The following is a 44,139-nucleotide window of genomic DNA, read 5'->3' on the forward strand; positions in this document are numbered from 1 at the left end:
AGAGACTGGACTGAGACGATTTGGTGGATGCTTGCAGAGTAGAGCCGCCCCGCCGGGGCGGCTTTGCTCTGAGGACTCGAAGGGCTCTTCTACCTAGTCAATGGCAAAGACGGGGAACCAGTAGCGGTAGAGGATATTGAAGTTGCGGGTGATCGGGGCGCTGTGTTGACCGTCGTCGTCACGGGCGCTGACCACCACCTGCTGCGGGCCCAGATCCATGTCGTAGTCGGGCTGACAACTCCACGATCCGTCGGCGGCGGTGCGGGCGAGGCAGACCGGGTTGCCCAACGGGTCTTCCACCAGCACCGTCGTCCCCGGCTCGGCGGTGCCACTGAAGAGCGGGCGCCGATCGGTGGTGCTGCCCGCCGTCGGTGTGATCAAGGTGGGGGCGGTGGGCCCTGCCGTCGGATCAACCTTGAAGCTCCGCGGGGTCTCTTCGCTGGTGGTGCCGTCTGGGGCGGTGACGATGGCGCGGATGCGCTGCTCGCCCTCCGCCAAGGGCGTGCGCGGCACGCAGGCCCAGGTGCCGTTGGTTGTGGCCGTCGTGCTGCAGATCGGGTTGCCCTCGTCATCTACCACCGTGACACGACTGCCCGGCGCGGCGGTGCCGCTGATGGTCGGGCGTGGGCTGACGGTGCTCGCCTCGGCGGGCTCGTTGATTAGCGCGGCCTCCGGTTGCTTGCTCGGATCTACTTTGAAGCTGCGTGTAATCGCGGGGCTCGTGTTGCCCACCGGGTCGGTCGCGGTGACCTGCACGGTCGCTTCGCCCTCGGGCAGGTCGTGGTTGGAGGCGCAACTCCAGGTGCCGTCGGCACTCGCCGTCGTCGTGCAGAGCAGCTTGCCGTCATCGTCACGCACCGTGACGGTACTCTCCGGTTCGGCGGTGCCACTGAAGGTGGGCCGCTTGCTCACGGTGGCTCCCTCGGCGGGCTGGTTGAGGGTCGGGGCTGCTGGGGGATTGCCGTCCACGTTCACCGTGCGCGGCGTCGGGTCGCTGGTCTTGCCTGCAGCATCCTCGGCGGTTGCAGAGATCTCCTGCGGGCCGTTGGGCAGGTCGCGGGTGGATGGGCAACTCCAGTGGCCGTTGCGTTCGGCGATGGCCGTGCAGAGCACGTCACCCTCGGGGTCGCGCACGCTCACGGTGTTGCCCGGCGCAGCCACGCCGCTGAAACGCGGACGCGGGCCGACCGTGGCACCAGGTGCGGGCTGACGAAGCACGGGGCGATCGGGATTGGCATCCGCGTCAACGTTGAAGTCGCGGGTGGTTTCCGGGCTGGTGCGGCCCTTGGGGTCTACGAGCGTGGCTTTGATCTGCTGTGGCCCGGCGGGCAAGGGGATGTTCGCGCCACAGGCCCATGCGCCATTGGCACGCACACTGGCGCGGCAGAGTTCGGTGCCGTCCGGATCGGCGACGATGACGGTTCCACCGGGGGCAGCCGTGCCGCTAAAGACCGGCTGGGGGCTGGTGGTGCTGCCAGCGGCGGGGCGATCCACGATGGGGGCACTGGGCCGGGCACTCGGATCCACCTTCACCTCCTGGGTGGTGGGGGGGCTCCTGCGGCCATCGGGATCAATCGCGGTCGCCGTGACGCTCTGCATGGTCTCGGGCAGGTCGCGGCTGGGCGCACAACTCCAATTGCCTGCGGCATCTGCGGTGGCGCGACAGATGGGATTACCCTCGTCATCGGTGAGGACGACGGTGTTGCCGGGTTCGGCAGTGCCGCTGAAGGTCGGGCGCGGGCCAGTGGTGCTGCCTGCCGCCGGGCCGGTGATCGTGGGTGCATCCAGGGTTGGCTCCGCAACCGTGAATTCACGGGTAGCCGCAGGGCTGGTGTTGCCCTCATCGTCCGTGGCGGTCACATTGACCGTCTGCGGGCCTTCAGGCAGGTCGCGGGTGGATGGGCAACTCCAGGTGCCGTTGGCGGCTGTGGTGGCGGTGCAGAGTGGGTTGCCCTCATCGTCGCTGACGGTCACGGTGCTGCCGGGCGCAGCCGTGCCGCTGAAGGTCGGGCGCGGGCCGGTGGTGCTGCCCGCCGCCGGGCCGGTGATCGTGGGTGCATCCAGGGTTGGCTCCGCAACCGTGAATTCACGGGTAGCCGCAGGGCTGGTATTGCCCTCATCGTCCGTGGCGGTCACACTGACCGTCTGCGGGCCTGCGGGCAGGTCGCGGGTGGATTGGCAACTCCACGCGCCGGTCGCGCTCGCGGTGGCGGTGCAGAGTTCATTGCCATCATCGTCACTGACGGTCACGGTGCTGCCGGGCTCGGCGGTGCCGCTGAAGGTCGGGCGCGGGCCGGTGGTGCTGCCTGCCGCCGGGCCGGTGATAACGGGCGCATCAGGGCCAGCCTCAACCGTGAAATCGCGGGTGGCCTCCGGGCTGGTATTGCCCGCCGCATCGGTCGCGGTGGCGCGAACCGTCTGCGGGCCTGCGGGCAGGGCAGTCGTCGCAGTGCAACTCCACGCGCCGGTCGTGCTCGCAGTGGCGGTGCAGAGTTCATTGCCATCATCGTCACTGACGGTCACGGTGCTGCCGGGTTCAGCGGTGCCGCTGAAGGTCGGGCGCGGGCCGGTGGTGCTGCCCGCCGCCGGGCCGGTGATCGTGGGCGCATCGGGGCCAGCCTCAACGGTGAAATCGCGGGTAGCCGCGGGGCTCGTGTTGCCCGCCGCATCGGTCGCGGTGGCGCGAACCGTCTGCGGGCCTTCGTCCAGATCGCTGGTGGACGTACAACTCCACGCGCCGTCATCGCCTGCGGTGGCGGTACAAAGCTCGTTGCCATCATCATCACTGACCGTCACGGTGCTACCAGGTTCAGCGGTGCCGCTGAAGGTCGGGCGCAGGCCGGTGGTGTCGCCCGCCGCCGGGCCGGTGATCGTGGGCGCATCCGGCGGGGTGGTGTCTACGGTGAAGCTGTGGGGTGTCGCTGGGCTGGGGTTGCCCAAAGCATTGGTCGCCGTCACCGCGAGCGTCTGCGGCCCCTCGTCCAGATTGCTGGTGGGCGTACAACTCCACGCGCCGGTCGCACTCGCGGTGGCGGTACAAAGCTCATTGCCATCGTCGTCGGCAACGACAATACTACTATTGGGATCGGCGGTGCCGCTGATGGGGGGCCGTGGGGTATTGACCGCACCCCCGGCTGCGGGTTCATTCACCGTGGGGGCACCAGGCGCGGTGGTATCCACCGTAACCTCGCGGGTGGTCGCCTCGCTCTCGCCCGCATCATTGCTCGCCGTCACGCTGACCGTCTGCGGCCCTGCTGCGAGGTCGCGGGTAGATGGACAACTCCATGCGCCGTCATCGCCTGCGGTGGCGGTGCAGAGTTCATTGTTATCACCATCAGTCACCGTTACCGTACTCCCCGCCTCCGCCGTGCCACTAAAGGTGGGGCGCGAGCCAACGGTGCTACCGGATGTGGGTTGGTTCACCGTAGGCGCTGAGGGTCGGGTGGGCTCTTGGGCGACAGTGAATTGGCGAAACTCCCCCACCGCTATCCACTGGTCATTCGCATACGTCAGACCACGCCAGTTGATCGCGGCCACCCTATCTATTAACCAGTTCTCGCCGTCGGATGAACTGATGACGGCACCATCGTTGCCCACCGCGACCCAGCGTCCGTTCGCATACGCGACACTATACAGCAGTCTACTTTCCTCCGAATCCTGTACTGCCCAGTTGAAACCGTCGGGCGAGGTGAGGATGGTACCATTGTCGCCTACCGCTACCCATTGATCGTCACCATATGCGACAGCATAAAGATGCTCATCTGTCACCTTCGCCCGTTGAACCAACCCCGAAGGGTGTGTTCCGGAGAGGATGACACCATCCTCACCCACCGCCACCCAACGGTTGTTGCCAAATCCAACGCCGAGAAGACCATCTGTAGTATTCGCATTCGATGAGAACCAGTTCTCGCCGTTGCCCGAGGTGAGGATGTAACTCTCGTCGTTTGGGTCGCCAATGATGCCCTGTGTAACCACCACAAACTGATTAGCCCCATAGGCAACACCTCGAAGAGGTCTCAGCATACCCGAATCTCGTTGCGTCCATTCGATGCCGTCGGGCGAGGTGTAGATCCTGCCCGTATAACCCACCGCTACCCACTGATTGCCGCTATATGCGACGTCAGTAAACCAAACTGGTTCATTGGATTGTTTTGTCCAATTCATTCCGTCAGGCGAGGTGAAAATGCCAGTAAAACCCACTATTACCCACTGGCCGTCGCCATACGCAATACTATACAGCGTACCCGATGGGTTTTCGGGGTCGCTTATTCTATCTATTGTCCAATCAAGTTCTTGGGCGGACATGGGCATCGGGATGGCTAAGAGGAAGAGCCATACGACGATCAAAAATGTTGCGAGCCGTTTGGTTGTCAACACGTTGTTTCTCCTTAAAGCATCCGTCAGACGACAGCGTGGGCGGACAGCACATGGTTTCTGAGCTGAACGCTAGAGTTTGGGGGGGGCCATGAGGGAGCTTTTAGTCATAGAGTTTTTGCAGAGATACCGAGGATTGCACCACAGAGACACAGAGCACACAGAGAAATGGAATGTGTGGCAAAGCAAATATATGTTCGTATTACCTTTCATACAATACCTCTGTGCCCTCGGTGCCTCTGTGGTTCAATCCTCGGTATCTCTCCTCGTTTCTCCTTTCTCCTTCTTCACATTGCTCCTATGCTACTTAGCCTATAGCACCGCGCCAGGGATGTCACTATACTTGAGGTATAGAAAAGGTATAGTCTAGCTTGGACTATACCTTGTGCAGCGACTATACTAAAAGTATAGTCAGGATTGATTAGGTATAGTCCAGTTTGGACTATACTAGGCTCGGAGGCCACGCATAGGGCTTTGGGAAGCCATGCATTGGAGTGCCGGCTTCAGCCGGCTAAAGCCGGCACTCCAATGCATGCCCACTAGCTTTGCAGACGGCTTCTTAGCCTGTGAGATCTCACAGGCTCATGTTTGCGCTTGAACCTCTTTTCTCTTTCCTCGGCTCCTCACCCTAGCCTAGACAGGCACCGGCACTCCCTCAGCGCGACGCCCGTTCCGCTGGCCGTTGGGTTGATCTACGCCGAAGAGATCAACGATGAGCTGCTTGAGCGAACGGCGTAGCACGCCATAGGAGTAGTAGCGCAAGCCCAGTGCGTAGTTGTGTTCAACCATGGGGTGAATCTCGGCGGGGTGCTGCAATACCTCACAAGCCTGTGTAACCGTCTCATCGGTGATGAAGCTGTCAAATTCGATTGCCTGGAAGCCTTTGGGGGCAATGTCGTAGGTGTAGATGGAGTAGCGATTGACTACCAAGGGGCGTTGGAAGTAGACCGCTTCGAGGAAGGCATTGCCAAAGCCTTCAATCGTAGAAGGGTAGGTGACCAGATCGGTCTGGCGGTAGACATCATCAAGGGTATAGATCTTCTCGCCAGCGGCAGTCAGCCCCCGGGTGGGTTTCACCCGCTCGCCAACCAGGCTCAACGGCACATCAAGCAACTCGGCATAGTCACAGACGCGCTGCACATAGGCGTTGCCCTCATCGCCACCGGCATGGGAAATGACCAGGTGGCAAGGCAGGCCGCGCCGCCGCATGCGGTGCAACAGTTCAATCGCATGCTCAATGCCCTTACGCTGCACAATGCGTGTCGGCTGGAGTACCAAGTAGGCATCGGGCGCCAAGCCAAGGTCGCTCCGCAGATTGGCGGTATAGGCATCGGAGCGCGTTGGTGGGCGCTCAAAGTGCATCACATTGGGCACCAGCAGCGAGGAGATGCCGGCCCGCAGGCCCAACTGGTGGGAGCCCGACGAATTGATTACCACATGGCGGATCGAAGGCAACTGGGGGGGAAAACACATATTCAGATAATCCCAGACGCAACCCGTCAAAAAACGCTTGCGCTCCCAGAAGAAATCGTGATGATGGGCAATCGTCGGCAAACCGGTCTCGGCAATAAACTCCGTCAGCGCGGCACCGAGCGGCAGGTGCATCGGAATAGCCAGCGCATTCTCAACAATCAACAGATCAATCGAAAAATCACGCACAAACGCAGAGAGTTGCGCCTTCAGCAACTCCTGAAGTTCGCGGATCAGCCGCGAAATCTCAGGCGGGCGCTGCATCGTACTAAAGGCAACCTCTTGCACCCGCGCCACCTGCGGATGCTCCCAAAAAGCCTCTGGCACGACCCGGCTCTGGGCAGGGGGTAGATCGGACTGACCTGAGAAGTAGAAACAGTGGTGGCCCAGATGGGTCAACACCTCCGCCCACTTCATCGTCTCCAACGAAACCCCGTCCGTCCCTGCAAAGCGGGTCGAGACAAAACCGATGCGTAGGCCCGTCGGTGTGCGTGCATTGCTACTCATGAGAATTCCTAACTCCTTTGCGACCCGCAACTTTGCGTGCCGCGCCATTGATGTGGCATCCAGATATACCACATAGAGTTAGGAACTAGTATAACGACCTTGTCTAGGTAGGGCTACATCGTGCGAAAATCTGCAATCAACAATCTACAATCTGAAATGGGATGTAACGATTCCAGTCTGTATACGTACCATAGATGAGTACACATAAACAAGAAAGGAGCCCCCAAAGATGACGACGGAACAAAGAATTCTCATTATTCTCTTTGGATTTTTCTTTGTGGTTTTAGGTAGTGGCATTGGCCTTTTCATAACGCGTGGATCACTGCAACAGGCCGATCGCGCTGAGCGTCTCGATCCTTTATCCGCTCCAGCTATCGCCCAGGCCGCTCATGGTCAAGAGGTACTCGTTCAGGGTGTGATTAGCTCTGCCACGCCAAAGCTGCGTCATGAATTTGTGGCTTATCGAGAAGAACGACTTGAGCGTGATAGTGACGGCGATCTCGTCTGGAGGCGTGTGGGTACGACCACCCAACCGCTAACGCTAGAGGTTGAGGGCGTGATCCAGATTAGTAATCGGGACTACCAACTTCAGGGATCACATGTCAACTATCAGTCAATTTCATGGGACAGATATGGAGATAGGCGCTACTCTGGGATTGTTCATGGCCACACTGTGACAGTAATTGGAAGTATTGTTCAAGATGGTGCTGGAAACACTATCAATGCCCAAATCGTCTTTGCTGGCACACATGAACAATACATTGGCGAACAAAAATTAGGTTTATCTGTATCTTTTTTTATAGGTTTAATCTTCGTGACTTTCGGTATGCTCGTGATGATATATGGAATCGCCGTGAGAAGCTCCGCAGGTGTGCCCCATGTACGCCAATAGCGTAAACGTAACGTGGTAAGGGAGGGTTCGTGGCGGCTTTATAGTTTGCAAGGACACGAAGAAGCGAGGACGCAAGGACGCGAGGATGCGAACCCCTCGCCTCTTCGCCTCACGCATCCTCGTTCCTACTTTTGCTCTATTGCATTTGAGGAGAACACGCTATACTTTGAGTTGTAGCGGATGGTTTCAAGGCCATTTTTCCTCTTTCCGTAAGGAGAATCCTCATGACCACTCCCGAAGCGACTGCGAAGGCGGCGGGCTTTGGCGGAGCAAAGGTGCTGATTATTGGGATGTTGGTTGTCGGTGTGTTAGTACTAAGTACCGGCTTAGTGGGTGCGGGCTATCTGACGTGGCAGTATATGACCCAACGCCCCGATACGATCCCGCGCATCTTGGCGGCAGAGACCCACGTCTTTGCGGCGGTGACGCCGAGTTTGGCCGATCTGCCGCAGATTATTCGCTTGCAACAGGCTTTCCCTGATGATGACCAAGTGGTGCCCAGTAGCGCCGATGAGCCGGTTACGAACCAGTTGGCTGAGGCGTTGGGGGTGAATTTTGAGCAAGATATTGCGCCTTGGCTCGGTACGGAGATTGCATGGGCGCTCAATCGGGCGCTGCTTGATGCGGTGCCGAATGTTGGCGCCATTGATCGCCCGAACCTTGATGATGCCGACGAGATGATCTTGATCTTTACCTCGCGCAACAATGGGCAGGCCCAGGCGTTCCTTGATAAGCAGCGTCAGCACCGTGAGAGCCAAGGCATGCAGTTTGCCGTTGAGGAATTGCAGGGTGTGCAGATCTATGCGCGGCAAGGCGGCGGGCCTAGTGAGGTGCTGGATGCCTTTGCGCTTGTGCGCGACTATGTGATCTTTGCTGGTTCGCCAGAGCTGATTCGCGGGATTGTGACCCGCGATCCCTCAAGTAACGCGACGCTCGAGGCGAACCCCAATTTTCAGAAGGTGCGTGCCGCGCTGCCCAATGATCGCTTGGGCTATCTGTATGTCGCGGGTGCGCCACTGTTGGAGATTTTCGGTGAGCAGGGTTTCGATCTGCCGCTCACGTTGGAGCGCCAACAGGCCGATCAGCGCGCAATTGTTGCCGCACTCCACGGCCTGGGCTTTGCGATCAGCGCCTACGCCGACGGGATCGCCTTTGATGCCGTCGCGAGCCTCGACCGCAGTCAACTTGGTTCGGGTAGCCAAGCGCTCCTGGCCCAGTTTGAACATCCCATCCAAACGCAGCGCATTGGGCGCATCAGTGATGCGAGTGCCACCCTCGTTGCCTTTGCCATCCCGCCCAGCTTCAAAGCGAGTGTGCTGGATGGTATTCGGGAGCAGCCCGGCGGTGAACGGCAACTGCAAGAATTTGAGCGTGAGTTTGGCTTTAGCCTTGAAGATGACCTGCTCGCTTGGTTCTACGGCGAAGCTCAGCTTGTCCTGTTGCCACGTGTTGAGAGTGACCTGCCCATGACTGGCTATTTTGCCTTGAAAACCGAGCAGATCAGCCTTGCCGAACAGGGTATTGCGAAGATCTTGCGCTCACTCGAAATGATGCTTGGCTTCATGGGTGACTTCCAATTTGAGCAACGCGAGATTGGGGGCAGTTCGTGGCAGATCATTGAGCCCATGCCCGGCGTTCAGCTTGGCCAAGCTTTTGTCAATGATGAGTTCGTACTCGGCGTTGGTGCCGAGGCGATCAGCGCGGCAACAAGCCCGGCTAGTTCGTTCAGCCAGCAGCACACATACCAAGCCGCCACCCGCCAACAGCCCAACCCGCTAGGCAGCATGCTCTACATCAACATGCCCGTGGCGGTCAATCTTTCCCGCCATCTGGGCTTCTACGATCCCGATCTGCGCGAGCGCATGCAGCCCATTCGCGCCATGGCCTTCAGCGCCAGCCCCGGCTTCAACGCCGAAGGCGTGGCGACAGCACGGCTCTTTATCGTGATTGCAGCCGAGTAGTACCAAAGCCGATAGCCGATAGCCGATAGCCGATAGCCGGACATGGCGTCTCAATGGGCTTGAATGGCATTAGGCATGCGGCATGTTCAATGGTAATTGGTATAAGCCTATGACTTCCCTGCCTCCTCCTAAAACGCAAGCCCCCGTGATGGTACCGCTCGTGGCTGCATTTAGTGCGTTTGCCCTGAGCTGGTTGGGGCCGTTGGTCTTTCCGTTCCGCCTCTTGACCACGATGATCCACGAGTTGGGCCATGGCCTGGCCGCACTGCTGACAGGTGGCCAGTTCATCAGTTTTGTTGTCTTTGCCGACGGATCGGGCTTGGCCTATACGGCTGGTGGCATCCGCTGGATCATCATTCCGGCGGGCTATGTGGGTACCTCGCTCTTTGGTGCGGCACTGATTATGTTGGGCCGCAACCCCCAGGCGAGCCGCAATGCACTCGGCTTGCTCGGAGGTGCCTTGGTGCTCATGACCATACGCTACGCCCTGCCAACAGTCTTTAGCCCAGCAATGGCGGGCGGGCTGCTCACTCTGGGCATGGGCATCCTGATTGGCGTAAGCTTCATCGCAATCGCATGGCGCCTCAGCACCATCTGGTCGCTTGCAATGCTCAACCTGGTAGCCTTTTGGGTTGGCCTGAGCGCCCTTGGCGACCTGCGCGGCCTGATGTTTCTCTCTACCATGCCGGGCCAGAGCGATGCCCACGCCATGGCTGAGATCACCTTCCTGCCGCCCATCTTCTGGGCCTTCGTCTGGGCCGTGATGTCGCTGGTTGCCCTGGGGGCGGCGCTTTGGTATACATGGGTTAGGAAATAGGAAGTGGAAGATCGCTGTACCATCTTGCGAGTCGCGTCCTCGCGTCCTCGCGTCCTCGCGTCCTCGCGTCCTCGCGTCCTCGCGTCCTCGCGTCCTCGCGTCCTCGCGTCCTCGCGTCCTCGCGTCCTCGCGTTCTCGCGTCCTCGCGTCCACATCACCCGAAGGCAAAACCAATGCGCTTTTTTAATACCGCCGGGCCGTGCAATCCTGCTGATCACTATATGTTGCCTGCCACGGCCCGCCTGCCCGATGTGCAACTGTTGCTTGACCAAAAGGCCTACTTTGTTGTTCACGGCCCGCGCCAGAGTGGTAAGACGACGGCAATGATCGCGTTGGCCCGTCAGGTGACGGCTGCCGGGCGCTATGCAGCGGCGCTCGTCTCAATGGAGGTGGGCGCGGCCTTCAATACCGATCCCGGTGCCGCCGAATTGGCGATTCTGAGTTCTTGGCGCATGTGGGCTGACGATCTGCCGGTTGAACTGCGCCCACCACCGTGGCCTGAAGCGCCCCAAGGTCAACGGCTTGCCGAAGCATTACAAGCCTGGTGTCAGGCGCTTCCAAGACCTTTGGTGCTGTTTCTGGATGAGATTGATGCGCTGCAAGATACGACCCTGATCTCCGTGCTGCGCCAACTCCGTGCCGGCTATCCCAATCGCCCGCGTGCCTTTCCTTGGGCATTGGCCCTGATCGGGCTGCGCGACGTGCGTGACTACAAAGTAGCTTCTGGGGGAAGTGACCGGCTCTATACTGCGAGTCCCTTCAATATCAAAGTTGAGGCGCTGACGCTACGCAACTTCAGTGCCGCAGAGGTGGCGGAACTCTACACCCAGCACACGCATGACACCGGCCAGATCTTTACACCGGAGGCGCTCCAACTTGCCTTTGAGTTGACCCAAGGGCAGCCGTGGCTGGTCAATGCCCTCGCCCGCCAGGCGGTGCAAGTTGTTGTCCGCGACCCAGCCCAGCCGGTGGATGCGGCGGCGATCAGGGCGGCGAAAGAGTTACTGATCCAGCGGCAGGATACCCACCTCGATAGTTTGGCCGAGCGGCTACGCGAACCGCACGTGCGCCACGTCATCGAGCCGATGTTGGCAGGCCGTGCATTGGATAATGTGCCAGGCGATGACCGGCAGTTTGTCCTGGACTTGGGTTTGGTGCGCCGCGATCCGGCTGGTGGGCTGGTGATCGCCAACCCGGTCTACCGCGAAGTCATTCCGCGTGTCTTAGCCAGGGGGCCTCAAGACTCGCTGCCACGCATCCACCCCACGTGGCTGCGCTCCGACGGCAGCCTCGATGTAGAATGTCTGCGCGATGCCTTCCTCGCTTTCTGGCGGCAGCATGGCCAGCCCTTGTTGGCTAGCGCACCCTACCACGAGATCGCCCCGCACCTTGTGCTAATGGCCTTTTTGCACCGCGTTGTCAATGGCGGTGGCACCCTCGAACGCGAGTACGCGATTGCCAGTGGGCGCATGGATCTCTGCCTGCGCTACGGCGACGTAACGCTGGGCATCGAACTCAAGGTGTGGCGCGACGGCAAAGATGATCCCTTGGAGCGCGGGTTGAGCCAACTCGACGCCTATCTGCATGGTCTTGGGCTAGAGAGCGGCTGGCTCGTGATCTTTGATCGGCGCAGCGACCAACCGCCGATCAGTCAGCGTACCAGTACACGACCGCACTCAGCCCCGCTGGGCGGACGGTGACGGTTATTCGGGCGTAGCCCCTAACGTAATCCTAACGAAACGCTTGCGTTCGCCTCACGTTCAGGGCCACAGTTTTCGTGTGTAATAACAGTTAGTCCCCCTAGTAGCCAAACACGGCGAACATGGGCTTTTATCGAGTTGAGGGAAAGAACCCTCTCACAAGGCCGTGTGTGAGGAACATTATGACACAACCTGCCGCCGCCACACTCGCGACCCGCGGGGCTGGGCCCTCGCTGTTCAAGCTGGTGAGCCACCTGCCCGAAGAACGCCGCTGGCGCCGTCCTGCCGATGCTCTCATTGTGCTGAGTCGGCAATTGACCGGCATTACCCCTGAACAAAGCCAGAATACCGATCTTGCAATTGGCACGTTGCGCTTCTCGCTCTTCCGTATGCATCAGGCGCGGATCAGTCAGATTGCATCGCTCTGCCGTAGCGTCACGGTGTATGGCGAAGCTGATACCGAACCTCCTTCCATTCCCAATGTTCAGTTTGTTCCGGTTGCCCGTGGCGCGGCGCTCTCCCAAGAGTGGTTTGTTATGCTGGATAGCCCAGTCTTCTGGGGAGCGTTGATTGCCAATGTTGTGGCTGAACCGAATGCTGGCGCTGGACGACGTTTGATCTTTGATGGGGTGCTAACCAGTGATGAACGAGTGGTGAGCCGCGCTGGGCTTTTGTTGAGCCTCACCCGTGGCGCTCCTGCTCCGATTGTGGCTGTGCGTGATCGTGCGGCTCAGGCGGCCCATTGGGCCCAGATTGCCTTTGAGATGGCTAATCATGCCGAACGCGACCGCCACGATCTCTTGGGTTGTCTAAATGAAGTCCCCGATCTGCTCATGCTGCTGCAAGACCGCGAACTGCCCATGGAGCGGCTCTTTGGCGATGTGGTCGAGGCGCTCATGTTGCACCATGAGTCGCTCGGTTCCGTGCTCTATCGCTATGAGAATGGCCAACTGAACGCGGTTGCGGCGAGTAGCAATATGGCGATGGCCCCGGCTCATCCGCAGAGTGCGGCCATCCAAGCGCTCCAGCAGGGCGCTATGGTGCTACGCCAGCTTGCCCCCGGTGATGCCGACCAACAGCTTATCCCGGAGGCCCAGTCGGTGGCTGCCGTGCCGGTCATGATTGGCGGCGGGCTCTGGGGTGTGCTGCTGGTTGGACAGAGTGATCCCGATCCCGCCAGTTCGCATACTGCCGATGGCGCGGTTGCCCTATCCACCCTGCTTGCTCGGATCCTTGAGCAACGCGGTGTAATTCCGCCAAAGTCAACCAACGGTGCGGCGTCGGGCTTTCCCAGTGTGGGCGATGCCTTGGCTGATGCATTTGCCGATGCGACCGACGGCTTTCCGCAGAGCGATACGCCTGCGCCTCCTCCGGCCTTCCCGGCCCCCCCGACGGTGCCTGGCTTCCCTGCACCGTCTGCACCCCCCTCGGCTCTCCCGGCAACCCCAACGCCCCCGGCTGCCCCGGCGACCCCACCGCCTGCGCCGCCTGCGGCGAGCCCGCCGGTAGCCGGGAGTCCTGCGGCGGCTGGTGGTTTCAGTCTGCCCGGTTGGATGCGCCCAACTTCAAGCCCGGCGCCTGCGCCCGCTGCGACGCCTGCGCCCGCGCAGGGCGATGGCCAGCCCTATAGCTGGGCCTCGCTGCGTGCCCGCATGATGAGCTCGTTGGTCAATTATGACCAGCAGACGGCTGAGCAGATCTGGCGCGAGACTTGTGCGCTCTATACGCCCGAGACGATCTGTACCGAGCTTTTGGCCCCACTGCAGATTGATGTGGGTGATGCCTGGCACCGTGGTGAGGTTTCGGTTGCCTCCGAGCACTTCACGAGCCGCTTTGTGCAGACCAAATTGCTCAATCTGCTCAATGCCTCGGCTAGTGCCCCCGGTGGGCCGCTGGCGGTGGTAGGCTGTACCCAAGGCGAGTTGCACGAGATCGGTGCGATTATGCTCTCGCTCTTCCTGCGCTGGAGCGGCTTCCAGGTGGTCTATTTGGGCCAGAGTGTGCCCAACTCGACGATTGAGGAGATGATCGAACACCTGCGCCCGCAGATTGTGGCCCTCTCGGCTAGTACGATCAACGCGGCCAATAGTATGGCTGAGGTTGGCAAGATGATCGAAAACATGGGTGATCCGCGCCCGATCTTCCTCTGCGGTGGCATCGCCTTCCAGCAGCGGCCTTCGTTGCGTACACTCATTCCGACCGGCGTCTTCCCCTCAGGCGACTTGCGGAGTATCGTTAATCAGATTACTACATTGGTTCATGAGCGGTGGGGCTAAGCCTATGCTCGCGTCAGGAGAACGACCATGATCAGCGCCGCGGCCACATTCTCCCTGCCTGCCCTGCTCGGCCTGCAAGCGGGGTCGGGCCACTTGATGAGTCTCGAACAGGTTCGCGCCTTTACGGCGCTCTTGGTACGCCACCGTCCGACCGATATGGAGGCGTGCTGCTTTGTCGGCGGTTCGATTAACCTGGAAGCGCGCCCCCGCGATACGATTGTGGTGCTGGCCGACGATTTCGGCGGTGCGCCCTTCCTCGTGATGGCTGGTCAACAGGGGGCGTGTGCCCTGCTCAGTTCATACGAGGGCTCGCAGTGTCGCGTGCGGCTGATCAGCGATCCGGAGTTGGTTGATCGTGCTGCCTTGGTGATTGCCCAGCTCAGTGACCACAACTACCAACTGAGTAGTCTGGTTGAAGCCGAGAGCCAGCGCGCCTTCATGGCGCGCATCGCGGCAGCCATGGCCGCTGAGCTCCCGTTGGCTGCGGATGCCTACCGCGCCCTGATGCCCGAAGACCACTTCTGGCCGGTGTTGGCAGGCGCATTGCAGCAGGCTGATGGGCTGCCCGCGATGCTGGCTAAAGCAGAAATGCGCCAAATGCTACGCGAGTTGGGGGTGAGTCGCCTGCTGGTGGGGCTGCTCGATGCCGATCACCAACTCCAGACTTTGGCGGCTGATGGGAATGCACCCCAGCGCATGATCATCCAGCAGGGTGTGGTGGCTAGCGTAATCCGCCGTGGCCGCCCCGGTAGCGCCAATAGCGCTGCTGCGAGTGGTATCGGGGGGGTAGTAGAGTGGGCCGGAAGCGATACGCTCACGATTGTGCCCCTGCTGCGCGATGAGCAGGTCTTTGGCCTACTGCTCGCCACTGGCCAGCGCCCGATCTCTGGGCCATCCCTGGCGCTGATGCACGGCATCGGTGCGCTGATTGGGCTCAACCTGAACGGCACAACTGCAAGCGCACAGCGCATGCCCGTGCCAACGAACAATATTGCGGTGCCGCAAGCGCCCATAGTGCCAAGCAACGGCCCGCGCAGCCCCAGCCCACGCAGCACCGTCTCGGCCCCGAGCCTGACCCGTGAGCTGGGCATGCTCGTCGAGCGGCTCGGTGATGCCGTGCTGCTCGTTGATGTGCAAGGCCGCGTAACCGCCTACACCCCCACGTTGGCACGCATGCTCAGTATGGGCATGGATGCCCATGGGCAACCCCTCGTGGCCAGTGGTGGCTCGTGCCTTGCCCCACTGCTCGCCGAGGCGCTCATGGGTGAGCAGAGCGGCACCCAAGAGGTGCAACTGCCCACTGGGGCCAAAGCGAGCGTCAGTGTCACCGAGTTTGCCCAAGGCTTGTGGGCCTTTGTGTTGCACGAAGAGAGTTCCACCGCCAGCCTGCAGGAGATCCAGGCCGCCGGGGGTAACCTCAACGAAGCCGAACGCAACGAAAGCTTCCTTTCAAACTTCTCCAACATTGTCCGTGTCCCGCTGCGCGAGCTGCGCGAACTGATCACCCGCGTACCAACGGTGGGCGAACTGAACGAACAGCAGTCGCGCCTGATTGGCCAAGTGGTCAAGCTCAACAGCGAACTGACCATGCTGGTCAATGATCTCTTGGCGCTCGGCCAGATCCGGCTTGAATCGAGCGAATACCGTGTGCCGTTGCGCCTCGACCTGTTGATCGAAGCGGCGGTTGGCACCCAGTACGCCGAGTTTGGGCGGCGCGCCCAGCAGGTCAACCTTGAAATCGCCCCCGGCCTGCCACGGGTCTATGGCTCGGAAGAGGGCTTGGGCCGCGCTGTCGCCGCCATGATTGACAACGCGATCAAGTATAGCCCCACTGGAGCCCAGATTCGCGTCGCCGCCTACCAGGAAGGCAACGAACTGGTGGTCATGGTGCAAGACAACGGCGTGGGCATGCTGCCCAGCGAACTGGATCAGGTCTTTGATCCCTTCTTCCGCTCGGAGAGCAGCGCTCACCTGGGGATTTCGGGGCGCGGCCTGGGGTTGACGATTGCCAAAGCGGTGATCGAGCAGCACAACGGACGGATTTGGGCCGAGAGTACGCACGGCCAGGGTAGTAGCTTTGCGTTTAGTCTGCCCTGCGATACTATCGCGCCCCCACGCGGCTAGAGTAGGTTTCAGGTGTTAGTTTCTTCTACACAAGGGCAGTTTTTTTATCATATAAACCCTGAAACCATCCGTAGCCCTGCAACAAAACGACAATGAATAGTACCAACCTGACATAGGGAGGCTTTGCCCTCCCTATCTGCGTCCCCACGATCTTGAAGGTTCCGCTATGAAATTACGCATTTTAATCATTGGGCTTACGGCAGCCCAAAACCATGCGTTAAGCACTGAACTGATGGCGCTTGCCCAAAACGACAATATTAGCATCTCGACCGCGCCATCAGCCACGCCGTTGCATATTACCCGTAACTATCCCGATCTGCTGATTGCCCCTTTGAATGGCGAAAATCTGAGCTTGGCCCGGCGCATGGCGGAACGAGCGCCACGGCTGCATGTCTTCATGTTGCACCATCCAGCGACGCCAATGAGTGAGATTGCAGCCTTGCGTCAACTGGGTTGGGGCGTAGCCAGCAACGATCTAGGCTATACCCGCTTGGCCTACAAGGCCGGGGCCATGCTCGGCCTCTGCCCCGAAGAGCCCGACGGTGGCAGTGATGGCGACATGCGCCCCGCTGCAACCATGGGCGATCTGCAAATTCTGCTCGATGTACTGCGCCGCCAGACCAAAGCCCAACTGGTGCTCTACACCGACCAGATTGGCAACGTGATCACCAATCGCGGTGACTCCGATGAGATTGATATGACCTCGATCAGTTCGCTGATCTCTGGTAGCTTTGCCAACTCGATTGAGCTAGGGCGTATGTTGAAAGACCCCGACACGCGCCACCTCACCGTGCTGGAAGGGAAGCATTTCGACATCTACGCCACCAACGTGGGCAAAAACCGGCTGATTACCCTGATCTTCCCCAAAGCTTTTGTTGAACCCAAACTCGGCTTCGTCTGGCTGCAACTCAGGCGCGCCGCTATTCAACTCAGTCAGATGCGCATTGTTGAGGGCAACCTCGGAGAAATGATGGCCGCTGAGTTGAGTAGTTCACTCGATAGTGAATTTGATCGACTCTTTTCCGATAACCTGCATGATGCTTCGGTTGATACTTAGGAGGTGCCATGGCTCGCTCATCCCTTGTACTATCGCCAGCGCAACTCCAAGAGTTACGCGGCATGCTCGCTCAGGTAGCGCAACAGGCCGATGTGCGCTGTGCTTTTTTGGGTGACCTGAGTGGCCAAGATATTGTTAGTTGGAGTGATCGGCTCAACGTTGATATGTCGAGCGTCGCGGCCCTCGCGGCGGGCGACCTCATGGCTACGATTGAGATCGGACGTATGCTCGGCGGCTCGCGCTCATGCAACCTAGTCGTCCAAGAGCATGATGAATTGACCATTCTGGTGGCGCGGGTAGGCGAAGCCTTGCTGCTCCTCTTAGCCACCGCCCGCGACGTACCGCTAGGCTGGTCGCGCCTGGCCATCAAGCGCCTCACGGATCGCATCCTGCCGATTGTCGGCAAGGCAGCAATGGTTCCACCGCCGCCAGCGGTCAACGACGACTTTGAACGTTCCTTCAGTGCCCAACTTGATTCTATCTGGTAGAGGTGCGTCGTGTTTATCAACTGGGCTCTTGGCGAACTCAACCTGAAGATTGTCTACTACGGTGCAGCACTCTGTGGCAAAACTACCAATCTCCAGTTCATTCACGCCCGTACGCCTACCAACCTACGCGGTCAACTTATCTCGCTCAAAACCCGCGAGGAGCGTACACTGCTCTTTGACTTCCTGCAAATTGAGATGGGCAAGGTCAACAATCTCAAGCCAAAATTTAAGCTCTACACCGTCCCCGGCCAGGTCTACTATGCGGCCAGCCGCCGCCTGATTCTCCAAGGCACCGACGGCGTCGTCTTTGTAGTCGACTCCCAAGCCGGACGCCTCGCCGAAAACCAGGAGGCGTGGTACACCATGGAGCAGCACCTGATCGAGTTGGGCGAAAACTTGAGTACCTTCCCGATCATTGTGCAACTCAACAAACGTGACATCCCCCATGTCATGTCGGTCAACGATCTCAAGCGTCACCTTGATCTACACAACCGCCCCATCTTCGAGGCTTCGGCGCTCAGAGGCAACGGCGTCTTTGATACGCTCAAAGCCGCAATGAACGCTGTTGTGGCGCAGGTACGGCGGGCGGTGTAGAGGAGAGAGAGGGCACAGAGGGTTTGAACCACAGAGGCACAGAGGGCACAGAGGGGGTATCAACAGTTGCATTCCTTAGAAGCTGTCTGAAAAGCCGGGGAGTATACACGCTGGAGTGCCGGCGTTAGCCGGCTAACGCCGGCACTCCAACGGTAAAGCTGAAAGCGCGTTTCTAAAACCTTCCCTAACAAAAAAACCTCTGTGTCCTCTGTGCCTCTGTGGTTCAACCCTCTGTACCTCTACCCTCTCTCTCTTCACAAGCGCCGAAAGATCTCCGCCCGCCGCAACCAGCGCCCGCCCCACCAGAGTAGCAGGGCGTCCACCAGCCAGAAGATAGCCCCAAGCAGGGCCACGAGCCAGGTGCTAAAGTAGATCACCCCAGCGGCTTGACCAACCACGAGCAGGATGAGGGGCAGCACAACGATAGCCCCCATCTGGTAGGCATCCTGGAAGCCCTGGGCGCGGGTGGAGATCAGCACGGTGACCATGAGGCCCAGGGCGGCAACCGCAGGGGCGACCCAGAGGGCCAGGATGAACCACATGGCGGGCGGGAAGAAGATGCGACCCATGATCGGCCAGGCGGCCAGATTAGCCACGATGCTGTAGACCACAAAGCCGCCCAGGGCAACCCCCACCGCAGGCAGCCAAGCGGCCAGCAGCTTTCCCAAGAGCAACTCGCGGTCGGTTGTGGGCGTATAGAGCAGCGCCTCAAGCGTCTTGCGCTCCTTTTCGCCTGCGAAGCTGTCGGCAGCGATCACGCTGGCAACCATCAAGGGCACAATCAGGTAGAGCGGAGCCAAGAAGTAGACGAGGGCCATGATGACCAGTTGCTGCAGCGGTGCATAAGCGGCCAACTTGGCCTGCAACACGGGCGGCATCTGCACCAGCATCTGCTCTAGGTCGGCCAGCGGCGACCCCGGCCCCGTACCGAGCAGGGGGGCCAAAGCAACCATTGCGGGTATCACAAGAAACATGATCAGCGGCACCACAATCAGGGGGATCATCACCCCTTTGTTGCGGAGCGTTACCATGAGATCTTTCCGCACAATCGCACGAATGGCATAGGTATTCATGATCGCTCTATAATCTGCAATCTCCAATCTCCAATGGTATAAGCATAGCGCAACGCAGCGCAGCACAACACCAACCCACGTCTGATTGCAGATCGTCCATCTGGCGGAGGCGTGCTCATATCAATGCTGCTAATGCCTGTTATCGCAGTAGCGCAAAAGTCGCCCTTTGTAGGGGCACGGTGCCGCCGTGCCCCTGGGGGCTCAACCTTTTGGCGGAGGGCATATCCAATCGTTAGCCTCATGCAACTCAGTGCGCTACCCGCTAGAATAGAGCGAGAACATGCACGTTATACCAAATCCGATAGCCAATAGCCGACAACTGAAAGCCGGACATGGCGTCTCAATGCGCTTGAATGTCATGAGGCATGCCGCATTATCAAGAACGCGAAAGCCCATTGGAACGCCGTGTTCGGCAATCTGCAATCTGCAATCTACAATCGTAAATGGTATTACTGGAGCAACATGATGCATATTGAAACAACACACCAGGGCCTACAGGTACATACCTTGCCTGTAGCACAGTTGGCCAGCGCTGCGGCTTTAGTCGCGGCCAGTTTCCGCCAGGAGGGCTTCACCCGCAACACCCACAACCTCTCCACCCCGGCGCGTCAGCGACGCTATGCCATTGCAGGTGAATTGCGGCTTTGGTTCGGCCATGTCAGTGGGCAACGACTGCTTGCTGTGAGTGAAGGTGAAACCTTAGCGGGCATTGCGGTGGTGAAGCCACCCACGCCAACGTCTGTGCCGTGGCCTAAGCTCCTCTGGACCATCCTGCGCCGTGCGCCATCCTTGGTGGGCATCATTGGTGATCTGCGCTGGCGTCAAGCCCTACGCATCAAGCCAGCCATGAAGGCACCCGCCATGCTGCCGCCCGCACACTACACCTTGGAGCTGCTCGCAGTTGCGCCTGAATTCCAGGGCCAAGGCATCGGCAGACTGCTGTTGGAAGATATTCACGCCCGCTGCGAGCAAGACAGGCAAGCTGCGGGGATCTACCTGTTCACTGGTGACGAGAAGAACCGCGAGATCTATCAGCGTTTTGGCTACCATGTGCTACAAGCCAACCAAGGCGGCCCGCTCACCGTATGGCATATGTTCCGGCCAAACGCCCCCTCAATACTTGATGAATAATGGACAACCCCCCCCAACCAGACTATTCACCGCAACCAAAACCCTGCCCCCCAACTACCTTCCTGCTGGTGCGATCAACCTTGCCACCAACAAAGCATTGCAACTTGGGCTCAGCCTAGGCTCAGTCATCCTCTTCGTCCTCTTTGGGCTCGGCTTCATGGGCCTCATTGCGCGCCTACGCCCCGATCTTGGCAGCATCAGCGTCACTTTTGGCCTGATTGAAATGCTCTTCGTCCTGCTCATGCTGGTGCTCACAACCTTCATCGTCGTTTGGCTACACGAAGCAATCCACGGCTTCTGCTTCTGGCTCTTCACCCGCAGCCGCCCCCACTACGGCTTCAAGGGGCTCTACGCCTACGCCGCCGCCCCCGACTGGTACCTGAGCCGCTTGCCCTATGCCATCACCGGCGCAGCCCCACTCATCCTGATGACCCTGCTCGGCCTGCTGATTGCCACCGTTGCCCCAGCCCTAGCCATGCCACTGCTGATCTATGCCCTCAGCCTCAACGCTGCTGGTGCAATTGGCGATATGTTCGTGGTAGCGTGGATTGCCGTGAGCCCTAAAGGGGCACTCTTCCGCGATCATGGCGATGCATTGGAACGGTTTCGGCCCGGAGCATAATACCAATTACCCTTGAACATGCCGCATTATCAAGAACGCGAAAGCCCATTGGAACGCCGTGTTCGGCAATCTGCAATCTGCTATCTACAATCGTAAATGGTATAAGGTAGGGTGCGCATCCTTACATCTACACATCCCAAGTGGTATGATGTAGAAACATGAAACCCCTACAGATGTTCAAAGCTCTGGCTGCACGCCTGGTGGTTCTGCTAGAAGCACTGTTGAGGCTGCTCATTGCCCTGCTGCACCGCATCAAAGCGAGCCTCCAGGTTGAACAACCGCTGGATGTGCCGACCAGTGAAGATCGCCTTGATATGTTCTTCTCGCAGTCGCTGACTGGGGTCTTCTTTATGATGCTTGATAAGCCAATTGCGTGGCATGATGCAGCCGACAAGGAGGCGCTGTTGGACTATGCCATGGCCCATCAGCGCATCACCAAAGCAAACCAGGCGATGCTTGATCAGTATGGCGCGCAGGAAGCAGAATTGCTTGGTTTAACCCCGAACGATCTGTACGCTCACGATCTAGCGTATGGCCGATCGGTCTGGAGGAAATTTTTTGACCGGGGGCGCTTGCATGTGGAGTCGTGCGAACAGCGTATGGATGGGACACCGATCTTCATTGAAAGCGATTACATCTGTCTCTATGATCAACAGGGGCGTATCATTGGTCATTTTGGCGTCCAGAACGACATCAGCGAGCGAAAGTGGGCAGATGAGCAGTTGAAACATTCAGAGAGAACATATCGTGCGATATTTAATGCAATAACAGATGCTCTTTTTATTCATGACGCTACTACTGGTCAGATTTTAGATGTCAACGATTCAATGTTGGAGATGTTTGGCTATGAGAGAACAGAAGTTCCAGGTTTGAGCGTAGAAGATTTAAGCACTCGTGTTTTTCCCTATACTAATGAACAGGCGAACATGTTGATACAACGAGCAGCCACTGGTGAGACGCTTGTATTTGAATGGCACAATCGCAAAAAGAATGGTGAATGCTTCTATTCAGAGAATATTCTCAAACTGGTGGTTATTGCTGGCCATGAGCGGATTATGGCGATTGTCCGTGACATCAGTGAGCGTAAGCAAGCGGAGGAGGAGCAGGCAAAGCTGCATGCCCAATTGGCCCATGCCCAGAAGATGGATTCGGTGGGTAGGCTGGCGGGTGGCGTGGCTCATGATTTCAACAACAAGTTGAGCGTGATTCTCGGCTATACAGAGATGGCTTTGGAGCAGGTAGATCGAACACATCCCGTCTTTGCCGATCTACAAGAGATCCAAAGGGCTGCGGATCGCTCGACAGCCCTGACCCGTCAGCTTTTGGCGTTCGCCCGTAAGCAAGTGATCACACCTCAGATCCTTGACCTAAATGAGACTGTGGAAAAGATGATTACGATGCTCCAGCGGCTCATTGGTGAGAATATCGATCTGGTTTGGTTGCCTACTGCCAACCTCGCGCCGATCAAGATGGATCCCTCCCAGATTGACCAGATTCTGGCTAATCTCTGTGTCAACGCCCGCGATGCCATTGCAGATGTGGGCCGGGTGACGATTGAGACAGATACGGTGATCTTTGACCATGCATATTGCGCCCATCATGCCGAGGTTACGCCTGGTGTTTATGTCCTCTTGGCCGTTAGCGATAACGGCCACGGCATGGATGAGGAGACCCTCAAGCACGCTTTTGAGCCATTCTTCACCACGAAGGCACAGGGTAGGGGCACGGGCTTGGGATTGGCCACGGTGTACGGCGTGGTCAGGCAGAACAACGGCTTCGTGCATGTCTATAGCGAACCCGGCAGGGGCTCTACGTTCCGGGTCTACCTACCACAGCATCAGGGTGAGTTACCGTCTGTTGCGGCAGATACGGCAAAGCCAACACCAGTAGTCTATGGCAACGAGACCATCTTGCTGGTAGAGGACGAGCCGAGCATTCTGGTCATGGTCACAAAGATGATCGAAAGCTTTGGGTATGTCGTGCTTGCGGCCCAAAACCCAAGCGAGGCGATGGGTCTAGCTCATGCGCATCCCAGCCCAATTGATCTGCTGATTACCGATGTGATTATGCCGGAGATGAATGGCCGAGATTTAGCCCATAAGTTGATGGCGGAGTATCCGAACATGAAGCACCTGTTCATCTCTGGGTATACAGCCAATTTCATTGCCCATCATGGCGTGTTGGATGCAGGTGTCCATTTCATCCAGAAACCCTTCGCAATCACGGATCTAGCCACGAAGGTGCGGGAAGTGCTGGGATGAACAAAGGAGGAGATGATGACTCTGCTAGATGATGTGCGCATCCAACAACTCACTGCCGCTGATCAAACCCGTATGGGTGAGCTCTTGACGCTGTTTGGTGAGGCTTTTGACGAAGTAGAGACCTACAGTGGACAACGGCCAAGTCAAGCCTATATGCAGCGCCTACTGGCCCAAGAGCACTTCATTGCGCTTGTTGCGCTGCGGCATGACGTGGTTGTTGGCGGGATCGCGGCGTATGAGCTCATGAAATTTGAACAGGAGCGCAGCGAAATCTACCTCTACGATCTCGCGGTAGCTAGTGAGCAGCGACGTCAAGGAATTGCCACCGCGTTAATTCATGCGTTGCAGCACCTCGCAACTCAGCGTGGTGCTTATGTGATCTTTGTGCAAGCCGATGATGGTGACGATCCAGCTATCGCACTTTACACCAAATTTGGTACGCCTGAATTGGTGCATCATTTTGATCTTTAGGGATGGTTTCAGGCTACGCAGCGTTGAATACTCGCCACCTTCGCGAGCACAATATCGCGGTCAAGCATAGACTCTCCGGGCGAGTACCGCAGCTTCGATGGGCTGCCGCACATGCTTGAAATCAGCATACTGGCTGATCAGTTGCACGACAAAACCCGCATAGGCGCGACGGTCGGGACATGCAATCAGGAGCCCTTTCTTGACAGCTTGAAAGGCTAGAATGGGCGAAGCCTGGTTGAGGATAATCAGGTCAACCTCGCGTCCGGCGTTCTGAGACAGGGCGGCCTGCAACTCGATCCGATCCATCGGGCTCGGGATAGCATGCTCAGCGAAGAGCAGCGCCAGATCAAGATCACTTGCGGCCTGCAGCGCGGCCCGCGCCGCCGAACCGAAGAGCAGCGCCGCATGCAAGAAGGGCAGCGCCCCACATGTACGTGCGAGCAAGGCTACGAGCGGATCATTCGGTAGCATAGGATGTTGCCGTGAACTAGTCATAACACCATTGGTTCTACTCAGCATCAAGCAGTTCACTGACATCCGCATACCTCCATAGATATTATCATAATTTGCTAGTAGGTAATGTGTCAACAACCCAAAAACCACGCGATGTAGGGGCACGGCGACGCCGTGCCCCTACATCGCGTTCCTTTTGCGCTATTGCCCATTTACTATTGAGCCTATCGCATTGTCACCCTGAGCGCAGCGAAGGGTCTCTCTTCGTCACGCAAAGAGATGCTTCGCTGCGCTCAGCATGACGATAATGCGGACAATTCAATCGCAATTGGTATTTGTCGATGCCAGCCCCCAACACGAGCCCAATTGCGGTTCCGGCCCCGGCGATGATCAGGTACCATCATCAGAGCGCGCGATGCTGTCCCGCTCAGGGCATCAGCAGTGTAACCAGCAGTGGTCCGACACCCAGAACCGCAAGCAGCGTCCATGCCAATGTCGACCACTCATACACATGGCGGGCTGCGTTGCCAAGCATTGGCGATACTGGTACGACTAGGTCAATCAGTGCAAGCATGACCACAGCGCGCCGGAGCTCTGGCCACCAGACCCAGGCTGGGTCGGGGGTGATCAACAACACGCTCCAGGTAAGCGCGGCGACCGCCAGGCCGCCTGCCAGGTGCGCACGCCCAAGTGCCGGGATTGCGTGCTCGTGGCGCCACCCTGGTGTGGTCGGCGTTGCCGAGCCGGTCAGCGGGAACCAGACCCCAAAGCCAAGCGCCAACAGTCCAGCCAGCCCCAGCCCATTCGGCCAGGGAGCGTGGGTGAGTTGCTGACGTTGGGTGGCGGCGACGAGCCAGATCGCGGCCTCACGCACACCGAGCAGTAGGGTTGCGATCAGGGACAGGGCGAGCGTCAGCGTCAGCGGATCCGCCGCCGCCCGTGGGTCGCGCCAGGCCACCAGCGCGAGGAGCAGCACGTTGAGTATCAGGGTCACGAGGAACCGTGTCCAGAGCGGGGGTGGCGTGACCTGTGGGGCCGCCTCATCGCGCACCCACAACTGCATACCGGGGTCAAAGCCATGCCCAGCCGCACGCCAGCGCAGCGGCAGGCGCCAGCCCCAGCGGCGTACCTGCGCACGCACCGGGAGCAACTCGTAGCCGCCGCGACGGTGGAGGTTCTGGGAGGCAGCGTTGACGGCATCAATGCGGGCGAAGGTCTCGCGACAGCCAAGTTGTGCAAAGTGCTGGCTGGCTGCATCGCGCAGGGCACTGCCGATCCCCGGTAGGTGCGCTGCTGGATCGGCGCAGATGAAGGTGACTGTGCCTACCCGCCCTTGCGGTGCGTCACGATCCGGGCGTGGGGTGACATCCACTACGACCCCGCCGACCACACGCTCGTCGGCGTCAACGGCAACAAAGACATCGCAGTTGTGGGTCGAAAAGAGCATGCGATCAAACCATGGAAAGGCTCGGTTGACGACCTGGCGCAGTGGCGCGGCATCAGCAGCCTGCATGGGGCGTACTGTGACGGTACCGGCTTCAGGCTGCGACTGGGCCTCGACAGCATAGGCTTCGTGCATCAATACTCCAATTCCTTAGCTTATGCGCCTAACAGAATCTCCCCTTCCACTCCTAAAGCGGCGGGGTTGCACTGGTTGCGTTACGCGAGGAGGGGTGGCGGGAGAACCTGGTTCTCCCGCCACCCCTCCTCGCCTTTTAGCGTCGCCCGCATGCTTGTAAGTGCGCCTCAAGCCACGCCGCGTCAGGGGCGGCGAGATCGGGCGGGGGTGGTGCAGCGCGATAATCGATCTGTAGGTCGTAGCGGGCGTTGCGGTAGACCTGCTGCAGCACCTGGTTGAGCGGCAGTGCCGCATCAGGATCGGGGCGGCGCAGCGGCACCGGCACCGTCGGTAGGGGGCGCTCGAACGCACAGGCCCAAATGTCAAGCTCGGGCCAATGTTCGGCACGGCTGAGTAAGACGAAATAGGGCGCAGTGGGAAGTTGCGTTGATGGTGCCAGTTGCGGACGTTTGCCCCCGCGCAGTAGGTCAATTTCGAGCAGATGTACGCCCGCCATGAACAATTCGCGGCGCTTCTTCTCGTAGGCATCGACCCCTTCCGCGCCGGGGCGCTTATTCACCGGCGAAAGAAGCTCAATCGCCGTCACCAGCGTCTCATCATTCACCGCACGGATCTCGATGCGGGCATAGCGCGTCGCAATGTCAATGATGGCCGTGCCGGTCAATGAAGGTGCCTCAATGCTCGCCGCCAACGGCGCACAACGGGGGTTTTCCCGTTCGTAGATGCCAATATCGAGCACAATCGCCCGCCGTGGCACCGCAATATCAATCTGCTCAAGTGCAACATAGGGCGTAATCTGCGCGACATAGGCGGGCGCAATCTGTGCTTGCAGGAGATCACAGCTTGCTGTGATCAGCCGCGTATGCACATCGGGCCAAAGGCTTGCCCGCTCTAGGTAGGGATCCATACCAGGAAAAGGGGATTCCATCTTCTACCTCCAAGTGTACGGATGGGTATCCGCCCTTCATGATAGCACAGAAGATAGTTCTTCAGATAATAGAATCTTCATGTGTGTTCATACCATTTACGATTGTAGATTGCAGATTGCAGATTGTAGATTGCCGAACATGGCGTCCCAATGGGCGTTAACGTTCTTGATAATGCGGCATGTTCAAGGGTAATTGGTATCATTGATGGGGAACCATGTTCCCCCAAACCCCCTTTGTGCCCCACCAAGAGTCTTGTTGGGGGAACCATGTTCCCCCAAACCCCCTTTGTGCCCCACCAAGAGTCTTGTTGGGGGAACCATGTTCCCCCAAACCACACCACCGCAAGAGGGGGCGTGGGGGAACTTGGTTCCCCCACATTCCCCTATCCTACGCAAGCATACCCTTACCCAAAACATCTACGAGAACATGTGTTTGCAAGCGAACATGGCTTTCTGATGCGCTTACGTCGTGTTCGCCCGTGCTCAACGCGAATCCACTCTGGGGATGCACCGCGTGCCATCATGGTGCATCCCCCTCGTCACTCCCGATCGATCCGTTCGGGGGAATTCACCGGAGAATCCTGATGCGATGGCTGCATAATCCGATACATCTCCGCAATGTCTGCCAAGCGTTGGAAGCCTTACCGTACACGGCGCATCCGGTATGGAGCGGGCCAACATGGTGGCATACATGATGCGCCAGGCGACCACGCTGTAGAGCGCCACACAGGTCATCAGCCGAAACGCGCTCGCCAGGCGCTTCTGCTCAATCTGACAGCCGCTTTTCAGGATCTTGTGCCACACCTCGATGCCCCAACGCGCCGCATACCACGCCAAGCGCGTCAGCGCGTCGTCGGTCGTCGTGACCGGAACCGTGGTCAGCAACAGCCATTCAATCGCGGTTACGCCCTTTGGAGGGTGGCGCTCAACCGCCCACACGGCCCAGACCGTGATGCAGGGCAAGCGTTCCGTTGCCCGGCTCTTGGGCGGACGTATCGTCACCTGGCGGAAGCGCACCTCCACCGTGGCGATGCGGGCCGGCTGATCCGCACGCGCCCCCACGTTCAATTCGACGGTGGCAGACAAGGCTGCGGTCTTCATCGCGGCCCACAGATAGTGCTCGTCGTCCACCACCTTGCGGTCTTGCGCCGCACGCACGAGCAGGTCAACCCCGTCTGGACGCTCGTGGATGAACAGGTCATAGACATCAGCCTCACGATCGCCGACACTCACGATCTGCGTGGTGGGACAGGCCTCATGGGCCGCAATGGCGGCCTCAAGACTCGTGATCCATTTCTGGCTCTCCTTATCATCCAGGGGGCGAGTCTTATGGTCTTGGGCCCGACGTACCTCGGGGTCACGGGCCCACACATCCTGCGCCAGGACGCCCAACGGAACGCCGTCCGGGGTCATCGCCAAGGTGGTATGGGCCAACAAGCCGCGTTGGGATGTCGTTGCCAAGGGGCCCAACCCCGTGATCTCCGGGAACTGGGTGTAATCCAACAACGTGGTGTCTTGCACCGCCAGGATGATGGGTTCATCCTGCATCCGACGGATGGTGGCCTGGGTATGGCTGGCGAGAATCGCGTCAGGTTGGACGTAGGAGCTCTCGAAGAAGCGATAGGTTGCCTTGAGTTGTGCCGGGGTCTCCGTCGCCTGAGGCAACGACGCCTGGGGCTGCGCCCCCAAGATCTCCGCCAAGGCCACCAAGCGATGGGTGCGTCGGATATCTCCCATCTCCGCATTGCCCAACTCCTCTTCCGCCCGTGTCGTCTCCGCAGACATCGCCAGCCCCTTTCTTCATGCCGTAGCACCACGGCCCGGTGCCGTGATCCGCTCACATCAGCATACCAGACATTGCTCCAATGAGGCCACAACCCTTCTAAACCGTACGATCCGTGATGGCATCATGTATTCAACATTGCTGACAGACTCGTTTTCACAGGAAACAGATGTGCGCAAAACGTTTTGGGTAAGGGTATGCCCACAAGTGGGAGAGGCGGTGCCCGGTTGGTGAGCCTGTCGAACCAGAGCTTGCCGAAGGGGGCAGGGGGTGAGGGCCACCCGTGGTAGCGCCATCATCTATCCGTGGCTTGCCGAGCGAATGTCTTGTCCGCCCATGATCGATTGCAGGAGCGGGCGCCGGGGGGTGAGAACCATTACGTGGCACACGGTGGAGTGCCGGCTTTAGCCGGCTAAAGCCGGCACTCCACCGCGTAGCGACCGACTTTCCAGACAGTCTCTAAGATAGGCAAAACCCCATGACTGACTACAAAACCATCGCCGAAGCAAACACCTTCATCGTCCTCGATAGCTACACCAAGCAGTTGCGGGTCGCGGAGAGTTACCAGAGCGAAGATGCGCTGGAGCGCGAGTTTGTCAAGGATTTGCAACGTCAGGGCTATGACTACTTGCCGACCGTAAATAGCCCGCAGGCGCTGTTGGCGAATGTGCGGGCGCAGGTGCAAGCGCTGAATAATGTCCAGTTTAGCGATGGCGAGTGGTTGCGCTTTGTCGAAACCTATCTGGATAAGCCCGGCGATAGCATGACCGATAAAGCGCACAAAGTTCACGATGACTATATTCATGACTTCGTGTTTGACGATGGCCGTATTCAGAACATCTATCTGCTCGATAAGCAGACCATTTTGATGAATGTCACCGCAGCCAGTTTGGCGAAGCGCAGAAAAACCTGAAGAAGCGCTTCAAAAAGTTCTACCAATTTGGCTTCACCGGCACGCCGATCTTCCCACAAAACGCCCTGGGGGCCGAAACCACCGCCAGCGTCTTTGGCCATCAATTACATTCGTATGTGATCACCGATGCCATTCGTGATGAAAAGGTACTCAAGTTCAAGGTGGATTACAATGATGTGCGGCCACAGTTTCGGGCGCTCGAAAGCGAAACGGACGAGCAAAAACTCAACGCCGCCGAAAACCGCCAGGCGCTGCTGCACCCGGCGCGGATGCGGCAGATCGCGCACTATATTCTAAACAACTTTCGGCGCAAAACCCACCGCCTGCAAGTGGGCGGCCAGGGCTTTAATGCCATGTTCGCCGTAAGCAGCATCGAGGCGGCGAAAGCCTACTATGAGGCGTTGCATGCCTTGCAGAAAGAACCTGAGTATGCAACAAAGCCGCTAACCATCGCAACGATCTTCTCCTTCGCCGCCAATGAAGAGCAAGGGAGCGTTGGGGAGATCAGCGACGAAAGTTTTGATCTCTCGGCCATGCAGAGCAGCGCCAAAGAGTTTTTAAGCGCCGCGATTGCCGACTATAACGCCCACTTTAAGACCAACTTCAGTGTGGATAGCAACGGCTTCCAAAACTACTACCGTGACCTCGCCAAGCGGGTGATCGCCAAAGAAGTTGACCTGCTGATTGTCGTGGGCATGTTCTTAACCGGCTTTGACGCCCCGACGCTCAACACCCTGTTTGTAGACAAAAACCTGCGTTACCACGGCTTGATCCAGGCCTATTCGCGCACCAACCGCATCTACAATGCCACCAAAACCTTCGGCAATATCGTCACCTTTCGTGATCTCGAGCAGGCGACGATTGATGCCATCACCCTATTTGGTGATAAGAACACCAGAAACGTGGTGCTTGAAAAGAGCTACAAAGAATACATGCAAGGCTTCACCGATCTGGTGAGCGGTGAAGCGCGGCGCGGCTTCATGGACGTGGTCAGCGAGTTAGCCCAACGCTTTCCTGAGCCTGATGCGCTTGTGTTAGAAAAAGACAAGCGCGATTTCGTAAAGTTATTTGGCGAATATCTACGCATTGAGCATGTATTGCAAAACTACGATGAGTTTGCCAGCCTGAAAGCCTTGCAAACGATTGATCCCAGCGACGCGCAGGCGCTCGCCGCGTTCCAAGCGGAGCACCATGTCAGCGACGAGGATTTGGTTGCACTCCAAGCCATGCGCATGCCTAGCGCACGCATGCTACAGGACTACCGCTCAACCTACAACGACATTCGTGACTGGCTGCGCCGCGAAAAATCCGCCGAAGAAACAGCAAGCTCCACCCTCGACTGGGACGATGTAGTCTTTGAAGTGGACCTGCTTAGATCACAAGAGATCAACCTTGACTACATCCTTGAGCTCATTTTTGAGCAGAACAAGAAGAACAAGAGCAAGGAGGAGTTGATTGAAGAGGTACGCCGCTTGCTGCGGGCCAGCCTGGGCAACCGGGCGAAAGAGAGCCTGATTGTTGATTTCATCAACCAGACTAACCTGGACGAGATTGGTGATAAAGCTACGATTATTGACGCATTCTTTACCTTCGCCCAGGGCGAGCAGGCCCGCGAAGCCGCAGAACTGATTCGGGCAGAGGGCTTGAACGAAGAGGCGGCGCAACGCTACATCGCCGTCTCACTGAAGCGCGAATACGCCAGCGAGAACGGCACCGATCTCAACGCGACACTGCCCAAAATGAGCCCACTTAACCCCCAATACAAAATCAAAAAGCAGCGCGTTTTTCAAAAAATCTCCGCATTTGTTGAAAAGTTTAAGGGTGTGGGCGGGCAGATGTAGGTGTGGCCAACATGTGTAGGGTATGGAGGAGGGTCTCTGCGATGTGTTCTATGTAGATGCGATCATCCTTTGCCATTGTCAAGCCACAACGTGGTGCGTAGAGCGGTAGTGGGAGGGAACGCGATGCCCTCACGCCCCCGTCTGCCTTAGATGACAAGATTGTCATCCAAAAGCCCCCTTTTGCGTAAGACATGGTTTCAGAAACGGCCTTTCAGCTTTACAGTTGGAGTGCCGACTTTAGTCGGCATCCCATGGCAATCTACGACCCCAGCCGACTAAAGTCGGCACTCCATCGGAGACCAAACTGTAAAGTAACTATGAACCATGTCTAAGCGCAAAAGGGGGCTTTTGGCTACTTACTAATAGGCAGATTTTTTCGTCGCCTGCCTCGTGTATAGCAAAGGAGTTGCTTCTATGTCTCATCCCATCGCGTCTGTTCGCCTCGTCGTCGCGCTGCTCGTCGTGCTGACCATGGTCGGCTTCGTGCCTGCTCAGCCTAGTCAGGCCCAGAGTGAGCAGCGCTGTTTCGCCGAGACCAACCAGTGTATCAGTGGGCCCATCCGTCAGTATTGGGAGCGCAACGGTGGCCTGGCGGTCTTTGGTTTTCCGATTACCGCGCAGAGCGCCGAGCAGGTTGAGGGCCAGGCGCTGCAAGTGCAGTGGTTCGAGCGCGACCGCCTCGAGATCCAGGCTAACGGCCAGGTGACCGCCGGGCGGCTCGGGGTCGAGCGGCTGGCCCAGCAGGGGACGCCCTGGCAATTCGGGCCGGGCGAGGCCGCCGATGCGGGCTGTTTGGCTTTTGCCGAGACGGGCCACCGTGTTTGTGGGGCCTTTGCCACCTATTGGGAGCGCAACGGCGGCCTGGCACGTTTTGGCTTCCCGGTGACGGGCGCGTATGAAACGGAGATCGAGGGCATGCGCCTGACCGTGCAATACTTCGAGCGCCGCCGCTTCGAGCTACACGATGCCAACACGGTGCTGCTGGGGCTGCTGGGCAGTGAAGTGCTGCGCGAACGCGGCGAGCTACCGGCCTCGATACCTCTGCCCGAACGCCCAGAGGTGGTGGGCCGCTGGGTCTACATGCAGGATTATCAGTGCAACGGCTCGTTCGATGGAGCGCACGATGTTGTCTTTCATGCGAATGGCCAGGCCCATAGCTTCAACTATTTGTACCCGGTCATCGGGCCATGGTTCGAGATCGATGACAAACTCTACGTTGATATCTTCGCTGATGGTGGGACATATGAATTCATCCGTACCGGGCGTGGATTCACCACCCAAATCGAAGATTTCTGCCTTGAGTTGCGTCCGGCCTTGGCTGGGTTGACGATGCCGAATGGGCAAATGTTCTCCCAAGCTTTTACCTTGAGCGATGGCACCATCCTGAGTCTGGGCGGTGATATGATGTCGGCAACGAAAGAGGTGGTTCAATCAAGCACTGGCGCCTTCCGCTATGATCCACGCAGCCGCCAATGGGCCTCCATCGGCGAGCTTGGCACTGGGCGAGCCCGTGCAGCTATGGTTATGCTTGCCGATGAACGTATCCTGATCGTGGGTGGCTTGCCCGCATCCGACAATGAGCCTGCGTTGGGTGCGGACAACCGTGTCATGCTCTTCGATCCGGCCAATGGTACCAGCACCGCAACAACCGACATCGGCTACGAGGCCGCTGGTTATGGATCTGTACTGTTAGAGAATGGCCATGTGCTCGTTAGTGGTGGTTCGGTTTCAGATGATGCCGGGCAGACCGTGGCCTACAACAAGCTGATGCGCTACGATCCGCAGAGTGAGCAGTGGGCCGAAATGGCGCCAATGGCAATCAATCGCGTGAGTCACCGAATGACCTTACTGAATGATGGGCGTGTGCTTGTAACCGGCGGGCTCTATTGGGATTCGGCAGCAAACCAGTATGACAATTTGGCGAGTGTGACGATCTATGATCCGGCCAATGATCGTTGGGAAGATGTGCCGAGTATGCAGCACGCCCGCCAGTTACACAGTGCTGTCCGGCTTGCTGATGGGCGCGTATTGATAGTTGGTGGCTTTACCGATATGGAGGTTGGCACGAATGTTAATGCTGAGATCTATGATCCCGCCAGCAACACATGGGCTGATGCGGGTCTGCCGATTGGGGATCATTCTGGCGGTAGCTCGGCGCTGCTGCTCCCCGATGGGCAGGTGCTGGTGATCGGAGGGGGGTACTATTTCGAGGCGAACAGCCGCGCTGTATCGCGCTATGACCCAGCAACCAATGCATGGTCAGCGCTGTCACCACTGCAACTCGAGCGATCAATGCATCGTGCATCGTTACTCCCTGATGGGCAGGTGCTGATCATTGGTGGTTCTAGTGCCAATCTTGGCACCCCCAGTTCACACGAGATCTACGATCTGCGTGGTGGTGGCAGTAGTGTGATGGTGCCGTAGGATATGCTTCGGAGGTACTTTTCGTTTGCGAGGATGCGAAGAGGCGAGGGCTTTGCGCCCTCGCCTCTTCGTTTGCTTGTTGGACTTGTCGCATGCCCAATGACCATCAAGCTCATTGGGATGCCATGTTCGACAAGCAACTATCTACTATCTGAAATAGCACTACCCCCTACGGCTACGCACGAGAATAATAATCCCACCAATGACGAGCAGCAGCGGCCAGAGGTAGTTGAGCGTGCTGAGGATGCCGAGCCCAACTTCGCCCAGCAGTAGGGCGCCGCCAATGAAGGCCATGATGCCGCCGGGGATGAGGGGCCAGAGTAGCGCTTTAGGGCTGAAGATGCGCGTGAAGAGGCTGATGCTGGCCCAACCAAGGGCAAAGGCGAGGAGGAAGATGCTGCCTTCGATGGCTTCCCCACCAGCAATGCCGCTCTCGATCAGCAACACGCCGAGCCCAATGCCGTTGAGGATGCCGCCAGGGATGAACCATCCCACATGCTTGGTGGCGATGCCCGCTGCGGTGAACCCTACTCCGAGCATTAGCAGCACCCAAACGCCCAGATTGAAGAGTTGGCCTAGCATCAAGATGATGCCCGCAACGATGAGGATGATCCCGCCAATGAGTTGCTGCTGTCCGTTACCGCTCTGCTCTGCCTGGCTCTCGTACTGATTGCTCTGATCCACGTGGCTCTGCATTGGAAACCTCCTGTTGGGTTATTGGGTTATGCCATTTCAGATTGTAGATTGTAGATTGTAGATTGTAGATTGTAGATTGTAGATTGCCGAACATGGCATCCTAATGAGCTTTGGCATTGAGACATTCAGACCATCCTGATGCCTCAAACCTATCTTCTATCTTCTCTTTTCTGTATCTTAAGCATACGCCATGCGCCTGCTTGTAACCAGTGTAAGAGGATAGAACTCGTAGGGATGACTTTTGATAGAACCTGACGGCAGTGGTATGATACCAATTACCCTTGAACATGCCGCATTATCAAGCATGCTAACGCCCATTGGGACGCCATGTTCGGCAATCTGCAATCTGCAATCTGCAATCGTAAATGGTTTGATTGGTGCTATGCCTCCTACATTCACCATTTCCCCCTCCGGCCTCTGGCGCGGGCTGCTGAAGCGCTTTGCGCCAGGGGGTGAACATGCGCTCATGTTGGCTGCCCATATCATGATTCTGAGCGCCATGATTATCTTTGTGCTCAATCAGCGTGATGTGGGGATGCTCTGGTTTAGCCTGGGGCTGCTGGCCCTTGCGACTATGTTTGTGTTGAATATGGTGCTTGGTGACCTTGAAGCGGCATTGGGCGTGCAACGTGCCGATTGGCTCCACCTGAGCGTGAGTGGCATGCTCTGGTTTGCTTTGGCTTGGATTACGGGTCTGAGCGATAGTGCCAATTTTAGTTTTGTTCCCTATTTGATCTTTGTGCTTACGGCCCAAGCGTTTGTGATGCTGCCAAGTGTGCAGGCTGCCCTCTATTTGCTGGTGCTGATCGCAAGTTGGGCCTTGGCTATGCTGATCGTTGGCGTGCTGCCAGCGCAGATTCTTGCGAATCTCTTCTTCCTTGGCACTGGGATCATGTTTGTGGTTGTGCTCTCGACGGTGCTGAATCTCTACCGTGAGCAGACCGAGCGCGCTGAGGCGTTGCTGGCGCAGTTGAGTGCGGCCAATGTGGCGCTCGAGGCTTCGCGGCGGCGCGATTACGATCTTGCTGTGGCTGAAGAGCGGGTGCGGATCGCCCGCGACATCCATGACGGCTTGGGGCATCATCTCACTGCGCTGAACCTGCAACTCCAAGCGGCAGCACGCCTGATCGAGCGCGATCCCGCCCGCGCCGCCGCCGCAATTCAGACCAGCCGCACGGTGGCGCAGGCGGCGCTCGATGAGGTGCGCCAGAGTGTCGCTGCGATGCGGCAGCAGCCCCTCGCCAGCGAGAGTCTGCCCGCAAGCCTGGAGCAGCTTGCGGCAACGTTTGGGCAGCATACGGGTATGCAGACCCGCTTGGAGCTGTTGGGGCAAGCTTGTGCCTTGCCGCCCACCATGTTGCAGACGCTCTACCGTGCGGTGCAGGAGGGTTTGACTAATGCCCAGCGGCATGGGGCGGCGACGTTGGTGACGATTGAGTTGGCGTATCAGTCCGATCATGTGCGCCTGAAGTTGGCCGATAATGGGAGCGGGCAGAGTTCAACGGCGGGCAGCGGCTTTGGCCTCGCCGGGCTACGCGAACGGGTCGAGCAGCTTGGCGGCCAATTGCAGGCTGGCCCCCAGGCAGAGGGCGGCTTTGTGTTGCAGATTTGTTTGCCTATACAATCATAGGGGCTGTCTGAAAAGCTAGTGGGCATGCGTTGGAGTGCCGGCTTTAGCCGGCTGAAGCCGGCACTCCAACGCCAGTTCATAGACTTTTTAGACAGCCTCATAGGAGCAAACCCCCATGATCCGTGTCGTGCTGGTAGACGATCAGACCCTGGTGCGGCAGGGTATTCAGACCCTGATTGAGCTTGAGGATGATATTTGTGTCGTCGGTACGGCTAGTGATGGGCGCGAGGCGCTGGCTGTGGTGGCAACCCAACGCCCCGATGTGGTTTTGATGGATATTCGTATGCCGCATATGGATGGGGTAGCAGCCACGCGCGCCCTCTTGGCCGAACAGCCAAGCTTGGGGGTGATTATCCTCACCACCTTCGATGACGACGAGTATGTCTTTGCTGGGCTGCGGGCCGGGGCGCGGGGCTACATGCTCAAAGACACCAATGCCGACGAGATTGTCGCCGCAGTCCGCACTGTCGCAGCGGGCGAAGCCTTGATTCAGCCCAGCATCACGCGCAAAGTGGTCGCCGAATTCTCACGGCTCGCCAACGAGCGCCCCACGCCTGTGGTAACGCCCCTGCTTGAAGCCTTAACCGAACGCGAACATGACGTACTCCGCGCCATCGCCCTCGGCCATTCCAACCGCGAAATCGCCAACCAACTCATGATCACCGAAGGCACCGTCAAAAACCATGTCTCGAACCTCTTGGCAAAACTTGAGGTCCGCGACCGCACCCAGGCGGTACTCAGAGCGCAGCAGCTTGGCTTGTTGGGGTGAAGGGGGCGTGAGGGAACGCGGTCTTTACAGTTATACCAATTATGCCATTTACGATTGTAGATTGCAGATTGCAGATTGCAGAATATGGCGTCCCAATGGGCGTTAGCGTTCTTGATAATGCTGCATGTTCAAGAGTAATTGGTAGTAGGTAGTGCCGACTTTAGTCGGCTTCCCATCGCTGCCAAAGACCTCAGCCGACTAATGGTCTTCCAGTAAATAATCCGCTAACCAGACCTCGCAAATCTGGCATATCTATCAGGTCTAGCCCGTGCCGCGACACCGGATTAATTTCTGGAACACCATAAGTCGGCACTACGATGCCTGCGAATATGTACTATTCAGCATGACAGGCTGCTGGGATACGTAACAATTTCTGCTTCCCTTATACCAATTACGCAATAGTCCAAAAGAAAACAGATTCTGTCCGCCCTTACAACGTTGTGGAAGAGGGGCGCAGGCAACGCGGTTTTTTCGCGTTTCTTTGCGTTCTTTTGCGGCGCTGCCACGCCCCTACATCGGCTTGTGATCCACCACCCTACGCCTGCTCAGATCGCGTGAACGCCCGCATGAATACCCGCATGTTGATGTTCTGCCCACTCAGCAGGCTGCCGGCACGGAAGATGCGGCTGGCAAGCCAGATTGCCCCGGCGGCAGTCAAGGCGAGCAAGAAGAAGCTGAGGCCGATCTCCCAGGCCGGAACGCCTGTGATCGGGACGCGCAGAGCCATGGTTACTGGCGCACTCAAGGGGAAGAGGCTGAGAGCCATGGCGAGTAGGCTGTTGGGGCGTTCAATCAGGGTGACCCAGAACCAGAGCGGCATCATGCTGGGGATGATCAGCATAAATACAAATTGGGAGCCTTCGCGCACGTTCTGTATCAGTGCGCCTACGGCGGCCAGCAGGCTCCCGTAGACGAGGTAGCCCAAGATGTAGTAGCCGACCATGATGGCAAGGGTGCCCCACGTTAGGCCTAAGCCGAGACTGCTGTAGTCTAGCTCTATACCACCGAACAATTGAACCATGAGCAGGCCGCTGCCAAGCCAGACGCCTCCTTGTACGAGGCCGAGTAGCCCTAGGCCCATCACTTTGCCGGTGAGCAGTTCCCAAGGGCGGAGCGATGTCAGGATGATCTCTACGGTGCGATTCTCCTTCTCTTCGGTCACGCTCTGGAGTAGAAAGCCAGCCGAGGAGAAGATGGTGGTATAGAGCGCCATGGCAAAGGCGAAGGGCAGGATAAAGGGCAACAGGTTCTCTTGTAGCGAGCGCTGCTCAGCTAGTGCCTCTTCTGTAGGTGCGGCCCGCGCCTGGAAGCTGGGGGGCCGCGCTAGTTGCTCGGCTAATCCGCCATGTTCGGCCAAGAGCGCGGCCTGCACAAGCTGGGCGATTGCTTGCTCGCCCTGCGGCCCGCGCATACCCTCATCTACCCACACAACCGCCCCGCTCTCGAGGTAGTCGGCAGCAAACTCGTAGAAGCCGCGGATCTCTCCCGCCACGAGGGCCGCTTCGGCCTCGGCCCGGTCAGCCATGGGCAGCAGATAGGCGGCCAATTCGGGCGCTGGGCTGGCCAATAGCCCGCTGTGATCTATATAGCCAATGGGTTGCTGCACTCCCACCCCGTTCAAGGGCGTATCGTTCGTGTGCGTGTTCACGTTCGCCATGCTGATTCTGATGAATAGGAAGATCAACCCGACCAACAGTGGCATGCCCAGCGTCGTGATCAGGAAACTGGGGCGGCGTAGGTGGCGCAGAAAATCATGGCGGGCCACAAGCAATGTGCGTTGCATTGTTGATTCCTTTCTGGGGTGCGGGGCGGCTGCGCCGCCTCCGCAGAACTCTTTGTTAGCGCGAAAAAGCCTTGGGTTGGCAGGCGACCTCGCGGTGGCTGAGCCTGTCGAAGCCAAGCGGCGCGGCCCAGAGCTTTTTCGCGCTAACAACTCTTTTCTTTCGTGTTGGCGGCTGCGCCGCCAACACGAAAGAAAAGAGTTGATGCAAACCTATTTTCTATTTGTCGTTTCTCAATCCTTCCCTAACTCCCTAGCCGCAATAGATCACGTAGCTGCAGGCGCTGACCATAGTGCAACATGCCCATGCGGAAGATGCGGCTGGCCAACCAGATCATGCCGCCCGCAGCAAGTGCCAGGAGGATCAGACTGAGCCCTAGTTGCCAGATGGGTACATCGCCGAGCAGCATACGCAGCAGCATCGCTATCGGGGCCGAGATGGGGAAGAGACTCATGGCAGTGGGCACGGGCCCATGCGGGTTGGTGATGAAGAGTCCGTTGGCGATCATGGGTAGCACGGCGATCACCGTGACCAATCCGGTGAAATGTTGACCCTCTTGCGCCGTGGGTACCATGGCGCTGATCGCAACCATGAAGCCGGCGAAGAGCATGTAACCGAAGCTGATCAGCAGTGCGGTCACAAAGATCTGCGTGAAGCTCAGGCTGATTGCGCGCAATGGTTCAAACCAGATACTTCCGATCTGCCAGCCTAGAATGGACGCTACCACCCACACGCCCGCAATCGTGAAGCCCACCAGCCCCAGCCCGACGGTCTTGCCGCCAATCAGTTGCTCCGGGCTGATGGATGTGGTGATCAACTCCATCGTCCGGTTCTCTTTCTCCTCAACCAGCGCCTGGAGCAGGTAGCCCGATGAGGTCAAGATGGTCAGCATAAAGAGCAGGCTGGCAAAAATGGCAACGATGATGCGCCCCCCGATCTCGTCGGGATGCAGCGAGCTGCCATCAATGCTCATGGCCTCAAGTTGGCCCAAGGGAGCCTGCACAATCGCCATGTAGCTCGACGGGAGTTGCGCCTGAGCTAAGAGCCCCTGGTGCAGGGCGGCCTCTAGGCTGTGTTGGCCTACACGGGTGAGCTGCGCTACCCCATAGACCTCCACCTCACCCACGGCCAGATAGTCGGCAGGAATCAGCACATAGGCCGTAATCTGCTCGGCGGCCAGGGCTGCTTGGGCGGCTGCGGTATCGGCAAAGCCCTGCAACGGCACGCTACGCTGCGCTGGATCGCTGGGCAGCGGCAAGCTAACCTCAGCCAGCACCCCGCTGTGATCAACCACACCAATGGCCACCTCGGTTTGACTGGCCTGATAGGCGATAAAGATGCCCATTCCCATAAACAGGAACACCAGCAGCGGCAAGCCAAACGTTGCCAACTGAAAACTGCGGCGGCGGACATGATGCCAATACTCATGGCGGGCAACCCAGAGGAGACGGTTCATGCCAGCACCTCCTCCTGGTTCTGCGCCTGCCCTTGCTCGCCCGCCACGACGCGCACAAAAATCTCATCCAGAGAGGGAAGCGCAACGGCGAAATGCTCAATCGTATAGGCCGCTTGATCCATCAAGGCCCGCAACACCTGCTGCGGGGTCGTCTGCTCATCCAGACGCAGCAGATAGTGGCCTGGTTCATGCTGGGGTTCAACCGCTACAACGCCTGGCAGGGGGCCAAACTGCCCCTGGCCACGGATAAGCATGGCATGGGCAGCAAACTGTTGACGCACCTCAGCCACCGTGCCATAGAGCACCACTTCGCCCCGATTGATCATCACCATGCGCTCGGCCAACTCCTCAACCAGATGCATCTGGTGGGTAGACATGATCACCGTGCGGCCTTGGGCAGCCCATTCACGCATGACCTCCTTAATCAAACGGGTATTGACCGGATCGAGCGCAGCGAAGGGCTCATCAACAATGAGCAACTCAGGCTCATGGATGAGCGCAGCAATAAACTGCGCCTTCTGCTGCATACCCCGGCTCAGATCATTCACCTGCTTATTGGTATGGGCCGCCAGATCAAAACGCTCCAACCAAGCATCCAAACGGCGGCGCGTCTCGTTCGGCGGCAAACCCTTCAGCCCCGCCAGATAGACAAGGCACTCCACCAGATTGAGATTACGGTAGAGCCCCCGCTCTTCAGGCAAATAACCAATCCGGTCGCGGGCCTGAGCGCCCGGTGGCCCGCCAAAGAGCCGAATAGTTCCTCGGTCGGGCTGAAAAATATCGAGCGCCATACGGATCGTCGTCGTCTTACCGGCCCCATTTGGCCCCAACAGCGCAAAGATACCGCCCGCCCCCACCCGGAAGCTCACATCACGCACCGCAACCGTCTGGCCAAAATTCTTGGCAATATGCTCAATGATCAGTGGATCCATGGGGATACTCCTTAGAGGCTGTCTGAAAAATCTATGAACTGGCGTTGGAGTGCCGGCTTCAGCCGGCTAAAGCCGGCACTCCAGCATGTGCCACTTTACCGTCGTAGTGCCGACGTTAGTCGGAATCCGGGGCTGTCGGCGACCTCAGCCGACTACATTCTTTATCTGATTGCATGCATCCTACATGAGATACCCCCCGGATCAAGCATGCCCAGGACTGATTCTCATCTGGTTCTCAAGTTGGATGGCGGCTCCGCTTTTTGGTTGTGGCTTGCTGGAACAAAAAAAATCGGGGGAGATAAAGCCTTCCCCCATGCTTACTTCAATCCAGTGTACCCTTGTGTTGGCAGACATCTATGAGTTGGTTGCTCTGCCGCCAGAAGCACCTTCTGATGATCGACGTTAGTAATCTTGCACCAAAAGCATGCGCTGGAAGCGTCTGAGCAGCAAGAAGAGCAAAAGTCCGCTGATGCACCACGAACCCGCAATCCAGCCCCAAGGGTTGGTGCCCGCTTGGAGCGCCCATGTGGCCTGGGCTACCCAGAAGGTTGGCAGCAGCAGTAGTGGCAAACTCCAGCCCGCCAATGGCATGAAGAGGCCCGCTAGTGGTGCGGCGAGGAGGATGCTCAATGTCTTCATCAGCGCCATGCCTTCCAATTTGTTGCGTGCAAAGGCCACCAGCCCGAGTGCCGTCACTGGGGCCAGCGGTGCTGCCGCGAGCGCCGCGAACCATGCGCCCCCTAGCCCCAAGCCTTGGCCGCCCGCGAGCGCTACCGCAACGAGGCTGATCAGCACAGCAATGCCAATCGGCAGCGCCAGCCGGTAGCTTAAGTAAAGCCCCAGCGGTAGCGGAGTCACCCGCAACGCCAGGAAGGTACGGTCGTCGCGCTGGTCGAGCAGCAGAAAGCCGATGACAGTACCCGCCAGCAGGGGCGCCATGGTGACGACGATGTAGCCTGCCATGGGCGCAAAGAGCCATGTGAGTTCGACTTCAACCAATGCTGCTACCTGTTCTAGGATGAGCGGTAGCAACCCCCGTACCGCCAGCGCCACCATCAGTGGCACCAGCAACAGGCCGCGTAGCAGCGGATCAGCTAGGATGCTGCCGCGATCAATCGCACTGAGGGTGCGGAGTGTTTTGAGTTGGAGCATGATCTAATCCTATTTCAGCTATCGGCTATCGGCTATCGAATTTGGGAGAACCCAGAGCGCCCCGCCCAACCATCCTAGTGCCAAACTTAACCCTAGTGCCAATTCCCACCATGCCACCGGCACGACTGCTGCGCGGATGATGGTGAGTGCTGCGTAGAGGGGGTGTAGCCAAAGGATCGGGTGTTGCCATGCGAGTACATCAGCGATCATGGGCAGCATGAGGAGGGCCAGCCAGGGTAATGCGGGCCATAGAAAGGCGCTCAGTTCGCGTTGGCCTGCTGCGAGGTAGTGGCCCAGCAGGGCCATTAGTGCCCCGGCTAAGCCTACGCCTAAGGCCAAGAGTACCAAGCTTGGCCCTGGTGCCAACAGCACCAAGCCGAGCGCTAGGTGGTGTACCGCCCCCAGTAGGGCTAAGGCGATCATTCGTGCTACTAGTAATTCGCGCTGACGCAGCGGCGTCACGAGCCGGGCCAACGCACTACCCTCATTCGTCTCGAGCAGCGTCAAGGCCGCTGCAAAGAAGAAGGCCGTAAGCGCCAAGTTATTGAACGCCACCGCTGGCAGCAAGCGCTCCAAGCCTGCCGTAGGCAACGCAGCCAAAACAGCCAGGGTCACCAGCAGCACAAATCCTACCGCATAGTAGAGCCCATTGCGCGCATGTAGCTCCAGTTCGCAACGCAGTGTGGCCATAATTCGGCCTATTCGCATGGTCGTTCCATTCATTCTGCGCCTTACGGCGGGGTGCGGGGAAGCTTCGCCTCATTCGCATTACATTTAGGGCTGCCGCCCTGAAACCCGCTTTGGGGCTACGCCCCAAGCCCCGTTTTGTGTTCCGTGTTGGCGGCTGCGCCGCCAACACGGAACACAAAGAGTTTGTTAGCGCGAAGAAGCCTTGGGTTCGCAGCCACCGTGCCGCTGGCTGAGCCTGTCGAAGCCAAGCGGCGCGGCCCAGGGATTTTTCGCGCTAACAAGAGTTTTTTGGAGGAGGCAAAGCCTCCCCCACCGGAGGGTTAATGTAATGCGTATGGGACGCAGTTGCAAAGCACCTATTGGCTATCCAAGCGTCGGCCCGTCACTGCGACAAAGACATCCTCCAAGGTTGCCTCGCGGCTATGGATGGTCTGCACGGTACTTGTGCGGAGCACCTCCTGAAATGCAGCATTTTCGCCAAGCCCTGCAAGAGGAAACTCCGCATAGGCAAGTGTATCTTGTGCAGGCGAGGTTGCATGTGGGCGATACTCAACCCGCACATGAGCGCTGCCAAAGCGCAGACGCAACGCTCGTGGTGTGTCAATCTCCACAATGCGCCCGTCCACAATCAAGGCCACCCGGTCGCACAGTTCGTCAGCTAGGCCCATGTTGTGCGTGGTGAGGACGACAGTTCGCCCGGCGGCGCGCTGTTCCCGAATGAGTTGCTTGACCATACGGCCACTGACGGGATCAAGGCCGCTGGTTGGCTCGTCGAGGAAGATCAACTCAGGTTGATGCAGCAGCGCCCGCGCCACACTGAGGCGCGTCTGCATGCCTTTGGAAAAGCGTTCCACCGGCGTATCAGCATCGGCCAACAAGCCCAGCCGCTCTAGCAGCGGCCCAATCGCCAGCGTTGAAGCCTGATAGAGCGCCCCAAAATATTCAAGGTTGCGGCGCGCACTCAGGCGCAAAAAGTGGTTCGGCTGCTCAAAGGCAACCCCCACCCGCTCGTAATAGCTACTATCCCAACGCCGCACCTCGCGCCCAAAGACCTGCACGCCACCCTGGTAGCCATCCAGCAGTTTCATCAAAATCTTCTGCGTGGTAGACTTCCCGGCCCCACTCGGCCCCAAAAAGCCAAAGATTTCACCCGGCGCAACCTGAAAGCTCACAGCGTTCAGGGCCAACTCGCGCCCACTGGTGTAGCGATAACTCAACTGGTGTACGTCAATCATGGTGATATAGTCTTCCAGATAATGTTTCTGGAACCTCTAGGATCGTGGGAGGGGTTTTC

The 44,139-nt window shown here is 58.4% G+C and carries 33 protein-coding genes; 18 read left to right on the forward strand and 15 right to left on the reverse strand.

Annotated elements, in window-relative coordinates:
• Positions 1–93: 93 nt before the first annotated feature.
• Entirely contained in the window at positions 94–4,377 is a 4,284-nt protein-coding gene (locus tag CJ255_RS09670) for an Ig-like domain-containing protein (protein ID WP_124681892.1), read from the reverse strand.
• 630 nt (positions 4,378–5,007) lie between these two features.
• The gene (locus CJ255_RS09675; RefSeq protein WP_097643902.1) at positions 5,008–6,351 is read right to left on the reverse strand and encodes a glycosyltransferase family 4 protein; all 1,344 of its coding nucleotides are present in this window, start codon (positions 6,349–6,351) and stop codon (positions 5,008–5,010) included.
• 229 nt (positions 6,352–6,580) lie between these two features.
• On the opposite strand from CJ255_RS09675, the gene CJ255_RS09680 reads away from it, so the two are divergent.
• From CJ255_RS09680 to CJ255_RS09720, 9 genes are all read left to right on the forward strand, one after another.
• On the forward strand, positions 6,581–7,243 hold the full coding sequence (locus CJ255_RS09680; RefSeq protein WP_097643903.1) for a hypothetical protein: 663 nt from the start codon (positions 6,581–6,583) through the stop codon (positions 7,241–7,243).
• A gap of 224 nt (positions 7,244–7,467) precedes the next feature.
• Entirely contained in the window at positions 7,468–9,204 is a 1,737-nt protein-coding gene (locus CJ255_RS09685; RefSeq protein WP_097643904.1) for a DUF3352 domain-containing protein, read from the forward strand.
• 109 nt (positions 9,205–9,313) lie between these two features.
• On the forward strand, positions 9,314–10,021 hold the full coding sequence (locus tag CJ255_RS09690; RefSeq protein WP_165774648.1) for a M50 family metallopeptidase: 708 nt from the start codon (positions 9,314–9,316) through the stop codon (positions 10,019–10,021).
• A gap of 173 nt (positions 10,022–10,194) precedes the next feature.
• Positions 10,195–11,721 (forward strand): ATP-binding protein, encoded by a 1,527-nt coding sequence (locus CJ255_RS09695; RefSeq protein ID WP_217352431.1) that lies wholly within the window; start codon positions 10,195–10,197, stop codon positions 11,719–11,721.
• Positions 11,722–11,903: 182 nt separating this feature from the next.
• On the forward strand, positions 11,904–13,997 hold the full coding sequence (locus tag CJ255_RS09700; protein WP_097643906.1) for a cobalamin-dependent protein: 2,094 nt from the start codon (positions 11,904–11,906) through the stop codon (positions 13,995–13,997).
• A 27-nt stretch (positions 13,998–14,024) separates the two neighbouring features.
• A complete protein-coding gene (locus tag CJ255_RS09705) occupies positions 14,025–16,121 on the forward strand; it encodes a sensor histidine kinase (protein ID WP_097643907.1) in 2,097 nt (698 codons plus the stop codon).
• A 166-nt stretch (positions 16,122–16,287) separates the two neighbouring features.
• Positions 16,288–17,178 (forward strand): roadblock/LC7 domain-containing protein, encoded by an 891-nt coding sequence (locus CJ255_RS09710; RefSeq protein WP_097643908.1) that lies wholly within the window; start codon positions 16,288–16,290, stop codon positions 17,176–17,178.
• An 8-nt stretch (positions 17,179–17,186) separates the two neighbouring features.
• Positions 17,187–17,666 (forward strand): roadblock/LC7 domain-containing protein, encoded by a 480-nt coding sequence (locus CJ255_RS09715; RefSeq protein ID WP_097643909.1) that lies wholly within the window; start codon positions 17,187–17,189, stop codon positions 17,664–17,666.
• Between the two features lie 9 nt (positions 17,667–17,675).
• Positions 17,676–18,260: a GTP-binding protein gene (locus tag CJ255_RS09720; protein ID WP_097643910.1), complete on the forward strand. Its 585-nt coding sequence runs from the start codon at positions 17,676–17,678 to the stop codon at positions 18,258–18,260.
• A gap of 254 nt (positions 18,261–18,514) precedes the next feature.
• Here CJ255_RS09720 and CJ255_RS09725 read toward each other — a convergent pair whose 3' ends face one another.
• Complete coding sequence (locus tag CJ255_RS09725; RefSeq protein WP_097643911.1) at positions 18,515–19,333, reverse strand: ABC transporter permease; 819 nt, start codon at positions 19,331–19,333, stop codon at positions 18,515–18,517.
• A gap of 462 nt (positions 19,334–19,795) precedes the next feature.
• On the opposite strand from CJ255_RS09725, the gene CJ255_RS09730 reads away from it, so the two are divergent.
• From CJ255_RS09730 to CJ255_RS09745, 4 genes are all read left to right on the forward strand, one after another.
• Positions 19,796–20,464, forward strand: a complete 669-nt coding sequence (locus CJ255_RS09730) for a GNAT family N-acetyltransferase (protein ID WP_124681893.1) — start codon at positions 19,796–19,798, stop codon at positions 20,462–20,464.
• Complete coding sequence (locus CJ255_RS09735; protein ID WP_165774649.1) at positions 20,457–21,086, forward strand: DUF3267 domain-containing protein; 630 nt, start codon at positions 20,457–20,459, stop codon at positions 21,084–21,086. Before CJ255_RS09730 ends, CJ255_RS09735 begins: the two co-directional genes overlap by 8 nt.
• A 173-nt stretch (positions 21,087–21,259) precedes the next feature.
• A complete protein-coding gene (locus tag CJ255_RS09740; protein ID WP_217352428.1) occupies positions 21,260–23,347 on the forward strand; it encodes a hybrid sensor histidine kinase/response regulator in 2,088 nt (695 codons plus the stop codon).
• Positions 23,348–23,362: 15 nt separating this feature from the next.
• Positions 23,363–23,818, forward strand: coding sequence for an AAC(3)-I family aminoglycoside N-acetyltransferase (locus CJ255_RS09745; protein WP_097643915.1), 456 nt, complete (start codon positions 23,363–23,365; stop codon positions 23,816–23,818).
• A 60-nt stretch (positions 23,819–23,878) separates the two neighbouring features.
• On the opposite strand, the gene mntA is transcribed toward CJ255_RS09745, so the two are convergent.
• From mntA to CJ255_RS09765, 5 genes are all read right to left on the reverse strand, one after another.
• Positions 23,879–24,289 carry a type VII toxin-antitoxin system MntA family adenylyltransferase antitoxin gene (gene mntA / locus CJ255_RS09750; protein ID WP_124681894.1) on the reverse strand — a complete coding sequence of 137 codons (411 nt, stop codon included), beginning with the start codon at positions 24,287–24,289 and terminating at the stop codon, positions 23,879–23,881.
• 409 nt (positions 24,290–24,698) lie between these two features.
• Positions 24,699–25,850, reverse strand: a complete 1,152-nt coding sequence (locus CJ255_RS09755; RefSeq protein ID WP_097643917.1) for a GNAT family N-acetyltransferase — start codon at positions 25,848–25,850, stop codon at positions 24,699–24,701.
• Positions 25,851–25,986: 136 nt separating this feature from the next.
• The gene (locus CJ255_RS09760; RefSeq protein ID WP_097643918.1) at positions 25,987–26,778 is read right to left on the reverse strand and encodes a DUF4058 family protein; all 792 of its coding nucleotides are present in this window, start codon (positions 26,776–26,778) and stop codon (positions 25,987–25,989) included.
• Positions 26,779–26,855: 77 nt separating this feature from the next.
• Positions 26,856–26,981 (reverse strand): hypothetical protein, encoded by a 126-nt coding sequence (locus CJ255_RS24665; protein ID WP_281257203.1) that lies wholly within the window; start codon positions 26,979–26,981, stop codon positions 26,856–26,858.
• Between the two features lie 280 nt (positions 26,982–27,261).
• Positions 27,262–28,563 (reverse strand): IS4 family transposase, encoded by a 1,302-nt coding sequence (locus CJ255_RS09765; protein WP_097643919.1) that lies wholly within the window; start codon positions 28,561–28,563, stop codon positions 27,262–27,264.
• Between the two features lie 476 nt (positions 28,564–29,039).
• On the opposite strand from CJ255_RS09765, the gene CJ255_RS25080 reads away from it, so the two are divergent.
• The 3 genes from CJ255_RS25080 (at position 29,040) to CJ255_RS09775 (ending at position 33,739) form a co-directional block, all read left to right on the forward strand.
• Positions 29,040–29,474: a type I restriction endonuclease gene (locus CJ255_RS25080; protein WP_217352429.1), complete on the forward strand. Its 435-nt coding sequence runs from the start codon at positions 29,040–29,042 to the stop codon at positions 29,472–29,474.
• The gene (locus tag CJ255_RS09770) at positions 29,471–31,315 is read left to right on the forward strand and encodes a type I restriction endonuclease subunit R, EcoR124 family (RefSeq protein WP_245863305.1); all 1,845 of its coding nucleotides are present in this window, start codon (positions 29,471–29,473) and stop codon (positions 31,313–31,315) included. The genes CJ255_RS25080 and CJ255_RS09770 overlap by 4 nt, the downstream gene beginning before the upstream one ends.
• Before the next feature lie 414 nt (positions 31,316–31,729).
• Positions 31,730–33,739 (forward strand): Kelch repeat-containing protein, encoded by a 2,010-nt coding sequence (locus CJ255_RS09775; RefSeq protein ID WP_097643920.1) that lies wholly within the window; start codon positions 31,730–31,732, stop codon positions 33,737–33,739.
• 162 nt (positions 33,740–33,901) lie between these two features.
• Here the strand turns inward: CJ255_RS09775 and CJ255_RS09780 are convergent, their stop codons facing one another.
• On the reverse strand, positions 33,902–34,435 hold the full coding sequence (locus CJ255_RS09780) for a hypothetical protein (protein WP_097643921.1): 534 nt from the start codon (positions 34,433–34,435) through the stop codon (positions 33,902–33,904).
• Positions 34,436–34,700: 265 nt separating this feature from the next.
• Here CJ255_RS09780 and CJ255_RS09785 point away from each other — a divergent pair, with 265 nt between their 5' ends.
• Both CJ255_RS09785 and CJ255_RS09790 read left to right on the forward strand, forming a co-directional pair.
• Positions 34,701–36,065 carry a sensor histidine kinase gene (locus CJ255_RS09785; protein ID WP_097643922.1) on the forward strand — a complete coding sequence of 455 codons (1,365 nt, stop codon included), beginning with the start codon at positions 34,701–34,703 and terminating at the stop codon, positions 36,063–36,065.
• A gap of 115 nt (positions 36,066–36,180) precedes the next feature.
• On the forward strand, positions 36,181–36,834 hold the full coding sequence (locus CJ255_RS09790) for a response regulator (RefSeq protein ID WP_097643923.1): 654 nt from the start codon (positions 36,181–36,183) through the stop codon (positions 36,832–36,834).
• Positions 36,835–37,369: 535 nt separating this feature from the next.
• Here the strand turns inward: CJ255_RS09790 and CJ255_RS09795 are convergent.
• The 6 genes from CJ255_RS09795 to CJ255_RS09820 all read right to left on the reverse strand — a co-directional run bounded on the left by CJ255_RS09795 (position 37,370) and on the right by CJ255_RS09820 (position 44,080).
• Positions 37,370–38,617, reverse strand: coding sequence for an ABC transporter permease (locus tag CJ255_RS09795; protein ID WP_097643924.1), 1,248 nt, complete (start codon positions 38,615–38,617; stop codon positions 37,370–37,372).
• A gap of 242 nt (positions 38,618–38,859) precedes the next feature.
• Complete coding sequence (locus CJ255_RS09800) at positions 38,860–40,071, reverse strand: ABC transporter permease (RefSeq protein WP_097643925.1); 1,212 nt, start codon at positions 40,069–40,071, stop codon at positions 38,860–38,862.
• Positions 40,068–41,003, reverse strand: coding sequence for an ABC transporter ATP-binding protein (locus CJ255_RS09805; RefSeq protein ID WP_097643926.1), 936 nt, complete (start codon positions 41,001–41,003; stop codon positions 40,068–40,070). Before CJ255_RS09805 ends, CJ255_RS09800 begins: the two co-directional genes overlap by 4 nt.
• Before the next feature lie 402 nt (positions 41,004–41,405).
• A complete protein-coding gene (locus CJ255_RS09810; RefSeq protein WP_097643927.1) occupies positions 41,406–42,155 on the reverse strand; it encodes an Rv2686c family ABC transporter permease subunit in 750 nt (249 codons plus the stop codon).
• Between the two features lie 18 nt (positions 42,156–42,173).
• Positions 42,174–42,863, reverse strand: coding sequence for a fluoroquinolone export ABC transporter permease subunit (locus tag CJ255_RS09815; RefSeq protein ID WP_124681895.1), 690 nt, complete (start codon positions 42,861–42,863; stop codon positions 42,174–42,176).
• A gap of 338 nt (positions 42,864–43,201) precedes the next feature.
• Positions 43,202–44,080 carry an ABC transporter ATP-binding protein gene (locus CJ255_RS09820; protein ID WP_097643929.1) on the reverse strand — a complete coding sequence of 293 codons (879 nt, stop codon included), beginning with the start codon at positions 44,078–44,080 and terminating at the stop codon, positions 43,202–43,204.
• Positions 44,081–44,139 lie beyond the last annotated feature (59 nt).

Source organism: Candidatus Viridilinea mediisalina, assembly GCF_002532535.1.
Taxonomy (GTDB): Bacteria; Chloroflexota; Chloroflexia; order Chloroflexales; family Chloroflexaceae; genus Viridilinea; species Viridilinea mediisalina.

Bases quoted from the DNA above. Each gene is read 5' to 3' on its own strand.
- CJ255_RS09675 (WP_097643902.1), bottom strand. From the start codon at position 6,351: ATGAGTAGCAATGCACGCACACCGACGGGCCTACGCATCGGTTTTGTC.
- CJ255_RS09680 (WP_097643903.1), top strand. From the start codon at position 6,581: ATGACGACGGAACAAAGAATTCTCATTATTCTCTTTGGATTTTTCTTT.
- CJ255_RS09685 (WP_097643904.1), top strand. From the start codon at position 7,468: ATGACCACTCCCGAAGCGACTGCGAAGGCGGCGGGCTTTGGCGGAGCA.
- CJ255_RS09690 (WP_165774648.1), top strand. From the start codon at position 9,314: ATGACTTCCCTGCCTCCTCCTAAAACGCAAGCCCCCGTGATGGTACCG.
- CJ255_RS09695 (WP_217352431.1), top strand. From the start codon at position 10,195: ATGCGCTTTTTTAATACCGCCGGGCCGTGCAATCCTGCTGATCACTAT.
- CJ255_RS09700 (WP_097643906.1), top strand. From the start codon at position 11,904: ATGACACAACCTGCCGCCGCCACACTCGCGACCCGCGGGGCTGGGCCC.
- CJ255_RS09705 (WP_097643907.1), top strand. From the start codon at position 14,025: ATGATCAGCGCCGCGGCCACATTCTCCCTGCCTGCCCTGCTCGGCCTG.
- CJ255_RS09710 (WP_097643908.1), top strand. From the start codon at position 16,288: ATGAAATTACGCATTTTAATCATTGGGCTTACGGCAGCCCAAAACCAT.
- CJ255_RS09715 (WP_097643909.1), top strand. From the start codon at position 17,187: ATGGCTCGCTCATCCCTTGTACTATCGCCAGCGCAACTCCAAGAGTTA.
- CJ255_RS09725 (WP_097643911.1), bottom strand. From the start codon at position 19,333: ATGAATACCTATGCCATTCGTGCGATTGTGCGGAAAGATCTCATGGTA.
- CJ255_RS09730 (WP_124681893.1), top strand. From the start codon at position 19,796: ATGATGCATATTGAAACAACACACCAGGGCCTACAGGTACATACCTTG.
- CJ255_RS09735 (WP_165774649.1), top strand. From the start codon at position 20,457: ATGAATAATGGACAACCCCCCCCAACCAGACTATTCACCGCAACCAAA.
- CJ255_RS09740 (WP_217352428.1), top strand. From the start codon at position 21,260: ATGTTCAAAGCTCTGGCTGCACGCCTGGTGGTTCTGCTAGAAGCACTG.
- CJ255_RS09745 (WP_097643915.1), top strand. From the start codon at position 23,363: ATGACTCTGCTAGATGATGTGCGCATCCAACAACTCACTGCCGCTGAT.
- mntA (WP_124681894.1), bottom strand. From the start codon at position 24,289: ATGCTACCGAATGATCCGCTCGTAGCCTTGCTCGCACGTACATGTGGG.
- CJ255_RS09755 (WP_097643917.1), bottom strand. From the start codon at position 25,850: ATGCACGAAGCCTATGCTGTCGAGGCCCAGTCGCAGCCTGAAGCCGGT.
- CJ255_RS09760 (WP_097643918.1), bottom strand. From the start codon at position 26,778: ATGGAATCCCCTTTTCCTGGTATGGATCCCTACCTAGAGCGGGCAAGC.
- CJ255_RS24665 (WP_281257203.1), bottom strand. From the start codon at position 26,981: ATGATACCAATTACCCTTGAACATGCCGCATTATCAAGAACGTTAACG.
- CJ255_RS09765 (WP_097643919.1), bottom strand. From the start codon at position 28,563: ATGTCTGCGGAGACGACACGGGCGGAAGAGGAGTTGGGCAATGCGGAG.
- CJ255_RS25080 (WP_217352429.1), top strand. From the start codon at position 29,040: ATGACTGACTACAAAACCATCGCCGAAGCAAACACCTTCATCGTCCTC.
- CJ255_RS09775 (WP_097643920.1), top strand. From the start codon at position 31,730: ATGTCTCATCCCATCGCGTCTGTTCGCCTCGTCGTCGCGCTGCTCGTC.
- CJ255_RS09780 (WP_097643921.1), bottom strand. From the start codon at position 34,435: ATGCAGAGCCACGTGGATCAGAGCAATCAGTACGAGAGCCAGGCAGAG.
- CJ255_RS09785 (WP_097643922.1), top strand. From the start codon at position 34,701: ATGATACCAATTACCCTTGAACATGCCGCATTATCAAGCATGCTAACG.
- CJ255_RS09790 (WP_097643923.1), top strand. From the start codon at position 36,181: ATGATCCGTGTCGTGCTGGTAGACGATCAGACCCTGGTGCGGCAGGGT.
- CJ255_RS09795 (WP_097643924.1), bottom strand. From the start codon at position 38,617: ATGCAACGCACATTGCTTGTGGCCCGCCATGATTTTCTGCGCCACCTA.
- CJ255_RS09800 (WP_097643925.1), bottom strand. From the start codon at position 40,071: ATGAACCGTCTCCTCTGGGTTGCCCGCCATGAGTATTGGCATCATGTC.
- CJ255_RS09805 (WP_097643926.1), bottom strand. From the start codon at position 41,003: ATGGATCCACTGATCATTGAGCATATTGCCAAGAATTTTGGCCAGACG.
- CJ255_RS09810 (WP_097643927.1), bottom strand. From the start codon at position 42,155: ATGCTCCAACTCAAAACACTCCGCACCCTCAGTGCGATTGATCGCGGC.
- CJ255_RS09815 (WP_124681895.1), bottom strand. From the start codon at position 42,863: ATGCGAATAGGCCGAATTATGGCCACACTGCGTTGCGAACTGGAGCTA.
- CJ255_RS09820 (WP_097643929.1), bottom strand. From the start codon at position 44,080: ATGATTGACGTACACCAGTTGAGTTATCGCTACACCAGTGGGCGCGAG.